At 39.8% G+C, this 57,671-nt stretch carries 53 protein-coding genes and 3 pseudogenes (1 of these 56 running past the window's edge); 32 read left to right on the top strand and 24 right to left on the bottom strand.

Translation table 11 applies throughout. The annotated features are described in order from the left end of the window. A protein-coding gene (locus tag GN217_RS12600; RefSeq protein WP_156857028.1) for an L-lactate permease crosses the window boundary here: on the top strand, positions 1-681 show its 3' end. It extends 1,086 nt beyond the left edge of the window; only the last 681 of its 1,767 coding nucleotides appear in the window; the start codon falls outside the window, past its left edge; it ends in the stop codon at positions 679-681. Between the two features lie 343 nt (positions 682-1,024). Here GN217_RS12600 and GN217_RS12595 read toward each other — a convergent pair whose 3' ends face one another. Next, on the bottom strand, positions 1,025-1,195 hold the full coding sequence (locus GN217_RS12595) for a hypothetical protein (protein ID WP_156857027.1): 171 nt from the start codon (positions 1,193-1,195) through the stop codon (positions 1,025-1,027). 269 nt (positions 1,196-1,464) lie between these two features. Here GN217_RS12595 and nhaC point away from each other — a divergent pair, with 269 nt between their 5' ends. Further along, a complete protein-coding gene (gene nhaC / locus GN217_RS12590; RefSeq protein WP_156857026.1) occupies positions 1,465-2,847 on the top strand; it encodes a Na+/H+ antiporter NhaC in 1,383 nt (460 codons plus the stop codon). Positions 2,848-2,910: 63 nt separating this feature from the next. Here the strand turns inward: nhaC and GN217_RS12585 are convergent, their stop codons facing one another. The 6 genes from GN217_RS12585 to GN217_RS19010 all read right to left on the bottom strand — a co-directional run bounded on the left by GN217_RS12585 (position 2,911) and on the right by GN217_RS19010 (position 7,870). Next, positions 2,911-3,864, bottom strand: a complete 954-nt coding sequence (locus GN217_RS12585; protein WP_156857025.1) for a ferrochelatase — start codon at positions 3,862-3,864, stop codon at positions 2,911-2,913. Then, positions 3,851-4,855 carry an ABC transporter substrate-binding protein gene (locus tag GN217_RS12580; protein WP_156857024.1) on the bottom strand — a complete coding sequence of 335 codons (1,005 nt, stop codon included), beginning with the start codon at positions 4,853-4,855 and terminating at the stop codon, positions 3,851-3,853. Before GN217_RS12580 ends, GN217_RS12585 begins: the two co-directional genes overlap by 14 nt. Positions 4,856-4,884: 29 nt before the next feature. Further along, on the bottom strand, positions 4,885-5,646 hold the full coding sequence (locus GN217_RS12575) for an ABC transporter ATP-binding protein (protein ID WP_156857023.1): 762 nt from the start codon (positions 5,644-5,646) through the stop codon (positions 4,885-4,887). Then, entirely contained in the window at positions 5,643-6,689 is a 1,047-nt protein-coding gene (locus GN217_RS12570; protein WP_156857022.1) for a FecCD family ABC transporter permease, read from the bottom strand. The genes GN217_RS12575 and GN217_RS12570 overlap by 4 nt, the downstream gene beginning before the upstream one ends. 499 nt (positions 6,690-7,188) lie before the next feature. Further along, on the bottom strand, positions 7,189-7,632 hold the full coding sequence (locus tag GN217_RS12565; RefSeq protein ID WP_232334430.1) for a DUF421 domain-containing protein: 444 nt from the start codon (positions 7,630-7,632) through the stop codon (positions 7,189-7,191). Further along, complete coding sequence (locus tag GN217_RS19010) at positions 7,610-7,870, bottom strand: DUF421 domain-containing protein (protein WP_232334429.1); 261 nt, start codon at positions 7,868-7,870, stop codon at positions 7,610-7,612. Before GN217_RS19010 ends, GN217_RS12565 begins: the two co-directional genes overlap by 23 nt. An 86-nt stretch (positions 7,871-7,956) precedes the next feature. Here GN217_RS19010 and GN217_RS12560 point away from each other — a divergent pair, with 86 nt between their 5' ends. After that, complete coding sequence (locus tag GN217_RS12560) at positions 7,957-8,292, top strand: DUF4363 family protein (RefSeq protein ID WP_188858529.1); 336 nt, start codon at positions 7,957-7,959, stop codon at positions 8,290-8,292. Positions 8,293-8,302: 10 nt separating this feature from the next. Here GN217_RS12560 and GN217_RS12555 read toward each other — a convergent pair. Continuing rightward, positions 8,303-8,598: pseudogene (locus GN217_RS12555) on the bottom strand (hypothetical protein). 213 nt (positions 8,599-8,811) lie between these two features. Between GN217_RS12555 and GN217_RS12550 the strand changes: the two are divergent. From GN217_RS12550 to GN217_RS12530, 5 genes are all read left to right on the top strand, one after another. Next, positions 8,812-9,846: an ABC transporter permease gene (locus tag GN217_RS12550; protein WP_156857020.1), complete on the top strand. Its 1,035-nt coding sequence runs from the start codon at positions 8,812-8,814 to the stop codon at positions 9,844-9,846. Between the two features lies 1 nt (position 9,847). After that, positions 9,848-10,519: an ABC transporter ATP-binding protein gene (locus GN217_RS12545; RefSeq protein WP_156857019.1), complete on the top strand. Its 672-nt coding sequence runs from the start codon at positions 9,848-9,850 to the stop codon at positions 10,517-10,519. Positions 10,520-10,629: 110 nt separating this feature from the next. Then, entirely contained in the window at positions 10,630-11,310 is a 681-nt protein-coding gene (locus tag GN217_RS12540; RefSeq protein WP_156857018.1) for a response regulator transcription factor, read from the top strand. Beyond that, a complete protein-coding gene (locus tag GN217_RS12535) occupies positions 11,307-12,689 on the top strand; it encodes a sensor histidine kinase (protein WP_156857017.1) in 1,383 nt (460 codons plus the stop codon). The genes GN217_RS12540 and GN217_RS12535 overlap by 4 nt, the downstream gene beginning before the upstream one ends. 87 nt (positions 12,690-12,776) lie before the next feature. Further along, positions 12,777-13,169 (top strand): hypothetical protein, encoded by a 393-nt coding sequence (locus GN217_RS12530; protein WP_156857016.1) that lies wholly within the window; start codon positions 12,777-12,779, stop codon positions 13,167-13,169. Between the two features lie 88 nt (positions 13,170-13,257). Here GN217_RS12530 and GN217_RS12525 read toward each other — a convergent pair whose 3' ends face one another. After that, entirely contained in the window at positions 13,258-13,830 is a 573-nt protein-coding gene (locus GN217_RS12525) for a Maf family protein (protein ID WP_156857015.1), read from the bottom strand. 148 nt (positions 13,831-13,978) lie between these two features. Between GN217_RS12525 and GN217_RS12520 the strand changes: the two genes are divergently transcribed. The 6 genes from GN217_RS12520 (at position 13,979) to GN217_RS12495 (ending at position 22,756) form a co-directional block, all read left to right on the top strand. Continuing rightward, on the top strand, positions 13,979-15,124 hold the full coding sequence (locus GN217_RS12520; RefSeq protein WP_156857014.1) for an MFS transporter: 1,146 nt from the start codon (positions 13,979-13,981) through the stop codon (positions 15,122-15,124). A gap of 164 nt (positions 15,125-15,288) precedes the next feature. Next, positions 15,289-16,446, top strand: a complete 1,158-nt coding sequence (locus GN217_RS12515; RefSeq protein ID WP_232334428.1) for an MFS transporter — start codon at positions 15,289-15,291, stop codon at positions 16,444-16,446. Positions 16,447-16,488: 42 nt separating this feature from the next. Continuing rightward, positions 16,489-17,142 carry a ribonuclease H gene (gene rnhA / locus GN217_RS12510; RefSeq protein ID WP_156857012.1) on the top strand — a complete coding sequence of 218 codons (654 nt, stop codon included), beginning with the start codon at positions 16,489-16,491 and terminating at the stop codon, positions 17,140-17,142. Positions 17,143-17,338: 196 nt separating this feature from the next. Next, entirely contained in the window at positions 17,339-17,704 is a 366-nt protein-coding gene (locus GN217_RS12505; RefSeq protein WP_156857011.1) for an ArsR/SmtB family transcription factor, read from the top strand. Further along, the gene (locus GN217_RS12500) at positions 17,697-19,829 is read left to right on the top strand and encodes a heavy metal translocating P-type ATPase (RefSeq protein ID WP_156857010.1); all 2,133 of its coding nucleotides are present in this window, start codon (positions 17,697-17,699) and stop codon (positions 19,827-19,829) included. The genes GN217_RS12505 and GN217_RS12500 overlap by 8 nt, the downstream gene beginning before the upstream one ends. 536 nt (positions 19,830-20,365) lie before the next feature. Then, positions 20,366-22,756, top strand: coding sequence for a penicillin acylase family protein (locus GN217_RS12495; protein ID WP_156857009.1), 2,391 nt, complete (start codon positions 20,366-20,368; stop codon positions 22,754-22,756). A 300-nt stretch (positions 22,757-23,056) separates the two neighbouring features. On the opposite strand, the gene GN217_RS12490 is transcribed toward GN217_RS12495, so the two are convergent. Then, a complete protein-coding gene (locus GN217_RS12490) occupies positions 23,057-24,094 on the bottom strand; it encodes an aldose epimerase family protein (protein WP_077703054.1) in 1,038 nt (345 codons plus the stop codon). A gap of 144 nt (positions 24,095-24,238) precedes the next feature. Between GN217_RS12490 and GN217_RS12485 the strand changes: the two genes are divergently transcribed. Both GN217_RS12485 and GN217_RS12480 read left to right on the top strand, forming a co-directional pair. Then, positions 24,239-24,937 carry an L-ribulose-5-phosphate 4-epimerase gene (locus tag GN217_RS12485; protein WP_077703053.1) on the top strand — a complete coding sequence of 233 codons (699 nt, stop codon included), beginning with the start codon at positions 24,239-24,241 and terminating at the stop codon, positions 24,935-24,937. A gap of 111 nt (positions 24,938-25,048) precedes the next feature. After that, positions 25,049-26,161 carry a GntR family transcriptional regulator gene (locus GN217_RS12480; protein WP_077703052.1) on the top strand — a complete coding sequence of 371 codons (1,113 nt, stop codon included), beginning with the start codon at positions 25,049-25,051 and terminating at the stop codon, positions 26,159-26,161. 228 nt (positions 26,162-26,389) lie between these two features. Here the strand turns inward: GN217_RS12480 and GN217_RS12475 are convergent, their stop codons facing one another. After that, the gene (locus GN217_RS12475) at positions 26,390-27,985 is read right to left on the bottom strand and encodes a xylulokinase (protein WP_077703051.1); all 1,596 of its coding nucleotides are present in this window, start codon (positions 27,983-27,985) and stop codon (positions 26,390-26,392) included. Between the two features lie 43 nt (positions 27,986-28,028). Next, positions 28,029-29,417, bottom strand: a complete 1,389-nt coding sequence (locus tag GN217_RS12470; RefSeq protein WP_156857008.1) for a sugar porter family MFS transporter — start codon at positions 29,415-29,417, stop codon at positions 28,029-28,031. 511 nt (positions 29,418-29,928) lie between these two features. On the opposite strand from GN217_RS12470, the gene araA reads away from it, so the two are divergent. From araA to GN217_RS12450, 5 genes and pseudogenes are all read left to right on the top strand, one after another. Continuing rightward, entirely contained in the window at positions 29,929-31,353 is a 1,425-nt protein-coding gene (gene araA, locus GN217_RS12465) for an L-arabinose isomerase (RefSeq protein WP_156857007.1), read from the top strand. A gap of 195 nt (positions 31,354-31,548) precedes the next feature. Continuing rightward, positions 31,549-31,665, top strand: a complete 117-nt coding sequence (locus GN217_RS19315; RefSeq protein ID WP_305080915.1) for an RAxF-45 family protein — start codon at positions 31,549-31,551, stop codon at positions 31,663-31,665. Between the two features lie 253 nt (positions 31,666-31,918). Further along, positions 31,919-33,790 (top strand): ribosomal protection-like ABC-F family protein, encoded by a 1,872-nt coding sequence (gene abc-f, locus GN217_RS12460; RefSeq protein WP_156857006.1) that lies wholly within the window; start codon positions 31,919-31,921, stop codon positions 33,788-33,790. A 97-nt stretch (positions 33,791-33,887) separates the two neighbouring features. Next, the gene (locus tag GN217_RS12455; protein ID WP_370459778.1) at positions 33,888-34,364 is read left to right on the top strand and encodes an ASCH domain-containing protein; all 477 of its coding nucleotides are present in this window, start codon (positions 33,888-33,890) and stop codon (positions 34,362-34,364) included. Positions 34,365-34,370: 6 nt separating this feature from the next. Continuing rightward, a pseudogene (locus GN217_RS12450) lies at positions 34,371-34,481 on the top strand (SAM-dependent methyltransferase); the annotation flags it as partial. A gap of 185 nt (positions 34,482-34,666) precedes the next feature. Here GN217_RS12450 and GN217_RS12445 read toward each other — a convergent pair. The 6 genes and pseudogenes from GN217_RS12445 to GN217_RS12420 form a co-directional block, all read right to left on the bottom strand. Then, positions 34,667-35,122: a hypothetical protein gene (locus GN217_RS12445; protein ID WP_156857004.1), complete on the bottom strand. Its 456-nt coding sequence runs from the start codon at positions 35,120-35,122 to the stop codon at positions 34,667-34,669. Positions 35,123-35,279: 157 nt separating this feature from the next. After that, a pseudogene (fabG, locus tag GN217_RS12440) lies at positions 35,280-36,024 on the bottom strand (3-oxoacyl-ACP reductase FabG). Positions 36,025-36,161: 137 nt separating this feature from the next. Beyond that, positions 36,162-37,256, bottom strand: coding sequence for a sporulation integral membrane protein YtvI (ytvI, locus tag GN217_RS12435; protein ID WP_156857003.1), 1,095 nt, complete (start codon positions 37,254-37,256; stop codon positions 36,162-36,164). 191 nt (positions 37,257-37,447) lie between these two features. Next, the gene (locus tag GN217_RS12430) at positions 37,448-37,804 is read right to left on the bottom strand and encodes a DUF779 domain-containing protein (RefSeq protein WP_156857002.1); all 357 of its coding nucleotides are present in this window, start codon (positions 37,802-37,804) and stop codon (positions 37,448-37,450) included. A 79-nt stretch (positions 37,805-37,883) separates the two neighbouring features. Next, the gene (gene adh, locus GN217_RS12425; RefSeq protein ID WP_156857001.1) at positions 37,884-39,404 is read right to left on the bottom strand and encodes an aldehyde dehydrogenase; all 1,521 of its coding nucleotides are present in this window, start codon (positions 39,402-39,404) and stop codon (positions 37,884-37,886) included. Between the two features lie 156 nt (positions 39,405-39,560). Further along, entirely contained in the window at positions 39,561-39,914 is a 354-nt protein-coding gene (locus GN217_RS12420; RefSeq protein ID WP_156857000.1) for a DUF488 domain-containing protein, read from the bottom strand. A gap of 192 nt (positions 39,915-40,106) precedes the next feature. On the opposite strand from GN217_RS12420, the gene GN217_RS12415 reads away from it, so the two are divergent. Both GN217_RS12415 and ymzB read left to right on the top strand, forming a co-directional pair. Continuing rightward, positions 40,107-40,952 carry a patatin-like phospholipase family protein gene (locus GN217_RS12415; protein WP_156856999.1) on the top strand — a complete coding sequence of 282 codons (846 nt, stop codon included), beginning with the start codon at positions 40,107-40,109 and terminating at the stop codon, positions 40,950-40,952. 59 nt (positions 40,953-41,011) lie between these two features. Beyond that, positions 41,012-41,365, top strand: a complete 354-nt coding sequence (ymzB, locus tag GN217_RS12410) for a protein YmzB (protein WP_156856998.1) — start codon at positions 41,012-41,014, stop codon at positions 41,363-41,365. A 70-nt stretch (positions 41,366-41,435) separates the two neighbouring features. Here ymzB and GN217_RS12405 read toward each other — a convergent pair whose 3' ends face one another. After that, positions 41,436-41,642 (bottom strand): hypothetical protein, encoded by a 207-nt coding sequence (locus GN217_RS12405; protein WP_188858573.1) that lies wholly within the window; start codon positions 41,640-41,642, stop codon positions 41,436-41,438. 139 nt (positions 41,643-41,781) lie between these two features. On the opposite strand from GN217_RS12405, the gene GN217_RS18715 reads away from it, so the two are divergent. The 6 genes from GN217_RS18715 to GN217_RS12380 all read left to right on the top strand — a co-directional run bounded on the left by GN217_RS18715 (position 41,782) and on the right by GN217_RS12380 (position 46,712). After that, positions 41,782-41,937 carry a hypothetical protein gene (locus tag GN217_RS18715; protein WP_188858574.1) on the top strand — a complete coding sequence of 52 codons (156 nt, stop codon included), beginning with the start codon at positions 41,782-41,784 and terminating at the stop codon, positions 41,935-41,937. Positions 41,938-42,601: 664 nt separating this feature from the next. Continuing rightward, the gene (locus tag GN217_RS12400) at positions 42,602-43,207 is read left to right on the top strand and encodes an NADPH-dependent FMN reductase (RefSeq protein ID WP_198042651.1); all 606 of its coding nucleotides are present in this window, start codon (positions 42,602-42,604) and stop codon (positions 43,205-43,207) included. Positions 43,208-43,224: 17 nt separating this feature from the next. After that, positions 43,225-44,412 (top strand): NAD(P)H-dependent oxidoreductase, encoded by a 1,188-nt coding sequence (locus GN217_RS12395; protein WP_156856996.1) that lies wholly within the window; start codon positions 43,225-43,227, stop codon positions 44,410-44,412. An 80-nt stretch (positions 44,413-44,492) separates the two neighbouring features. Continuing rightward, positions 44,493-45,419, top strand: coding sequence for an FAD:protein FMN transferase (locus GN217_RS12390; RefSeq protein ID WP_156856995.1), 927 nt, complete (start codon positions 44,493-44,495; stop codon positions 45,417-45,419). Positions 45,420-45,484: 65 nt separating this feature from the next. Continuing rightward, the gene (locus GN217_RS12385) at positions 45,485-45,637 is read left to right on the top strand and encodes a small acid-soluble spore protein P (RefSeq protein ID WP_156856994.1); all 153 of its coding nucleotides are present in this window, start codon (positions 45,485-45,487) and stop codon (positions 45,635-45,637) included. A gap of 418 nt (positions 45,638-46,055) precedes the next feature. Beyond that, complete coding sequence (locus GN217_RS12380) at positions 46,056-46,712, top strand: reverse transcriptase-like protein (RefSeq protein ID WP_370459776.1); 657 nt, start codon at positions 46,056-46,058, stop codon at positions 46,710-46,712. Positions 46,713-46,764: 52 nt separating this feature from the next. Here the strand turns inward: GN217_RS12380 and GN217_RS12375 are convergent, their stop codons facing one another. Then, entirely contained in the window at positions 46,765-48,447 is a 1,683-nt protein-coding gene (locus GN217_RS12375; protein WP_156856993.1) for a DUF2207 domain-containing protein, read from the bottom strand. A gap of 224 nt (positions 48,448-48,671) precedes the next feature. Between GN217_RS12375 and GN217_RS12370 the strand changes: the two genes are divergently transcribed. After that, the gene (locus GN217_RS12370; RefSeq protein WP_156856992.1) at positions 48,672-50,375 is read left to right on the top strand and encodes a methyl-accepting chemotaxis protein; all 1,704 of its coding nucleotides are present in this window, start codon (positions 48,672-48,674) and stop codon (positions 50,373-50,375) included. A gap of 133 nt (positions 50,376-50,508) precedes the next feature. Here GN217_RS12370 and GN217_RS12365 read toward each other — a convergent pair whose 3' ends face one another. The 4 genes from GN217_RS12365 to shc all read right to left on the bottom strand — a co-directional run bounded on the left by GN217_RS12365 (position 50,509) and on the right by shc (position 55,011). Continuing rightward, positions 50,509-50,997: a pyridoxamine 5'-phosphate oxidase family protein gene (locus GN217_RS12365; RefSeq protein ID WP_156857043.1), complete on the bottom strand. Its 489-nt coding sequence runs from the start codon at positions 50,995-50,997 to the stop codon at positions 50,509-50,511. Between the two features lie 127 nt (positions 50,998-51,124). Further along, entirely contained in the window at positions 51,125-51,715 is a 591-nt protein-coding gene (locus GN217_RS12360) for a hypothetical protein (protein ID WP_156856991.1), read from the bottom strand. Between the two features lie 362 nt (positions 51,716-52,077). After that, a complete protein-coding gene (locus GN217_RS12355; protein WP_156856990.1) occupies positions 52,078-52,386 on the bottom strand; it encodes an EexN family lipoprotein in 309 nt (102 codons plus the stop codon). Between the two features lie 753 nt (positions 52,387-53,139). Next, on the bottom strand, positions 53,140-55,011 hold the full coding sequence (gene shc, locus GN217_RS12350) for a squalene--hopene cyclase (protein WP_232334433.1): 1,872 nt from the start codon (positions 55,009-55,011) through the stop codon (positions 53,140-53,142). A 182-nt stretch (positions 55,012-55,193) separates the two neighbouring features. Between shc and GN217_RS12345 the strand changes: the two genes are divergently transcribed. Both GN217_RS12345 and GN217_RS12340 read left to right on the top strand, forming a co-directional pair. Continuing rightward, positions 55,194-56,339, top strand: a complete 1,146-nt coding sequence (locus GN217_RS12345; protein WP_232334432.1) for a DUF2515 domain-containing protein — start codon at positions 55,194-55,196, stop codon at positions 56,337-56,339. A gap of 1 nt (position 56,340) precedes the next feature. Beyond that, entirely contained in the window at positions 56,341-56,742 is a 402-nt protein-coding gene (locus tag GN217_RS12340) for a CBO0543 family protein (protein ID WP_156856987.1), read from the top strand. Positions 56,743-57,671 lie beyond the last annotated feature (929 nt).

Here is a 57,671-nt window from a genome sequence, read left to right as displayed (position 1 = left end):
TTTTCTCCAGGTTTTATTTTTATTGTTGTTGCTGTAATCACATACTTTATGCACAGAATGAAACCAAGCGATTTTGCGAGGGCATGGAAGACGTCCGGTAAAACAATAATTGCTGCCAGTTCTGCACTTGTGTTTACGGTTCCGATGGTACAGGTATTTATCAACACAGCAGGCGGAGCAGCGGGCTACCCAGAAATGCCAATTGCTTTAGCGGAAGGTGTGGCAAATCTTGCAGGTTCCGTGTATCCGATTTTCGCAACATTTATTGGAGGGATCGGAGCATTTGTAGCTGGTAGTAATACAGTCAGTAATATGATGTTTTCTTACTTTCAATTTGGAGTAGGTGAACGCATTGGCGCTGATCCCTCTTGGGTAGTTGCCCTTCAGGCAGTTGGTGGCGCAGCAGGTAACATGATTTGTGTGCATAACGTCGTAGCAGCATCAGCTGTTGTTGGGCTCGTAGGAAAAGAAGGTCACGTTATTCGTAAAACGCTTCTGCCGTTTTTCTATTATTCACTTTTAGCGGGATCCATCGGCTATTCCATAATATGGACAGCAGAAAAAGGAATATTTAATATTGGCTCAATCCTTGCACTGATTATTTGGACCATTGCGATTTATATTATTGCGACAAACAACAAGCGCTTGAATGCGATTGGAGGAAATAAGAAGAGTGCATAAATTACTTTCGTTTCGCTCTTTTAGGTAGATTTAGATTGAGTTTTACCACGTATTAACGGTCTGTAAAAGCCCCCACCTCTAAACATGGGGGAAGCCCAACATGTGAGGTTGGGGGATATATAGTCCGTAAATCCCCACTGAATGAGTTTCACTTTATAACGCTGCTAACTCCAATGTACATAGCGTGACTTTGGAGTTAGCAGCATTTAATATTTTACATAATGATTTTTAGGCTGGGATTTTACTGAAATTCTTGCGCTTGTGTCCAGTGGATAAGGAATATCTAGTTTGTTCGTAATAGTGAAGTTTCAGTTCTCGGATAAACTTTTACTTACTTTCATGCTCAGTGATCTGTATTGTCAATTTTTTGATGTTCCTCGTCGTTCTGTTGCTTAAGGATGACATAATATTGCTCTGAACCGAGTCCACCTTCATTAATCATGTCTGCAATTTCCCTGGAGCGTGTTTCCTTCGTTCGGTCAATTGTAATTTTTTGTTTTTCATGATTAGGCATTTTAGAAACCTCCTTTCTTCCTTTCGTTTTAACGGAAGTTCGGATTATTTACTCTATTACGTAATAATTTATATTCACTTTCTCTATATGCGGTTAATACGCATATAATGAAAGATTGGTTGACTAATTACCGTAAATTGCTTATCATTTAAGAGCATCAATACATCATTGAATAAACGCATTAATTCACTAAAGTATTCTAGAGTGATTTTAAGGACTGTTATATTCTAAGTATGTAAATAGATTTTTAGAAAATAACGGAGGATACAATGAAGAAGAGCATAACCTTTACAAAATCACTCATTCCAATAATCGGTTTAATCATTGCAGGAGCAAGTTCTATTTTCATTTGGGATGCTGGCATGAGTTTTCCGTTAATCGTTGGAGTGATATTAGCTTCCATCATGGCTGTTCGTTCTGGGTGGGAGTGGAATGAAGTTCAAAAGATGATGGCAAATGGTGTAAGCAGGGTTTTGCCAGCATTGTTTATTTTATTAACGATTGGTATGATTATAGGATCCTGGATAGCTAGTGGGGCGATTCCTACGATGATTTACTATGGCATGATGCTGATTAGTCCGGCCTGGTTTGTTCCAATCACTGGCCTTGTGACGGGGATTGTGTCCATTACACTTGGAACATCCTTCACCTCTATCGCAACAGTCGGGATAGCTTTTATGGGAATTGGTGACGCATTAGGATTTTCTCCGGCACTTGTTGCGGGAGCTATTGTTTCTGGAGCGTTTTTTGGAGATAAACTATCGCCACTGTCTGACACAACAAATATTGCTGCGGCGATGGTTGAAACAGATTTATTTAGTCATGTTAAACATATGTTATGGGATACGATTCCTGCATTCTTGCTAGCACTTGGATTATTTTGGATGATCGGGAAATCTGAAGTGACGGATATTAAATTGGATTCAGCTTTGATTGATATGTTCATGGAAACGTTAAACGATGCTTTTGTAATTCATCCATTGTTATTACTGCTTCCAGTCTTTACTGTTTTTTTAATGATTAGGCGGGTGCCGGCACTACCGGCTTTAATGAGTGTTGGTTTATTGGGTGCTGCTATTGCTGTCGTTATTCAAGGAAGTTCTATTGCGTCAACTGTTCAAGCAATGTCAACTGGCTTTGCAATCGAGACGGGTGTTGAAGCTGTTGATTCCTTATTAAATCGTGGCGGGTTTACCTCCATGCTGGAGACAGTTGGTATCTTAATTGTTGCCACAGCTTTTGGTGGTATCCTAGAAGAAACGGGATCATTTAAAGTCTTAACAAGAAAACTGTTGGAGAAGGTAAAGACAACCGGATCTTTAATCGCCTCTACCTTATTAACCACTTCTGTTGTTGTGTTAGCAAGTGGAGAGCAATATTTATCTATTATATTGCCGGGAAGAACCTTTGTGCAGAAATATAAAGAAATGAATATTGATACGAAAAATTTATCTAGAACAGTTGAATCAATGGCTACGGTTGGCATAAACCTTGTGCCTTGGAGTGTGACCGCAGTGTTTGCCTCGGGAATTCTAGGAGTAAGTGCTTGGGAATACATACCATATGCATTCTTTATTTATCTTGTTCCATTGATAAACCTGCTGTTTGGGTTTACTGGATGGACGATTGCTAGAAAAGATTATAGCGAATAAGAGCTATAAAGTAAATAAAAAGCCTATCCCAATGGGGAGAAAGGCTTTTTATTTTTGTACGAATTATTTAATGGTAGCGGCCCCAGTTTCCATCTGCAACTCTACGGAGAGATGATCACATAACGCATCAACAAAATCCGCACTGTCATTTAAGTATTCACTTTGCACGGCGCTCATGCCAAGCCCCTTCGCCTTATTGATCGCATCCGTTGTAATCTCCTGGATCGCTTCAATATTTTCTATAACGGACAGTGCTTCAATAAAGATAACGGCTGGGACGTTTTTTGCATGTAGCTCATCAACTACATCAAGCACATCCGGCCCTAACCAGCGCTGGGGAAGAGGTTTACCGCTCCGATAAGCTAGATGGTAGTCTTTAACAGGAAGAGAATCGGCAACCTTCTTAGCCAATGTTTCGTATTGCATAATCATCGTTTGATGTGCTTTCGGAACGCCGGGCTTGCTGTGGACCGTGAACACGATTTCCGCTTGCTTTCGTTCCGCTTCTGGCAGCCATTCGTAAGCGGTTTTCGCACGGTCAGCTAAAACTTCGACAAATTGGTCATGATCACAGTAGGTTGCTACATGGACGATTTTCGTTTGGTCATTTTCTTCCCGAAATATTTTGGTGAATCGCTTTTCATATGCATTACTGCCCGTAAGCGAATCAAATGGTGTGAGACTGAATGTAGCGATTCGCTTCGGGTTTAGCTTAATACATTCCTCAGCAACGGTTTGAATCGATGGTTCTGTATGGTGGTTGGCTACATAGACAATCCATTTTTCACCAGATTCTTTCGTTAATTTCTTTACCAATGCTCGGCCGACGCGTGCTGTATTCGCTCCTAAAGGGTCAGCCATGCCGTGTGCCTCATATGTCTTGACCCCTGCAGCGATATTTTCCTCTGTAGCTGTTCCATGATAAATATCATTGTAAAATCCAGCAACATCATCAATCGACGTGAGACTTCCATAACTAAATAAAACAAGAATATTCATTGAATCACTCCAATCCATATATCCAATCAACCATAATCTCAAGTCCTTTAATTACTTCCACGTTTGGGTTCATTAAATATTTTACATCAAGCAATTTGACTCGGTCGTTTTCAATTGCTTGCAGACTACCCCAGCCGGGATTCTCACTTAATTCGGTGAAATCTTCTTCCCCATTACCAAAGAAGTCAAGCAGGAAAATATAATCCGGATCCATCTTCATCACTTGTTCAATGGAAGCGGGAGTAGAGCCTTCCAAGCCGATTTGATCCACTGCAGGTGTTGCTCCAGCTAATTGGATTAAATCATAGGAAATGTTTCCAGGTCCCATCATGAATGGTCCGGTTCCTGCTCCGACTTCCGAAAGAACTAAGACAGATGGTGCATCTTGATCTTCTGGAATTTTACCTTGAATTGCTGTGATATCATTTTCCATCTGTTCAATCAATTCGGCTGCTTTTTCCGTTTCTCCAACTGCTTGACCGATTACTTCGATATTTTCCATGAATTGGGCAAGTGTACCCATCGTTTCAAAAGTAATAATCGGTAGGTCAATTTCACTTAAAATACTGCTCGCATCTTCTTCCTGCCCATGCATTTTCGTTAGTAAAAGTAAATCTGTTTCATAGGCGAGGACTTCTTCTGGATCAATATATGCCGCCGTAGAAACCCGATTAGGAATTTCCTCGGCCTTTTCGGTATGTGTTGACAAATGTTCATCTTCAGCAGAACTAGAGATAGCGACAACTCTGCTTGGATCGACAAGTTCCAGTAAAATTTCCGTTACGTCAAGCGATAATGGTAAAATATTTTCCGGTTTTTCATTGATTGTTATTTCTTCCCCATCATGTTCAATCGTTACTGGAAAATCTTGTGTATTTTTGTCTTCTGCGGTTTCAACTTTATTACCGTCTTTCGCTTCTTCTGTATTCGTTCCATCAGTCGATCCGCAGCCAATTAGAAATATGGCGATACATAATATACTGCTTACAATAAATAGATTCCTTTTCATTGTATTCCTCCTCGAACATGATTCCCTTTTTAAAGAGGGGTTACGTTTAATGCATCGATTAGTTCATCCCGTCTTATTTTCGCATCGATATGGTAGGTTTCTTTTAATCTTTCTTCTGTCAATACTTCATTTGAATGGCCAAATGTCCTTACTTCGCCATTTTGCAGCAAAAGTAGCTTCTCTGAAAAGCGGGAAGCAAGATTCAAGTCATGCAGCACTGTTACAACTGTCTTACCCTGGGACGTGAGTGCTTGCAGTAATTTTAATATGTGCATTTGGTAATAGATATCAAGGGCGGAGACTGGTTCATCGAGTAAAATCAACGGTGCATCTTGTGCGAGAGCTTTTGCGATAAAGACGAGCTGTCGCTGACCACCGGACAAATTCAGGATGGAATCATCCCGAAAGCGCCACGTATTCGTTGCGAGCATCATTTCTTTTATGATCTCTTCGTCAGCTTTATTGGATTGTAAGAATTCACGATGAGCATGCCTCCCCATGGAAACAACCTCTTTGACATTGAAATTGAAATCGATATGGGTATCCTGGGGAACATAGCTTAAGTGTCGTGCCATTTCTTTATGGGAGTATGCTTTCTGATCCTTACCGGCAATCTTTATTTTTCCTTCCTTAGCAGTGATCAGTTGGGCAATTGTTTTCAGTAAAGTTGTTTTCCCGCTGCCGTTCGGACCAATTAGACCGATAAATTCGCCTGGCGCGACATGAAAGTTTATGTTTTTTAAAATCTGTTTATCACCGAGCGTTACATGTAAATTGCTAACATCGATCATAAAGACACTCCTTTGTAAGCTCTGATAATAAGAAAGACAAATAATGGGGCACCGATCAGGGCACTCACAACACCAACCTGCAATGTGATCGGCTGAATGACCATTCGCGAAATTAAGTCTGCTAAGATAAGGAATGCTGCCCCGCCAAGTGCACTTGCCGGTAAGAGTAGTCGGTGATCTGGCCCGATAGCAAGCCTTAATATATGCGGAACAACGAGTCCGATAAAGCCGATGATTCCACTAACAGCAACTGCTGCACCGGTGATTAATGCGGCAATGGTAAGCACAAAGTTGCGAGTAACCCGCGTGTTGATTCCCGAAGTTTTCGCATGATCTTCGCCGAGGAGCATCATATTCAACTGGCTGCCAAATAAGAATAAGATGATAATACCAATGGTAATCGGAATCGAGATAATGAGGACATGCTCCCATGTTCTGGCTTCAAGGCCTCCCTGCAACCAGAAAACGATGCCTCGCAGTTCTTGTTCGTTTTTAGATGTAGCGACGAGCACGTTCATCATTGCCGAGAAAAAGGAATTGACACCGATGCCGAGTAAAAGTAATACCGCTATACTTCGCTGATTCGTCGCTTTCCAGACAATGATGATGACAAACATAGCGAATAGGGCACCAATAAATGCAGATATTGGCAGCAACCACTGATTTATTGCTGACCAACCAAAAAATATCGCACAAACAGCACCGAGAGCAGCCCCGCTGGAAACACCGATATAACCGGGTTCAACGAGAGGGTTACGAAACAAGCCTTGCATTGCAACACCGGCAACCGCTAAAGCAGCACCGACAAAGCTTGCGACAAGTACGCGGGGAAGGCGGACCTCTGTAATGACGACCCACTGTTGGTCTGTGAAACCAGCATAATTAATGAGCTGTAGTTTATGTAAAAATATCATAATCGTTTCTTTAAAAGGAATCGAAATCGGTCCTAGAGAAACCCCTACGATAAACGCGACAGCTAGAATGATTGTCATCAGCACTAATGTAATTGTTGTTTTAAAGACGCGATTACGCTTCCATCTCATTGTTAATTTATTCATAAAGCACCTTCAATTTGTACTCCTCTCGGGTGGTAAGGGTAGTTGGATTTTCTTTTTATCACGTATTAACGGTCTGTAATATCCCCATCTTTAAATAGGAAGGAAACCCAATATGTGAAGGTCGGGGATAAACAGTCTGTAAATACCTGATTCTGTTCAACTAATATTCAGTGGAAGGAAGGTAAGGATTTCCCACTGAATGAAGTTTCACTTTATTGAATTACCATTATAGCAAAAAGAGGCAAGTTCTTCTTGCTTTTCGAGGAAATGTACTGAATCATTCATAATTTTATTAAAAAAGGCAGCGTTTCATCCAATTTTGTGGAAAAACACTGCCCGCTTGATTTCTAATATCTTATTTCGTACTTTCCACGGTGTTCCTAACGCCGGCAATGCCCAGCGGTCAAGGCCGTACTAATCGGGGACTTTCCAGGCTAGAATGACGAGGATTGCAACCAGCAGCATGCTTGATCAAGAAGTGGGTTCAAGTATCATATAAATCGACATACAATTGTCCTTTGGAATCGATTTGTGCTAAAAATACATCACTAATATCATAGGCGCCTTGCTTTTTCACTTCTGTTTCTAGCCATTCAGCAGTGAACCCTAACACTTCCATGCTTTTTGTCATCATTTTTCCATCCATAATTAAAATCATCGGACCATGTTCCAAGGGAATTGGCATGTTTAACATTTTTGCAGTAACCGGTTGCTGATCGGTTTTTAACATAATACTTAATTTACCGTTCGTCTCTAATATAGCCATTTCAACGTCAGACACTTTAAAAACGTCTTTTTCCCTTAATAAGAGCATTAATTCATTGAGATTCATCAGATTCTTTTTCATATTCTTCTCAAGAATCTTGCCGTTTTCTATAAGGGTTGTCGCTTTTCCATCTGTCAGATTAGAGAATGCATTGGATTTCATTCCGATATAGGAGCAAGATTGGAAAGAGCCCCCACACGAATAATGACATTAAGCCATTCAATGCCTTAACATTCTGGTCAACAGACATTGTTGCAGCAATCGAGCCAATCGTGATCCCAACACAATAATCAAAAAATGTAAGCTGGGAAATTTGTTTCTTTCCCATCATTCTCGCCATGAGAAATAATAATAAAAAAGCTGCGATTGAGCGTAGTAAGATTAATATCAGTTCCGGCATCTTTTTTCCACCTTTTACATTTATTATTTAGCTTTAGTATGGGGCAAGATATGCATATCAATTCATGGAAAAGGAGGAGCATTTCTTTGCGTAAAATGATCGGTTTTATCTGTTTATTTGTCTTACTTGTTGGTTGTGAAAATAATTTCGGCGGTCAAGCTTTCTATGACCAGATTAAGGAGATAGAAAGCAGGGTGGAAGCAGAAGATTGGGAAGACGTCGTGGTGAAAGCTGAAGAATTGAAGGAATTGTATAAGCAAGATAAGTGGAAATTGCAATTATTAGGGGATGAGGATGAATATGAGGGCTTATATGAAGCCATCAATAAATTAATCACTGCGGGAAAAGGGAAGGATGAGGCGAACGTTCGGATGGAATTGTCCGGTATTCATACGCGTATTGAAGATATTTATTCGTTGTGACGAACGAGGCTTAGGTTTCCCCTAAACCTCGTTTGATCTTTTTCTGTCTATAAGCGGTCCAAGCTGTTTTTAAAGCAGAATATGTTCCAACTGCGGCGGCTCCGTAAAAGGCTCCCATAAAAAACCTGCCCATAAATCACCTCGGTGACTGATGAATATGGAAATAATAAATCCGATAATGCTTGCTATCGTTGGGAAGAAGGCCCTGGGAATTGGAAAAAGTTTAAAGCATTGGGTTAATAGAACGACAGCTGGAACTGCAATGACACCATCCCAGAAATTAGTATGAATCGTCGGGAAATCCAAAGTAACTCCTCCTTTTTTAGTAATATGCCTTATTTTGAAAAAATATTACACGCTCAGGTACCAGCCAACTGAGACAACTGCTCTGACCCCGTGTCCCGATCGGGACATGGGGTGATCGGGACATGGGGTCAGAGCAGTTGTCCCAATCTGTTCATTATCTATTCATATTTGGGTTGTAGGGTTAGTGATATGAATAAGGTTGGAGGAATGAGGATGAATCTTGCTTGGAAAGAGATGAAGAAGAATAAGGTGAGATTTTTAATATTGGGTTCGATCGTTTTTCTTGTTAGTTTCCTAACGTTTATCATATCGGGGCTTGCGAATGGGTTGTCTCAGGATAATGCGGCTTTGATTAAAGATTTGCCGGATGGTCAGTTTTACATGAGTGAGGATGCGGAAGAGACGTATAATTTATCAAGGATTGATCTGGATACACAAGAAGAATTATTAGAAAAAGAGGAACAAGCTACAGCGTTGTCGATTCAGCTGGGATTTCTAAATGATGGAGACAACAAACAGCAAAGTGTCGCCTTTGTTACGTCAGCAGGTTCGGAAAATTTCCCTCAAGTAGGAAATGGGGAAGTCATCTTGGACCGCTCGCTGGAAGAGAAGGGCATTAAAGTTGGAGATACATTGACGAACAATCAATTTAGTGGTGAGTTTATTGTAAAAGGGTTTGTTGATCAAGAGAAATTCAGCCACGCGCCTGTTGCATTTATCCATACGGAAAACTATCAAGAAATGTACCGGGTAGAGGAGATGCAACTTGTCTTCATACCGAACGGGGAAACTACCGAATCGGTTAGCGGGCTACAAGCTTTTACAAAAGATGAATTTTTAAATACGATTCCAAGCTTCAACGCAGAACAGCTGTCATTAAATATGATTGTCTGGTTTCTAGTTGTTATTAGCGGTATGTTGTTTGGCATTTTCTTTTATATGATGAACGTGCAAAAGATTGGCCTGTACGGCATTTTAAAAGCAATAGGTTACAAGACTAGTAGTCTATTCAAAATGATGTGGACGCAAATGATATTCATTACATTACTCGCTCTAGGAATATCCATTGCACTTAGTCAGGTTTTCAATCAGATCGCTCCGGACGGGATGCCCTTTAGCTTACCTGTCGGAACAACATTGCAGTTGTCCATTGTATTCCTCGTGATTGGATTCATCGGTTCGACCTTATCAGGCATCCAGATAAAAAAGGTCAATCCTTTACAGGCAATTCAGCAAGGAGAGATGTAACATGTCCATACTAACAATGGAAGAAGTGAGAAAGACATTTACAAACGGAGAAATAGAAGAAGAGATATTGAAAGGAATTAATCTCTCGCTTCAGAAAGGGGAAGTTACGGCACTGGTCGGAGCATCCGGTTCCGGTAAAAGCACCCTGCTCACGATAGCTGCAGGTCTACAAGACGTATCAGTCGGTCAAATAATTGTGAACGGAGAACGTTTAACCGGAATGAATCAGGAACAAATCCGTAAGATCCGTGCGAGTCAATTTGGTTTTGTTTTTCAATTTGCCCATCTCGTTCCGTTTCTTACCGCAGAAGAACAACTCTTGCTCATGCTTGAGGTTTCCGAGTCGAAATTAACGAAACAGGAACAGAAAATAGAAGTCGATCGGATGTTGACATTGGTTGGAATGAGCCACCGGAAAAATGCATATCCAGCTTCCATGTCAGGCGGGGAGAAGCAGCGGGTTGCCATTGCTCGGGCCATGATTCATAAGCCTAAAATTCTATTCGCCGATGAACCGACCGCAAGCTTGGATTCCAAGCGGTCGCAGGATATTATGGAATTAATCCGCGAACTGACGAAAAGTGAGAAGATCACGACACTGATGGTCACACATGATGAAGAGATACTAAAATTTGTTGACCATGTGGTTAAAATGAGTGATGGGGTCATTTAATGATCTCAATTCACTTACATTTAGTGTCCAACCCAGCCCTTGATATTGCACAGGGCTGTTTTTTTCTGTACAGTTTGGTTAAAGAAAATATTTTCATAGGAGTTAACAAAATGACAACTATTTTAATTGTTGATGATGATAAAAATATCTTGAATCTCGTATCCATCCATCTGTCTGAACAAGGTTATCACGTGTTGAAAGCGCAGGATGGAATTGAAGCATTAGAAATCCTTCATGAAGAAATTTGTCACTTAGCAGTTGTTGACGTGATGATGCCGTTTATGGATGGTTACGAACTGACGAAGGAAATCAGGAGGCAGTACAATATTCCAGTTATCCTGCTCACTGCTAAAAGTCAAATCGATGATAAAGAGCAAGGATTCCAGGCAGGAACAGACGATTATCTTGTGAAGCCGTTTGAGCCAAAGGAATTGGAGTTCCGGATTAAAGCATTGTTGCGCCTTTATTATAATGAACACGATGAATTTACGATTCGAATCGGTGAGACTACGATTAATAAAAGGACGTATGAAGTGAAAGCCGGTGACCGGACCATTCTTTTACCATTAAAAGAGTTTGAACTATTATATTTTCTTATGTCACATCCGAAGCAGGCATTTACCCGCGAGCATCTAATCGAACAAATTTGGGGCTTTGATTATGAGGGGGATGATCGCACTGTAGACGTGCATATTAAGCGGCTCAGGAAACGTTTTTCAACATGGACCGATGATTTCCAAATAAAAACTGTCAGAGGGGTCGGCTATTTACTCGAGGCGAAACGCACATGAGGACGCTTTATGTCAAGCTTGTTGTCATGACGATCGGGATCATGATACTCAGCAGTATTCTAGCTTTCCTATTATCCAATACGTATTACCAGCAAAAATTAAAACCGGAAAACGATGAAAAAATTACAACAATCGCTGAATCGATAACGACATATATTGATGAGAATCCGAACATTGATCTGATCGACTATTTGGAGAGCATTGCAGCTGTCGGTTATCAAATGTATTTGGTTGATGACACTCAGGAAGGGAATTTTTACGGAGCGGAATTCAGGGATAAGAGTCTTTCGAAACAGACAGTGGAACTTGTTTTAAACGGCGAAGTGTACCACGGCATCCTGGAGTTTCCCCAAGAAACATTTGTGACTGGCTTCTTTGCAAATGAATTGAAGAATACAATCGGTGTCCCGATAACACATGGCGGGAAAAATTATGCGCTCTTCCTAAGACCGGATATTAAATTACTCTTCAATGAAATGCATTTTCTATTTGCCTGGTTGCTTGTATTCACGATTCTGTTAAGTATTATTTTAGTAGCCATCAGCACGAAATATCTAGTTAAGCCAATATCCGAGTTAACGGCGGCAACGAAATTGCTTGCAGAAGCTAATTTTAATGTAGAAGTAGGGACAAACCGGAATGATGAGCTTGGAAAACTTTCACAAAGCTTCGTACAAATGGCGAAAAAATTAGAACAAATGGATGATGTGCGGAAGGAATTCATCTCAAATATTTCCCATGATATCCAGTCTCCTCTATCTAATATTAAAGGTTATACGAATTTGCTGGAAAAAGAAGCGATTAGTGAGGAAGAGAGAGCTGAGTATATTTCCATCATTAATGGGGAGATCAAACGGCTGTCCAGTATGACGGATCAGTTATTACTTCTCGCATCATTGGATCGCAGTGATGATTTGGTAAAGCGGAAAACGTTCAATCTCGCAGAGCAGTTGAAAGAGTTGGTGCGGAACCATCAGTGGCAGGTTAATGAAAAAGGAATCATGCTGGCATATACATTACCGGATATTGAATTGAACGGGGACCCATCCTTATTGAATACAGTTTGGGATAATCTGTTATCAAATGCGATTAAATATAATAAGCCGGATGGAAGCATAAACCTATCCATCGAAGGAAAAGATGAAGCGGTCATTATTCGGTTTGAAGATACCGGAATAGGGCTTGGACATCCAGAAATGGAAAGAGTTTTTGACCGTTTTTACCGGGCCGATACATCGCGGACAAGAACAGTTGAGGGAACAGGACTCGGTTTATCGATTGTCTGGACGATAATTAAATTACATGGTGGCTCGATTCACGTTGACAGCAGAGAAGGGGAGGGGACTGTTTTCACCGTTGAGTTACCTAATCGTATATAATTTCTTTCCAATTCATCCTCTATTCATATTGATTCTGTAGATTATAGAGGAAGTTAAAAAACACCTATATGAATTGGAGAGGATGTAATGAATACTAGATATAGTATATTATTGTTGCGATTCGCAGCTGCTTTTGGTGTAGTTGGAGCGATCCTCGGAGCGCATATGGCTGGAGCAGGTTCGTATGCATTTCGACCGGTTCATGCACATATTTTAGTCGTCGGTTGGCTAAGCCTTTTCGCTTGGGCGGTATATTATAAGGTATTCCAGCCGTCTATCTCAGGCTTGGCAAAAGTCCATGTCTTTAGTGCAATTATTGGATCAGTTGGCCTTTCGGTTGGGATGTGGTTATACATGGTCAAGCCGTTTGAATTACCGGAAGCAGTCCTGCTTATTATTTATATTGGTGGTGGCGTTACATTACTGATAAGTTATATTGTGTTTTTCTTTATGACTCTGTTCGATAAAGGGAAAGCTTAAATATGAAAAACAGAAGCGCAATCTTTGAGGAATAAAAGATTCGCACTTCTGTTTTTTTTACTGTCTGTGCTTCAAATTTATACGATATTTATTCCATCACGATCCCAAAATCCCGCAATTCCCTCACAACTCGAGATATTGGCAAGCCAACAACCGTATAATAATCACCGATAATCTGTTTTACAAACATTGCTCCTAAGCTCTGAATGCCGTATGCTCCCGCTTTGTCATAAGGATCTTCCGTCGATATATAAGCGTCGATTTCTTCTTCGCTGAGTGGCCAAAATTCTACTCTCGTTCGTTCGACAAATACCTTTTTCTCTTGTAATGAACGGATCATGACACCGGTATAGACATCATGTACTTGACCACTTAGAGTAGAAATCATTTGCTTTGCTTCATTTTGATTGCGGGGCTTTTCAAAAATCGTTTGCTCATAAGAAACGATGGTATCAGCTGATAGGACTATTGTGCTGGGATGTTGAATCGGGATATTTTCACCTTTCCAAATCGCTAGTTGCTTTACTTTCTCGATTGGATCTGTTGTTGTAATCTGTGATTCATCTATATTTGCGCTTCGAACGGTAAAAGGGATATTCATTTGTTGTAATAATTCTTTTCTTCTTGGCGATGATGAGGCTAATATTAGTTTGTTTGCCACTCTAATTCCTCCTGCACGTGTTGGGGATAGTTTAATTATAAGTGAATGGACACGATTGTCACAATTTATTTGGAGCCTATCAACTGTTTAATTCATCTTACTCAGGTATAATGATGGTTAGAAAAATGTGTGGAGAGGTTATGTAGTAATGAGTAGAATCTTATTTGTTATTATTGTTGTTTCGTTCTTGGATACGTTTATCCAATTGCCGATTATAACGCCATATGCGATGGAGTTAGGAGCATCCCATCTTTTGGCCGGGTCAATTGTTGCTATTTATTCACTGACCAATATGATCGGTAATATTTTCGGTGGGCATTGGATTGATCGTTATGGAAGGAAAAGAATGCTCTTAACAGGGATGTTTTTCGCGGCAATCATCCTTATCTTTTATCCTCTTGCCCAGTCCGGTTGGCAGCTATTCTTTATTCGCTTCTTCCATGGACTTGCTGGTGGGGTGCTGATCCCGGCAGCTTTTGCATATGTTGGTGACATATCGAAGTCGAAAACACGTGGCAGATCGATGGCATTTACTGGTGCAGCTATCGGGATTGCGGCGATTGCAGGTCCAGCAATTGGCGGAGCGATGGCAGCAAGATCGCAAATAGAATATGTATTTATTTTCGTAGCGATTTTATTTTTCATTAGTACGTTTTTAATTTATCAGTTTATTGAGGAGTCCTATGTGTCTACGGAGAAAGGTAAGTTTTCTTTAAGTGAATTTATGCCGCTCCTAAAGCATCCACTAGTTCTCCAAGCATCACTTGCCGCGTTTGCTTTGATGATCAGTAACGGAACATTGGCATTTGCCTTGCCTTTAAAGGTGAGTGATATGGGACTTACCTCTGAAACGACGGGAATGATGTTAAGTACATATGGCATTGTCGCACTTATTGTTTTTCTGACGCCAATCAACCGAATATTTGACCGGATTTCTTCATTAGCCCTTGTTATTACTGGCATCATGATTATCGGCTCTGTGCATATTATGCTGAATATCGTAACGATTTACTCGGTGAACATGCTGCTTATGGTCGTTTACGGAATTGGCTTTGCCTTTGTATTCCCGTCGATGAATAAGATTGTTGCAGAGGCTTCATCTAAAGTGGATCGCGGGAAAGCGTACGGAATCTTTTATGCATTCTTTTCCCTTGGGGCCGTTGCAGGCTCGTTCGTTTCCGGGGCGACAGCGGAGACGTTGGGTCTGCCGTTTTTCTCAAGTGCGATTACGATGATGACGGTTGGAGTGATCTTGATATTTATTGCGAGGAAATATCCTGTTAAAGGGAAGTAATAGTTAAGAGATAAGCAGGCTGCCTTGGTGTAGTTTGCTTTTTTTTGCCGTCAAAAAAAAACATCACACCTGTCATATTCTCATTATTAGCGTATAATAAAAACGATAGACGTAGTAGAAAAAAGATGTTTGTCTGTTTTTCAATGAATAAAGGTGGTATAAACTTGAAACTAAAAAAAGTGCTGCCGATTCTTTTTATGATTATGTTCCTTGTGATGGTTGGCTTTGGGATCATCATTCCAGTGCTCCCGTTTTATGCGGAGGAGTTAGGTGCCTCGCCAACAGAGCTTGGACTATTAATGGCAGTATATTCATTCATGCAATTTTTATTTGCGCCGATGTGGGGAAGAATATCGGACAGGTATGGTAGGAAACCAGTTATTCTTATAGGGATATTTGGTTTATCTCTATCCTTTTTCCTCATGGCATTATCTACACAAGTATGGATGCTGTTTGCCGCCCGGGTTATCGGTGGAGCGTTATCAGCAGCAAACATGCCGACTGTGATGGCGTATGTTGCAGACATCACAACGGAAGAAGACCGCAGTAAAGGAATGGGGATAATTGGTGCAGCGACAGGACTAGGATTTATTTTCGGTCCAGCGATTGGCGGAGTATTCACGAATATCAACCTGCACGCACCATTTTACATAGCAGGAACATTATCATTCCTGACACTCCTTTTCGTGATGTTTTTCTTGAAAGAGTCCTTGCATTATTCCGAAGCTGGAAAAGCTGGTAGAGACAAGAAACAGCCTTTCCGTAAAGCAATTGCAGGACCGTTTGCGTTGCTCTACTTCTTGCAATTTTTCATTACATTATCGCTTGCTGGGCTGGAGGCAACATTCGCGTATTTCGCAGCGGCTAAAGCAGGGCTTGATGCGGTGAAACTTGGTTATATCTTTATGATAATGGGACTTGCAAGTGCAGCTGTTCAAGGAAATATGGGGAAACTGACGAAAAAATTTGGCGAAGTGCGGATTATCCAATCGGGGATTATCATCTCGGCTATCGGGTTTGCACTGATTTTATTCACACAGAACTTTATCACTGCAGCTATTTTCCTTGCGATATTCGGAGTGGGGAATGGTGTGATTCGCCCAAGTATTTCGTCTCTCTTAACGAAAAAGTCACGTGCGGGTTATGGTAGGACGACAGGTTATCTATCTTCCTTCGATTCCCTTGGAAGAATTATTGGTCCGGTACTCGGCGGAGTTCTATATTCAATTGCGATTGAACTGCCATATATTTCAGGAATTATTTTATCTATCGCAGCATTCTCCCTTGTTAAAGGAGCAGCTCGCGGTCGAATGAGTACTTAATTTATTGGTGCAAACACTAAAAAAAGGAGTCGGAGTCGTACAATGGCAAAGCAAAAATATTATGTCGTTTGGGAAGGCAGGAAGCCCGGAATTTATACAAGCTGGGCAGAATGCCAGAAACAGACGAAGGGTTATAAACAAGCGAAATTCAAATCTTATATGATTCGTAAAGAAGCGGAAAAAGCGTTTGAAGAAGGCTGGAAGAAGAATTGGGGGAGTGGTGGAAATACGGCTGCTGTATCTAGTAAGAGGTCAACGAGCAATGCTTCTTCAAGCACTTCTACAGAAAAAATAGATTATGACAGTATTTCAGTTGATGTTGGTACTCGTGGGAATCCAGGTCCGATTGAGTATCAAGCAGTAGACACACGGACAGGAGAAGTCGTATTTTCTTATGGCCCGATTAAAAAAGGAACGAATAACTTAGGAGAATTCCTGGCAATTGTACACGCGCTTGCATATCTACAAAAGCAAGGTAGCAATAAGACGATTTATACGGATTCGGTTAATGCGATGAAATGGGTGCGGGAAAAGAAGGTTTCGACAACGCTGAAACGGGATGCATCGACGGAAGAGGTTTGGAATTTGGTTGACCGGGCGCTTCACTGGCTTCATACCCATACGTATGAAAATAAAATTAAGAAATGGGATACGAAGAAGTGGGGCGAGATTAAGGCGGATTATGGGAGGAAATAGAGCGAAATATACCCTTATTAAAAGGGCTAAATTAAATGGAATAGCAGGGCAGTTCAGTTGAAGAAGAATTGAGGAAATAATCTCGATTCTTCTTTTTTGTCTTATACAATTTCCTTAATCAAATAAACTTGAATAAGGGAGAGTAAAATGATAAAGTTCATTCAAGTATATATTTGAATAATAATGAGGTGAGGATATGAGTAAAAAAGATACCTGTGAAATCTTTTATTATGACGAAGAAAAGGTTAACCGAATACAGGGGGATTTACAGACAGTAGATATTTCTGGTGCAGCTAAAATGTTTAAAGCAATTGCCGACGAAAATAGGGCAAAAATCACATATGCATTGTGTCAAGAAGAATTATGTGTGTGTGATATAGCGAATATTATTGGTTCCACAATAGCAAATGCTTCTCATCATTTACGAACACTTTATAAGCAGGGTGTTGTGAAGTATCGAAAAAAAGGAAAACTCTCTTTTTATTCGTTGGATGATGAACATATCAAGCAGTTAATGATGATTGTGTTAGCCCACAGGCAAGAGGTGAAGGTCAATGCCTGAACAGCTAGTTAAACGATCCGAACAAGAAATGAAAGCATATCGTGTTCAAGGATTTTCTTGTGCAAGTTGTGCAGCTACATTTGAAAGTAACGTTAAAGAATTGCCAGGTGTACAGGATGCAAAAGTAAACTTTGGAGCATCCAAGGTTTATGTTAAAGGGGAGACAACAATTGAGGATTTAGAAAAGGCAGGATCCTTTGAGAATTTAAAGGTTCGGAATGATAAAGAGAAAAGAGTGGAGCGCAAACCCTTCTGGAAGCAAAAAGAAAACATAAAGGTATATATTTCAGCGGTTTTACTTGTTATTAGTTGGTTTTTAGTGCAGGAATACGGAGAAGGGCATATGATTCCAACAGTAGGTTACGCATCCTCGATTTTGATTGGTGGTTATTCGCTATTTATTGCAGGTTTTAAAAACCTAAGCAGATTAAATTTCGATATGAAAACATTAATGACGATTGCGGTTATAGGGGCTGCCATCATCGGTGAATGGGGCGAAGGGGCAACCGTTGTCATTCTTTTTGCTATCACGGAAGCATTAGAGCGTTATTCAATGGATACAGCTCGTAAATCGATTGAATCATTGATGGATATTGCACCAAATGAAGCGTTAATTCGCCGTGGAAATGAAGAAATGATGGTAAACGTGGAAAATATCCAAGTGAACGATATTATGATTGTAAAACCTGGTCAAAAATTGGCTATGGATGGAGTGGTTATCAATGGTACTTCTACGTTAAATCAGGCTGCGATTACTGGTGAAAGTGTCCCAGTTATAAAAACAATGAATGATGAAGTATTTGCGGGAACGTTGAATGAAGAGGGGTTACTTGAAGTCAAAGTAACAAAACATGTGGAGGATACCACTTTATCCAAAATTATTCATCTTGTAGAAGAAGCTCAAGCAGAACGAGCACCTGCTCAAGCATTTGTTGATAAATTTGCGAGATATTATACGCCAGCTATTGTTATATTATCTCTACTAGTTGCTGTTGTTCCTCCATTGCTGTTTGGTGGTGTTTGGGCAGAATGGGTTTATCAAGGTTTAGCTGTATTAGTGGTTGGTTGTCCGTGTGCCTTAGTTGTTTCAACCCCTGTTGCCGTCGTTACCGCAATTGGAAATGCTGCGAAGCATGGTGTTTTAATCAAAGGTGGCGTTCATTTAGAAGAATCTGGAGCACTTCAAGCTATCGCCTTTGATAAAACAGGAACATTAACAAAGGGAATACCTTCTGTAACTGACATTGTGACATATGGTGAAAATGAAAGTGAATGGATGACTATAACGGCTGCTATTGAAAAAAATTCCCAACATCCATTAGCTTCAGCGATCGTAAGAAAGGCAAAGGAAAAAAGATTAAATTTTAATAATGTGACGGTGGAAGAATTTCATTCCATTACAGGTAAAGGCGTAAAAGCAAAAGTGAACGATGTCATGTACTATGTCGGAAGTCCAAATCTGTTTGAGGAACTGCATGGAAATATCGAAAGCACGATCAAGGAAAAGATTACTCATATGCAAACAGAAGGGAAAACCGTGATGGTGTCAGGAACAGAAAATAAAATCCTTTCGTTGATTGCTGTTGCCGATGAAATAAGAGAATCGTCCAAAGAAGTTATAGGGAAATTGAACAAGCTAGGAATAGAAACAGTCATGCTGACAGGAGATAACCAAAGGACGGCAACAGCAATCGGAAAACAAGTTGGAGTTTCTGATATTAAAGCTGATTTACTTCCAGAAGATAAGTTAAATTTAATCAAAGAGCTTCGCGGAAAGCATCAAAATGTGGCAATGGTTGGAGATGGTGTAAACGATGCTCCAGCACTTGCGGCATCAACCGTTGGTGTAGCGATGGGGGGAGCTGGAACAGATACAGCATTAGAAACAGCCGATGTTGCTTTAATGTCCGATGATTTAAGCAAATTGCCATATACAGTTAAATTGAGCCGTAGGGCTTTGGCGATTATCAAACAAAACATCACCTTCTCCTTGGCAATTAAGGCTGCTGCTTTATTGTTGGTTGTTCCTGGTTGGTTAACGCTATGGATAGCGATATTTGCAGATATGGGGGCAACATTGCTTGTGACATTAAATAGTTTACGACTATTAAAGGTAAAAGAGTAAATGCATATCACCAGGGAAAATTTCTCTCCTTCGCGTTTTTTAGGAAAGGCAAGACTTAATTGATGTTATCACGTGTTGCGTAAGAGCACTGTATGAAAACAATTTAAATGAATGGCTGGGAGTGTGGTTTATTTCTGCTCTCAACCATTAAGTTTATTCGTAGTTATTATTTATTTTAAGTTTACCCAAAAATAAAGCTTGAATTGCGGATGAAAATAGGCATTAAAAAATCGTCTAGAGGATTTTCATGAGGAAAACACCAATTAGTGGAAAACGATGGAAAGGTTGTCTCTACTTATGGTACTACTGACAAATAAGGTGGCTAAAAAGAAGGAAGAGGTACTTTCTATTTAAAAAGCCTATATAATCAGATGGCGCATTGAGTTAAAAATAACTATCCATTGTCCTCCCGGGCCATTCATTGTATAATGATGTAATAACAGACTTTTATTTATTATCTGACCATTAAATGTTAGTATTTTTCAAATGTTGGTATAGCATGATTTGCTGGTGGCCAATTTAAAGGGGAGAAGCAAATGGAACAACAGACAACAACGAAGAGTCCAGTAAGGAAAAAAGGAAGATGGAAGAAGATATTACTTATTGGACTATTATTGTTACTAATTATTGGGGTTGGAGTGTTCATATATATACATTCATACATAAATAAATCTTTGCCTCATATCGAAGGTACCATTGCGTTACCGCATTTACAAAATGAAGTTACGGTGATCACGGATGAAAATGGGGTACCCCATATAAGTGCGCAAAATGATCATGATTTATATATCGCTCAGGGCTATGTACAAGCGCAATATCGCTTGTTTCAAATGGACTTGTCACGAAGACAAGCATCTGGAACTTTGAGTGAAGTAGTTGGAGAAAGTGCGATTAATAATGATAAATATTTTCGTGCGCTTGGATTGAGACGGGCAGCTGAAAAATCGTATGATACCTATACAGATGAAGGAATTGAAGTGTTAGAGTTATTTGCAGAAGGTGTGAATGCATATATTAACGAGGCAATAGAAGACGATAAATTACCAATTGAGTATACATTGCTTGGTGTAGAGCCAGAGGAATGGTCGACAATAGATTCCCTTACGATCGGGAAATATATGGCATTCGATTTAGGGGGAAATTGGGAACGACAAGCGTTTAACTATTATTTATTGAATCAGTTCAGAGAGGAAAAAGCCTTGGAGTTATTTCCAGTATATCCCAAGAATAAGCCGACAATCATGGAAGATGGTGAAATTGATATAACGGGTATTATAGAACATGCAGTTATTCCACATGATTTTAATGGAAGTAATAACTGGGTAGTAAGTGGTGAAAAAACAGCTTCAGGTCATCCGTTATTAGCGGATGATCCCCATTTAGGTTTGGCGACACCATCGATTTGGTTGCAGATGCATTTAGAATCAGCTGATGTAAATGTGGGTGGAGTTATTTTTGCAGGTGTACCTGGGATCATCCTTGGTCACAATGAAAATATTGCATGGGGAGTAACGAATGCAAATCCCGACGTTCAGCAGCTTTATATAGAAAAGCGGAATCCAGATAACAAAGAAGAATTTGAGTTTGAAGGAAAATGGGAAAAGGCACTTGTTCATGAGGAGCCAATCAAAGTGAAAGACGGTGAAACGATTGATTTCCAAGTGCTTGAAACACGTCATGGACCAATTATTTCTGAGTTTGCAGAAGATAGTGCGAAAGATACCGTTTTCTCTCTACGCTGGACTGCACTTGATGCAACGACAGAGTTAGAGGCCATCCTAGATATCAATCGGGCAGAGGATTGGGAAACATTTGAAAAAGGGTTAGAAAAATTCATTGTTCCAACGCAGAATTTTGTTTTTGCTGGGAAAGATGGAACCATTGCATACAAAGCAAATGGAAAAATACCAATCTATGAAACGAGTGAAGATGCACTTTTACCACTTCCTGGTTGGGAAGCGAAGTACGAGTGGGAAGACTTTATTCCATTTGCTGAATTACCTCGTATCGTAAATCCGGAGAAAGGCTTTATTGCAACTGCAAATAATAAAATTGCTGGTGAAAGTTACCCCTATCATATTTCCAACGTTTGGGCACAGCCATATCGTTATGAGCGAATCACAGAAGTATTAGAGGCAAGGGACGATTTTACTGTAGAAGACATGCAAAACTTGCAGATGGATGCGATGAATTTACGTGCGCGTGAGTTTGTGCCGCTATTTAATGATGTTCTAACAGGTGTAAACCTTGGCGAAGCGGAAAAAGAGGCTTTGGAGTTTCTACAAAATTGGGATTATAAGGATGGTGTTGAGCTACCCCAGCCTTTGATATTCCATTCCTGGTTTGATGAAATCGATGCAATTTTATATGATGAAATTCCCGAATCGATGATGGAATTTTTTAGTGCGAACGGACAGACAACCGATGAGCTATTACGCAAGAGTATCAATGGTGAAAAATCCATTTGGATAGAAGAAAATGGTGGTTTAGAAAAGGTATTGCAAACATCCTTAACTGCAGCAGTTATGAAATTAGCGGATAAATATAGCGAGGATATGGAAGCCTGGCGGTGGGGAGATTATCATAAAGTACAGTTTTATCATCCGTTATCTAACGTACATCCTATACTAGCCTACTTTTTTAACAGAGAAAAGCCAATTCCAGTTGACGGAAGTGCTGTCACGCCAATGGCAGCAGCATATAAGAAGGAAACTGGAGAAGTAGATCATGGCGCTTCCTGGCGCTTTGTCATCGACATGGATCAGCCTGTCGTCGGATATCATATTGTCGCACCAGGGCAAATGGGACATTTTAGAAGTGAATGGTACCATGATCAAATGAATGATTGGGCAGAAGGGAACTTCCACAGGACAAAAATCAAAGATGCCCAAGGGAATGAAATTTTACTTAAACCAAGTACAGAGTAAGCTTTTATAAGGAACTTCAGGGAAATCCTGAAGTTTCCCTATGATAAATGTTGTTGCCTAATTGCCGCTTTCTATTGGAATGGAGAGCGGCTTTTTATCTCGGGAGAATTTGTAATTAAAGGTAACTTGTTTGTTGAAAGAGATGTAGTTTTATGATATTAAAATTAAAAGAAAGGAGAACCCACTTTTTGTAGATTCTCTAATTTTTATGTAAAGCCCTTTATTGAGAAGCTCCTTATTTATAAGTGGCTGGGAGCGCGTTTGGACTCTGCTCCTAACGATTGAGTTTATCCCGTAAAATCACGCATCAACTGACAATTCATAAATAATCCGATATGTCTTTTTATCACCTGCATCAAGCACAATATTACCAAAATCCGGATGATGAACTGCACCAGGTAATGTTTGCGGCTCGAGTGCAACAGCCATATGCGGGGATAAGGCATGCCCATCATTTACGATTTCCTTTGATTCAGTCGCGTTTAGAGAATAGAAAACAAGTCCATTTCGATCTGAGTGGATGCGAATATATCGTCCATTATCCGAATTCCTTAATACGGCAATCTCTGAATCCGTTACCTTATAAGGGTCATCAAAGCCAGATGCTCCAATTTGTTTGACAGACTCTAATTTTTCTAAGAGACTACTTTCCTTGTTAAAGTCATAAGCTGTGCCCGAAATATTTAGTAGTTTACCAGTTGGGATTTGGTTCTTATCAAGCTCCACCGTCTCACGCGCAGGAATGCTTAATAGATGACTTTTGAGTCCAGCTGTTTTATTATCGTTTAAATTAAAATAATTATGGGTAGTCGGATTGAACAAGGTCGCCATTTCGGATTGGTTTTCACCGGTAAACTCAATTTGTAACTGATTTCCGGAAATCCAAGTGTATGAAATGGACGCAGCGAGTTCAGCGGGGAAGCCGTCCATCTCAGGATCAATGGTTTTCGTGAAAACTATGCCATTCTCAAGTTCGGAAACGTCCCACCATAAGCTATGGAATCCATTGTTGCCACCATGTAATGTGTTATTACCTTCATTTTGCGGCAATTGAATATATTCATTATTAAACTGGAAAGCTCCATCTTTAATTCTTCCGCCGACCCTGCCGATTGCTTTACCAAAGAAGTACGTCTGATCTGTTATAAAATCCTCCGGGTCATTGAAGCTAAGTAAAATATTACTAGTCTTGCCGTCTTTATCTGGCATTGTTAGCGACGTTAATGCAGCGCCGACATTAAGACAGGAAAAGGAATAACCATTTCCTTTGTCCACCGTATATTTCATTAAGGGAATGTCTGTCTGAGCGTTTAATTTTTCTTTTGTAATTGTCACCATTATGAGCACCAACTTTCTAGATTGAGTAAACGGTTACAATGCAATTGTATCACTTATACGTATGAAAGTCAATTACCTTTGACTTATACGGACAAGTGATATAAGATGAGGGTAGTTAATAATTCTGTAAGGGGATGAGTCTCGATGTTGGAAAAATTGAAACAAGAAGTCTATGAAGCGAATATGTTACTGCCAAAATATAATCTTGTAACGTTCACATGGGGAAATGTCAGCGGGATTGATCGGGAAAAAAATCTCGTCGTCATTAAGCCGAGCGGTGTGGCCTATAAGGAACTAACATCAGAGCAAATGGTTGTTCTTGATTTGGAAGGGAATATTGTGGAAGGTGATTTAAATCCATCGAGTGATACAGCAACTCATCTTGTATTATATAAACATTTTCCAGAAATCCAAGGAGTCGTTCATACCCACTCGCCATGGGCAGTGACATTTGCGCAAGCCGGCCTTGATGTACCAGCTGCTGGCACGACACATGCGGATACATTTTATGGTCCGGTTCCAGTTACGAGAAAAATGAAGGAATCGGAAGTAGTCCATGATTATGAGAAGCAGACGGGTGACGTAATTGTCGAGACTTTTGAAGAAAGAAAAATTAATCCGTTAGAAGTACCAGCAGTTCTCGTCAACGATCACGGTCCATTTACATGGGGTAAATCAGCAGAGGATGCGGTCCATAATGCAGTTGTTTTAGAAGAGGTATCCAAGATGGCGTATCATACATTGCAATTGAACCCCCATCAGATCGACATGGATTCCTACCTATTAGATAAACATTATTTAAGAAAACATGGAAAAAATGCTTATTATGGACAAAATAAATGATAACTTGAATAAAACGCTGCTGTTTTGAAGAGTGTATCAATTACTTCTTCAAGGCAGCGTTTTTTCTTTGTGATATAATAAATTTGTCATGATATAAAAGGGGATCTAGCCATGGTTAAAAAATATGAACGAATTAAAATAGATATAAGTGAGAAGATCTTATCGGGTACTTATCAGGTGAGTGATAAGTTACCGACGGAATCAGAATTAATGGAAATGTATGAAGTAAGCCGCTTCACGGTGCGCCGGGCAATTGATGAGCTGGAGAAGGATAATTACGTTTACCGGATTCAAGGTGCCGGGATATTTGTAAATGACTGGAAAAGTAAACCGAAGCAGCAAATTCAAAATAAAACGATAGGGCTCATATCAACACATATAACGGATTATATTTTCCCGAATATCATCAGCGGCATCGATAATTATATCTCCGCATACGGTTACTCGATACTTATTGCCGATACTCAGAACAATCCAGAGAAAGAACGGAAAAGTTTAACGAATCTGACAGCCAACCAATTGTCAGGATTTATTATCGAGCCGACAAAGAGTGCGAGAAATAATCTCAATAAAAATATGTACGATAATATAAAAGCGATGGGTATCCCGATGTTATCGATCAACGCGACGTACGATGATCTCGATATTCCGTATTTAGTGATGGATGATGTGAAAACAGGGGAGATGGCGACCAATTACTTAATTTCTAAAGGTCATCAGCAGATTGTAGGAATATTCAAGGTTGATGATAAGCAAGGGGTTGACCGGATGAATGGCTTTATCAAAGCTTATCAGGACCATCCGGAAATCTCGAATATGGGCGATATGATGATGTACCAGACAGAGGAAAAAATAGATAATATCTTCAAAAAGCTGCACACGATGCTGACGCGTTCTAAATATGCTCCAACGGCAATCGTTTGTTACCATGATCAGCTGGCAATTCAAATTATGAATTTCGCAAAAGAGATTGGCTTAAAAATCCCAGAAGATATTTCGATTATTGGCGTGGATGATTACCCGTTTTCCAAATACACGAATCCAAGCTTGACGACGATTCGCCATCCTCAGGAAAAGATGGGATTTGATGCAGGGAAAATGATTATTGATATGATTAATAAACAGGAAGTCCGTTCCAAAGTTTATGAGCCGGAGTTGATCGAACGCGATTCCGTTCTAGAATTAGAGGTAGTTAACGGTTCTCTTCAGGAAAAGAAGGGATAGTAAAGTGAAACTTCATTCAGTGGGGAATTCCTTACCCCCCACTGAATGTTAGTTGAACAGAATCAGGTATTTACGGACTGTATATCCCCCACCTTCACATATTGGGCTTCCCTCGTGTTTAGAAGTGGGGGGTATTACAGACCGTTAATGCGTGATAAAAAGTCCGAATGATTCAGCCTTACCTTATACTCTAAGGGAGGAGGGAAGATCATTCGGATTTTTCATGGATTAAATATGTTCAATTGCCGCTAATTCAACTGGTAGTCCGGCCCTATATTTCGTAATGAATTGCTCGTAACCTTCCACCCCCGCAGGTTCTGGGCTTAATGTAGAACTTTGCGGGTCAGTAAATACGTATTGGTCAAGGAAATCCTCTAAACTGATTTCCTTATTTCCTTGCTTCACGTAAGCTGCAAGTACTGCCATACCCCAAGCACCGCCTTCACTAGCCGTTTTCATAACCGTAATCGGTATATTTAGTGCATTGGAGAGGATTTGTTGGGCGATGACAGGTGTTTTAAATAGGCCGCCTTGTGCGATTAAAACATTTGTCTCGATTTTTTCTTCATTAATTAAAATATCCATTCCAATTTTCAGTGGAGCAAATGCTGCATACAACTGCGTAAGGAAGAAGTTAGCGAGTGTGAAGGAACTATTGACATCTCTTACGAATAGAGGGCGTCCTTCTGGCATTTTCGTGATATTTTCACCAGATAAATAACTATAATTGACTAATCCGCCAGCATCCGGTTCTGATCTTGTTGTTGAGTGGAATAGGATTTCAAATAAGCGGCCTTCATCAAGGTTAACGCCAAGACGTTCAGCGAATTCTTGAAAGATACCAGCCCAAGCATTAATATCGGAAGAGCAATTATTCGTATGGACCATCGCAACAGGCTCATTATTTGGTGTTGTCACGAGATCGATGTCTTTATAGACTTTCTGTAATGGTTTATCAAGGACAAGCATGGAAAAGGCAGAAGTCCCGACGGAAATATTTCCAGTTCGTCTCCGAACACTATTCGTACTAACCATTCCAGTTCCCGCATCCCCTTCAGGAGGAGCCATGATACTACCGGCTTGAAGGTTTCCGTTTATATCTAGTAATCTGGCACCAGCTTCTGATAATGTGCCTGCATGATCCCCTGCTTGTAATACTTTTGGGAGGATATCAAGAAGGTTCCAGTCGTATTGAGAGACATTTTCCAGGTTTTCAAACAGCTTTATATGCTTATCGGAATAAGAACCCGATTCTTCAATTGGGAACATGCCGGAAGCATCACCTACACCTAACACTTTTTCTCCAGATAACTTCCAGTGGACATAACCTGCAAGTGTTGTAATGAAATCAACCTCACGTACATGCTCTTCTTGATCAAGGATTGCTTGATATAGATGGGCAATACTCCAGCGCTCCGGAATATTGAATTGGAATAGTTCGGTCAAGTCATGTGCCGCCTGTCCTGTCGTATTATTCCGCCATGTACGGAACGGTGTTAGTAATTCATCATTTTTTGAGAAGGGTAAGTAGCCGTGCATCATGGCACTTACCCCAATGGAACGAATATTTGAAAGTGTTGTGTGATATTTACTTTCTACGTCAGCAGCTAGTTGAAGATAACTGCTTTGAATCCCTTTCCAAACATCTTCAAGGGAATAGGTCCACATGCCATTTTCGAATTTATTTTCCCAGGCATAGTTTCCAGCAGCAATCGTATTGAAATCGTTGTCAATTAGGACAGCTTTGATTCTCGTAGAACCTAATTCAATCCCGAGATATACATCGCCTTGCTGAATCGCTGTGGACGTCTCTGTAAGATTCATAAAAATTACCTCCAAAATCTATTATTCTGGTTCTCTCTTCATTTTAGGCTGTTTTATTATTCTTTGCCAATCCTTTCATTTCACCGATTTTCTCAATTTCTTCTAATGTGCGGCCGCGAGTTTCTGGTACACGGATACGGATAAAGGCGACTCCGAGTAGACAAATGATACCAAAGATAGCGAATACAGCTTCCTGTGCCATCGATGCAGTCATAATCGGAAAGAGCAATCCGACTAGGAAAGATCCTATCCAGTTAAAGGATGAAGCCAAACCGGATGCACGTCCGCGGATGAGCAGCGGGAAGATTTCTCCGACAATTACCCACGTTAAAGGTGCCCATGTAAAGGAATAGAATGCGACATAAATACTTAGGAACACAACAATCATCATCGGGTTCGCATCTGGAACAATGGAATTGATGATCGCCGGGAAGATAAAGGAAAGCCCCATTACTGTACCCCCGAGGGTCAACAATGTCCGACGCTTAAATTTATCCGCAATGACAAGGAACACTAAGGAACCTATTACTAGAATGATACCTTGGATAATCGGCCACAGCAATGCAGAGCTTGCTGCTTGTCCAGTAGCTGATTCTACGATTAACGGGATATAGTAGAATATCGCGTTAGCTCCTTGGAACTGCTGGAAGGCTGCGACACCGACACCGGCAATAACTAAATAGCGATATTTACTATTTAATAAAGCACCCCAAGAAACTTTCTGATTTTCTTGCTTACTGCTCTCTTGAATTTCTTTGATTTCGGTTTCAATTGCTTCTTTATTTGGGCGAATATAGCTTAGTACCTGACGAGCTTCGCCAATCTTATTATTTTTAATAAGGAAACGAGGCGATTCCGGTAACTTTAATACACCGAGAAACAGAATGATAGCTGGTACCGCTGCCATCGCAAGCATAGAGCGCCAAGCCATCGTCGTTGGTAATCCGCTTAGTAAAAAGTCAACAACATAGGACAGTAACATCCCGGAAACAATCATTGTCTGGTTTATCCCAGATAAGCGTCCCCGTAACTTGGCTGGAGCCATCTCTGACATATAGGCCGGAACAAGTGCAGATGCTGCACCAACGGCAAGACCAAGAAAGACCCGAACGATAATTAAGAAGATATCACCATTAGGCGGTGCAATTCCCGAAAGGATTGATCCAATAACGAAGATAATCGCAGAAGCTAGAATCATCTTCCGGCGCCCGAAACGGTCCGAAAGTTGTCCTGCAAGAGCACCACCGAAGATTGCCCCTAACATAATAGAAGAAGTTATCAAGCCAATTGTTGCCGCATTTTGCAGTCCCCAATCTTGCTGCAGGAATGGAAGCGCTCCTGTCATAACACCAATATCATAACCGAATAATATTCCTCCAAAAGCTCCAAAGAAATAGATAAACTTATGAGAAATCTTTTTTTCTTTTACCAATTAAATTCCCTCCCTAGGTGTAGAACATTTCTCGAAAATAACTTCTTTAAAATCGTAAAGGCTTACAAACAAGAACGTAATGAGAGTACTAGCAAGTGAATGGAATTATTTATCAGTACAACTATGTTAAAAAATATGAATTAATTGCGTATAACTAATGTACCTCCTCTTTTATATGGTTACTTTCAGCTGGAAGTAAAGGCTTTCACAAATAAATAATATCATTATTGTACAGACAAATCAACTAAAATATTTTTGTTCGTATAAATAGTGTAGTGTCATATGCTTTGGAACACGTGGATTTATTAAGGGTTCTATTGTTTTACAGAGATGATTCACCTATCTTTTATACGTATAAATAAACTTATTATTGACTTGTGCGTATCATTAATATACAATACAAGTTGTAAGCGATTTACAAAATATTAAACGTACAGTACTGTAAAGAGATTCAAACCATGTGAATGGAGCAGGGGAAACTTAAGATATTTAATTCAAGGAGGTCTTTATTATGTTGGAAATAAATCAATATGAATTTTGGTTCATTGTAGGAAGTCAGCATTTATATGGGGAAGAAGCATTGAATGCCGTTAAGGAAAACGCGGTAGAAATCATGAATGAATTAAATGAAAAGGGTAATTTCCCTTATCCGATTGTATTTAAAACAGTTGCGACGACTGCAGATAGCATCACAGAGGTTATGAAGGAAATTAACTATAATGATAGTGTTGCTGGTGTTATTACGTGGATGCATACATTCTCTCCAGCGAAGAACTGGATCAGAGGGACGAAACTACTTCAAAAGCCATTGCTTCATTTGAACACACAGTTAGCGAATAATATTCCGTGGAAAGACATTGATATGGACTATATGAACCTACACCAAAGCGCACACGGGGATAGAGAGTATGGTTACATTAATGCTCGTTTGAAGAAAAATAATAAAATTGTTGTCGGCCACTGGAAAGATGAAGAGGTTCAGAAGGAAATTAAGCAGTGGATGGATGTTGCTGTTGCTTATAATGAAAGCTTCAACATTAAAGTTGCTAGATTCGGTGACAATATGCGTAATGTGGCTGTTACGGACGGGGATAAGATTGAAGCACAAATTCAATTCGGTTGGACAGTCGATTACTTCGGTATTGGTGACTTAGTCGCTGAAATGAATGAAGTGACGGATGAAGCGATTGATGAGGTATATAAAGAGTGTAAAGAGAAATACGAATTTGTAGTAGGCGAAAATGATACAGCATTTTTCGAAAACCAAGTGAAAGAACAAATTAGGATTGAAATCGCATTGAAGAGATTTTTAGAGCGTGGTGGTTATACTGCATTCACGACGAACTTCGAGGATCTATGGGGTATGAAGCAGCTCCCTGGTATGGCGGTACAGCGTCTGAATGAAGCTGGGTTTGGTTTTGCTGGTGAAGGTGACTGGAAAACAGCGGCACTTGACCGTTTAATTAAGATTATGACTCATAACAAGTTGACAGGCTTTATGGAAGATTATACGTACAACCTAGTGAAAGGTGAGGAAGCGATTCTGGGCTCGCATATGCTTGAAGTTGATCCGACCTTAGCAAGCACGAAGCCACGTGTGGAAGTTCACCCGCTAGGTATTGGTGATAAGGAAGACCCTGCGCGCTTAGTATTCGATGGGGTGGAAGGAGAAGGTGTGAACCTGACTGTTTCCGACTTTGGTGATCATTTCCGAATGGTAATGTACGAAGTAGAAGGAAGTATCCCAGCGGAACCTGCCCCGCATCTGCCGGTCGCTCGTCAAATGATGACTATAAATGCCGGATTCCAGCATGGCGTGGAAAAATGGGTTGAATATGGTGGAGGTCACCATACGGTTCTATCATTTGCAGTTACTGCTAAACAAATAGAAGATTTAGCGAAAATGTTCGGATTGGAATGTGTAACAATCCGATAAAGTAAAACTTCAATCAGCGGGGCGCCTTATCCCCGCTGATTGTTAGTTGAACGGACATTAGGTGTTAATGTGGACTGGGACATGGGGTCAGAGCATTTGTCCCAGGGACAAACGCTCTGACCCCACGCTCCACTTGCAGATTATTCCTATAAATGATACACTACAAGTAATTATTTGAAATGGAGGTGGTTAAGGATGTTGAATCAGGCTGTTTTAGGGCACGGTTATGTATTGGATTTTCTGTATTTTTGCCGTGCAAAATTTGCAGATTTAGTTGTTAACGGGATAAGTATGCCCTTTTTTAACAACTAAATAGCAAACTAAAACAGTGAAACATTCTTAACCCGCAGGCGGTATAATCGGTAGGCAAAGAGTGCATTTTCATGCACTCTTTTTTCATATAGTGAAGTGGTCGCACTTCTATAAGTCATGGGGAGAGTTGTCTTCTCATGACTTTTTTATGTTTAAGAAGGATTGGGACATGGGGTCAGAGCATTTGTCCCAAACGAGCGGTCGCTCGGGACAAATGCTCTGACCCCGTGTCCCATTACGAGGAGGAAGGAAAATGATTATTTGCAGTGTGAATCATATCGCAAAAATGTATGGTGGAAATATGGTTTTTGAAGATATTACATTTGAAATAAAAGAAAAAGAACGGCTCGCTTTAGTAGGAAGAAATGGAAGTGGAAAGACGACTCTACTTCGGTTGTTAGCTGGTGAGGAGTTAGCTGACGGAGGAAAAATTCACTGGAAAAAAGGTGCTTCCAGAGGGATTTTGCGGCAGATTCCGGAAGGGGTGGAAGGTACTGGTAGAGATGTTTTAAAGCAAGCCTTTTTTGAACTGACTAAGATCGCACAGAAGATGGAAAAGCTTGAACGTGATATGGCTAATGAGGTGGATGTAAAAGGGTTAGAAAAATTAGTATCCGAAAATGGTACGTTACAAGAAATATTTACTGTAAAAGGCGGTTATGAAATGGAGGCGGAGATCGAGAAAATTATCCATGGTCTAAATATGGAATCTTTCATTCAGCAACCATTTCGTGAGCTTAGCGGAGGAGAGAAGACAAAGGTAGGGTTAGGTCAACTGCTGTTGAAACAACCGGACTTGTTACTGTTAGATGAACCGACGAATCATCTTGATCTCATGGCTGTTGAGTGGTTGGAGAGCTTTTTGCAAGATTACGAGGGGACAGTTCTTGTGATCTCCCACGATCGTTATTTTCTCGATGAAGTAGTAGATAAAGTGATGGATCTGGAGGACGGGGAACTGACGATGTATCACACGAATTTTACCGGATATGTAAAGGAAAAAGAGAAGCGACTATTGCAAGCTTTTCAGGATTATGAGGAGCAACAGAAGAAAATAAAGAATATGAAGGAGGCGATTAAACGGCTGCGGGAATGGGCGAACCGTGCGAATCCTCCAAATGCAGACCTTCACCGGAGAGCTCGTAATATGGAGAGAGCCTTGGGAAGAATGGATAAATTGAATAGGTCAATAGTAGAGCGGAAGAAGATGGGGCTTGAAATGGAAGCTGGAGAAAGGAGCGGAAAGGATGTTTTCCAGCTGCGCGATGTCAAGAAAAGTTTTTCAGGAAAACAATTATTTGCGGACATCTCGATGCATCTTGTCTATCAAGAGCGAGCTGCAATAATTGGGGAGAATGGGAGTGGAAAGTCAACACTTCTGAAGCTGATATTAGGTGAAATAGCTACAGATGGAGGAGAAATACGAATAGGGAGTAACGTCAAAATTGGCTATCTGTCCCAGCATGTATTTCAAGAAGCTAAGAATGAAACGGTGATTGAAGCTTTCCGTAATAAGGTGAGGGTAACGGAAGGAGAAGCAAGAAACATTTTAGCGAAGTTCATGTTTTATGGTTATGCCGTCTTTCAAAAGGTTTCCGGTTTGAGTGGTGGGGAGCGGATGCGTCTAAGACTTGCGGAACTGATGTATCAGGATGTGAATCTCTTAATTTTGGATGAACCGACAAACCACTTGGATATTGATTCCCGGGAAGTGTTGGAGGAAGCGTTGGACGATTTTAACGGAACGATCTTGGCTGTATCCCATGACCGGTATTTTCTTAATCGCTTGTTTGAGAAAATATATTGGATGAAAGATGGAACTCTTCATGCGTTTAATGGGAGTTATTCCTGGGCGAAGGAGAAAATGGAGGAGACTAGAGCGCGACAAGCGGAAAAGAAGGAGCTTGATAGAAAACAAGAACACTCCCTTTTCGAGAAAAAGCCTCGTGAGAAAAAACATAACGAAAACAAGATAGAGAAAGAACTAAATCTTCTGGAGGGAAGAATTATAGAACTAGAAAAGAAACTATCAGAAACTCAAGACTTGGACTTATTACAGCAACTATATGAGGAAAAAGAAGAACTAGAAGAGAAATGGCAAGCACTTATTGAAAAATTAGACTAATCGGTAGGTGGGACATGGGGTCAGAGTAAATGTCCCAAACGAGCGGTCGTTCGGGACATTTACTCTGACCCCAGTGTCCCACTTTTAAGGGAGGAATATGAAAATGGAAAATAAATCATTGATTAAGATGTGGCAGGAGTATCAGGATAGGTTTGGAGATGTAGCTAGCGAGTATGAGGCATGGGCTTTCGGGAATTCCAAGGAGATGGCAGATGAACTTGCTGATCTTGTGTTGGCTGGAGTTAAAACGGCAACTAGTTCCCTTTATCTATTCTATGAATTGGAGAATGAAACTTTACCGTACGTTGGGCTGCATAATATTATTCTGAACGGTAAGGGAGAAGCGGTTGCGATCATCGAAACAACTTCAGTCCAGATTACTCCTTATGATGAAGTTACAGAAGAACATGCATATCTGGAAGGGGAGGGGGATCGTTCTTTAGCTTATTGGCAGAAAGTACATGAAGATTTTTTCAAAAAAGAACTTCGAGAGATAAATAGAGATTTTACAGAAGATAAGCTCGTCGTTTGTGAGAAGTTTAAGTTGGTATATAAGAATGGAGAAATTTGTTAAAGGGGAGAAATTCAAGGTCAAATTGATGCTGGCTTTGCTATTATTGGTTTTTACGAAGATGATTTCGGCGGGAAGCGGATGCTAGATAAGTATATTAAAACATTTATCACGTATTAGCGGTCTGTAATCCCCCTCCTCTAAACATGAGGGAAGCCCAATATGTGAAGGGCGGGAATAAACAGTCCGTAAATCCCTGATTCTGTTCAACTAACATTCAGTGGAGGAGGTAAGGATCCCCCCACTGAATGAGTTTCACTTTATCGCTACACGTGCGGTTAAAATTGATCAAATGGAAATTTTACCTAAATAACTATTAAACGGGCCAAATTCAATTCAATTTGGTAGGGTACAATCTGCCGAATTGTTCTTGCAATATGGATGAAAAAGGCTGTTAATCTAGTTTTTACGAGAAATCGTAAGGCAATAAAATATAAAATGATGTACATTATCCCGTATGTTAAAGAGAATTCCAATAACGCAAAGTCCTGTGATGTAAGTAAATGAACGCCTTCACCGTTTGCGAAGAATTGCGGCGTGCCAAATAAATAAGGATGAATGAAAATGATGATTCCGACGAGCAAACTAACCGCTGCTGTAAATACTCCAAGCGCGAAAATGTGCAGACTGATGAGCAAAACTTTCCCAAGAAACTTAAATAGGGAAGAAAGTACACTGGATTTCCTCACCAATGAAATAATAATTGCTAAAACAATAATAACGAAAAAGAAAATCCCATAATTAATTAAAGCTTCAACCAACCCCCTCACCCCTTTCCTATGATTTAACTACACTATCAAACAATATCAAAGGGCCTATCCTCCTATTTTTGGGTGCTAGGGTCGGCGGGACAAGGGGTCAGAGCAACTGTCCCAAACGAGCGGTCGCTCGGGACAAATGCTCTGACCCCCTGTCCCGCTAAAGCATGATGCCTCCATCGACGTGGAGGGCGTGGCCGTTTATGTAGTCGGATTCGTTGGATGCTAGGAAGAGATAGGCATTTGCGATGTCTTCTGGTTTACCAAGCCGCTGTTGGGGGATTTGCGCTTTCATTTGTTCAATAACCTTCTCAGGTACTGAAGTAACCATACTTGTTTCTGTAAATCCAGGTACGACTGCATTTACATTAATTCCTTTTCTCGCCAGTTCTTTCGCCCAGCTTTTGGTCATGCCGATAATACCGGCTTTTGCAGCGGCATAATTCGTTTGTCCAACATTACCATATACACCAGAAACAGAGGATGTACTTATAATTTTTCCACTACTTTGTTCAATCATGTACGGGATAACTGCTTTGGTACACTGGAATACTCCAGTTAAGTTCACATTGATGACTTGCTGGAATTCTTCGACACTCTATTTTGGTAAGCATTGCATCCCTTGTGATGCCTGCATTATTAACTAAAATATCAATCCGGCCATACTCTTGAATAGTCTCATCCGCAAGCTGCTTGCAACTATCCCAGTCAGCAACATTAACTTGGATGAAGCGGCAATCCACTCCTTCTTCTTGCAATATTTTCTCTTGTTGTTTTCCTGTATTCTCATCAAAGTCTGCAATCACTACCTTTGCATCTTCCTTCGCAAAAACGCGAACTGCTGCAAGCCCAATACCATTCGCAGCCCCTGTAATAATTGCAACCTTCCCATCTAATCTCCCCATCTCAAAAACTCCTTTCCGAATTATTTAATATTTTCTATCATTTTAACATAGAAAAAGAAAATCGGGACACTGGGGTCAGAGCATTTGTCCCAATCAACTGGGACAAGTGCTCTGACCCCAATGTCCCAGCCCCTCGGTTAGTTTTCTGTTCGTTCTGGTTTTGAGGTTAGTTCAAATAATCCTGCTTCTTTGGCGGTGATGAATGCAATGTAAACAAATGGTCCGAAGATGAGTCCGAGTACACCGCCCAGTACATACCCGAAGTACATGGAGAGTACGGTTGGAAGGGCAGCGAGACCAATAGAATCTCCCAACACTTTTGGTTCGATTGCTCGGCGTAACACGAGTAGAATGACGGTAAGGATAATCAATTGAATCCCCATAAATGTTTTCCCGAGAATAAAGGCGAGTAGTGCCCAGGGGACAAGTACAAGTGCCGGCCCGACGTATAATGGAATGATATCGACAATCCAGATAATGAAAGACATGACCAAGGCGGGCCCAGGAGCAATAAACTTAAGGCTAATGAAGCAAAAAATAAATACCCCGATACTTAAGATGAGTTGTGCTTTCCAATATCCGAGGAAGACTTCACCCATACGTTTGGAAATGAACTGCAGCTTAGCGGCAAGGTCAGAACGGAACCAGCTCCAGAAAATCTTTTTCACTCTTGGTAATTCCAGACTGAATAAAAATAGAGCAATCAAGAAGAATAAGGAGACAAAAATTAAGTTTGGAATCGCCGCTACAATATTTTGTACAAAAGACCCGATTCCAGTAATAATAGAGGTCGTAATACTTAACGCTGTCTGCATGAAATCAGAAGATAATGCTTCTAGTTCTTCAATAATGACATCCGCCATTGGAACTTCTTGGAGAAAATCATAGAACTTTTCAATATTGTTTTCGATAAAATGCTGAACTTCGATGGCATAGCGCGGGATTTGAAAAGCCCATCCATAAAGGATGTCAAAAATGACAACGACTGTAATATAAATGATTAAGCCGCTAATGATCAGAAAGGATAGAAAGGTAATCAAAACAGGTAAGATTCTTTTCTTCCATTTGAATTTGCGCATCATTAGCCGAACGAATGGTTCAAAAACTAGTGCGAGCAATAGTGCAAGTAGGATGGGGAAAATTTGTGAGAAATAAAAATATGTAAGGAGGCCCCCAACAACAATAAGTACTCCGATGATAATTCGTTTGATAATTACATTTGACGTGCTCATTTATAAGCAGCTCACCTTTCAAGTATAAAGATAGAATAATAGATTAAGATAAAAGTTCGGTAAAAGATACAACTATTATAACAGGTTAGAAGGGGAAACACCCATTCAATTGCTAGGAAATTTAGGGACATTGGGGTCAGAGCATTTGTCCCAGTGGGACAAATGCTCTGACCCCACGTCCCATCCCGCGATCACAATTCTAATTTTTCTCGTTCTTCTGTTGTGAAAATCCGTGATCTTGTCAAAAATCGCTTCCCTTCTGGACCTTCCACGGAAAACATCCCACCTCTTCCATCTACCACATCAATGATAAGCTGGGTATGTTTCCAGTATTCATATTGATCTTTGGACATGTAAAAAGGCGTATCGCCAATTTCTCCTAGTAACATATCCGATTCACCGGTTCTGAATTCATCACGTGGATAGCACATTGGGGAACTTCCGTCACAGCAACCTCCGGATTGATGAAACATGAGCGGGCCATGGATTGTTTTCAATTTTTCTAGTAATTGAAGTGTACTTTCCGTCGCAACAACACGTTGTACCATCAAAAAATCCCTCCTTATTTTAATCTATGTAAAAAGGAAGCTAATCAATACAGGCGATTAGCTTCCTTGCAGATGAAAGTTAGAATAAACCGGTAGGGCCTTCACTATAACTGATTAATAAGTTTTTCGTTTGCTGGTAATGGGCGAGCATCGTCTGGTGATTCTCCCGGCCGATTCCGGACTTTTTATATCCGCCAAATGCAGCATGGGCAGGATATTGATGATACGTATTCGTCCAAACTCTTCCTGCTTGAATCTCCCGACCAAAGCGGTAAGCAGTATTAATATTCCGCGTCCAGACACCAGCACCTAGACCGTAGAGTGTATCATTCGCGATCTCCAGCGCTTCTTCCTTATCCTTGAAGGTTGTGACAGACAGGACCGGACCGAAAATTTCTTCCTGGAAAATCCGCATTTTGTTATGTCCTTTAAAGATAGTCGGTTCCACATAGTAACCGTTCGAAAGCTCTCCGTCCAGTTTATTTACATTCCCTCCGATTAACACTTCCGCGCCTTCTTGTTTTCCGATATCAAGGTAGGAAATAATTTTCTCTAGTTGTTCGGTTGAGGCTTGTGCACCCATCATTGTGGTCGTATCGAGCGGATGACCGATTTTAATTTCTTTAACTCGTGCGAGTGCCCGTGCCATAAATTCATCGTATATGGACTCATGAATCAAGGCACGAGAAGGACAGGTACACACTTCACCTTGATTTAAGGCGAACATTGTCAAGCCTTCCACCGCTTTATCGAGAAAACCATCATCTTTGTCCAAAACGTCTTCAAAAAAGATATTTGGTGACTTTCCTCCAAGCTCCAATGTTACCGGGATAATATTTTCAGATGCATATTGCATAATCAAGCGGCCGGTTGTTGTTTCGCCGGTAAAAGCAACTTTATCAATCCCCGGATTTGTTGCAAGTGGCTTTCCAGCTTCGACTCCGAATCCATTCACGACATTCAATACACCAGGAGGAAGCAAGTCATGAATCAACTCCAAGAGCACATGAATCGATGCTGGTGTTTGTTCAGCAGGCTTTAAAACGACACAGTTACCAGTAGCAAGCGCTGGTGCAAGCTTCCACGTCGCCATTAACAGTGGGAAGTTCCACGGAATAATCTGTCCGACGACACCGAGCGGCTCATGGAAGTGATAAGCAACCGTGTCATGATCGATTTGGCTGATGCCACCTTCTTGTGCACGGATGACACCGGCAAAATAGCGGAAGTGATCGATGGCTAAAGGCAAGTCAGCTGCGAGGGGCTCGCGAATTGCTTTTCCGTTATCCCAAGTTTCCGCAACGGCGAGCATTTCCATATTGTTCTCTATGCGATTTGCAATTTCATTTAAAATGTTTGCCCGCTCCGTAACCGAAGTTTTTCCCCAGGCTTCCTTCGCTTCATTGGCTGCATCGACTGCTAACTGGATATCTTCTTTTGTTGAACGGGCGATTTCACAGAATGCTTTACCAGTTACCGGACTGACATTTTCAAAATATAATCCCTTGACTGGTGGACGATATTCTCCTCCAATGAAGTTATCGTAACGGTCCTTAAATGTAATCACTGCACCTTCTGTATTTGGGTTTTTATACCTCATATTAAAATCCCTCTCCTTTAATAATTTTTGCCATGTTGACTATAGGTTTGTCCTAATAAAACATATGCAAGCAGGAGAGGGAAAATGACTGGGCTGGGACATGGGGTCAGAGCATCTGTCCCACTGGGACAAATGCTCTGACCCCATGTCCCGCTTTTAACCATCTAATTTTTCTTTTAATATGACTGCTTGGTTTTCTTTTTCATTTTTTGCTGCGAAGAGGAGAGTGACTTGGTTGGCATCAGCTGCTATTTTCTTTAATTCATCAAGCGCTTCTTTTTGTTCGCCGGATTTTAATTCTTTTAAGTACTTTTCTTTAAATTGTTTAAAGCTCAGTTCATCATGATGAAATGATTTCCGTAATTCATCTGTCGGAGCAATTTCTTTAAGCCAGTGATCGAGTTTCGCTTTTTCCTTCGATACCCCTCTTGGCCAGAGACGGTCAACGAGAATGCGTACTCCGTCTGCTTTTGAGGATTCATCATAAATTCGTTTCAGTTTAATCTTCAAGAAAATCCTTCCCTTCTAATACCTAATGTACCCAGGTATGCAAGAAAGAAATCTTCTTACCTGTTTTAAATTGAAAAAATTCCCAAACTCTAGGCAGGTCTGTTAAAAAAATATTATTTAATTGTAGTACCCGGAGCATAATATAAATGGAAAAAGCCTACAAAATTCACAATAAAGTTGAGGGAAGAGACGATGGTTAATGCAGGATTAATCCTTGAAGGTGGCGGTATGCGCGGATTATATACGGCAGGAGTTCTTGAATATTTTATGGAGCGGGATTTATACCCACCCTATGTCATCGGTGTTTCGGCGGGAGCTTGTATGGCCGCATCTTATCTTTCAAGGCAAAAAGGTCGAAACAAAAAAGTGAATCTCGGTTTTATTGAGGATAAACGTTACCTTTCCTTTAGAAATTTTATCAAGAAACGGGAACTTTTTGGGATGGATTTTATTTTTGATGAAATTCCAAATAAATTAGTTCCATTTGATATGGATACGTTTAAGCAGAATACAGAGGAATTCGTCATTGTAACCACCGATTGTGACACAGGGGAGCCGGTCTATTTTAATAAAACGGACCAGGGGACAGATCTCGTGAAATTACTCCGTGCCTCAAGTTCTTTGCCATTTGTAGCGTCTAGTGTGGAATATAAAAGCCGGCATTTATTAGACGGCGGGATTAGTGATCCCATTCCGATAAAAAAATCAGAGCAAGATGGCTTTGAAAAGAATGTAATTATCCTTACAAAGCCAGAGGGTTATTTCAAACGGCCAAGAAAAATGTACTCTATTATTAAGTATAAGCAGTATCCGAAAATAAATGATTTATTAAGGGAACGGTATAAGCATTATAATGAGACACTTGAATATGTCGCTAAACAGGAACAGCTAGGAAATGCGTTTGTGATGCGACCAAGTGTGGAATTGCCGGTAGGGAGGGCGGAACGGAAGAAGGAACGAGTGGAAGAGCTTTATGAGTTAGGTTGGAACGATGCTAAAGAGCAATTTGAGGCACTGCAGCGCTTTCTTAGCAATTGAAAACACTCTTTGTATGTTTTTCCGAAGAGAGGGAAAACGTAATAAAAAGGAGTGATACAATGAAGCAGCGGCGCTTAAGCATTGAAGAATTTAATGAATTATTACAGAAATGGAATGATCAACAGATAAAGATTGTGAAGCAGGAAATGGATGATATAGATGAAATACTTCTTGTTTTAAGAGGAGTTTCTTTCACGAAGGGACAGAATATTGATGATTATATATCCCATTACGCCTTGCAATTAAACGGAAGTGGTCTCATCGAAACAACGATGAACAATTATGAATCCTTGCCAGCTGAAACATTTGAAATCCCTCTTGAAGAGGAAGCAACGTACGAATTTGATGGGGCTCGCTTTACGATCAGCACCTCCCGCGGAGTTTATACGATAGAACAGAATCAATTCGTTTAGGAGAAAATAAGTAGTTTAGCATTTTTTATTGAAAAAGATGCTAAACTACTTTATTTTTTGGAATGAATTCTTATTCGAACGGAATCGCAAAGCTTCTTTTGTTAGGATGTTTAGCAACGAGCAGATGGCATTTTCTTGCATTATCTTTTGTATACCAATGATCTTTTAAATATCTTTCCAACTCGTCCACTGTTTTAACCTTTTCGTCTTTTAATTCACTTAGAAGCATTTTAATATGCTCTTCATTCAACAGAAAGCCATTAATTTCTATCTTCATCATGGATAACTCCTTTTTCATTCAAATCTCTATGTCCGCATTATACCAAAAGAGAACGGAATACGATAATTTCTATCTGAAATAACTAGTAAAAAGAAGGACACACTAAGATTGAATTAGTGTAAAGGAGGTTTATACCATGTCAGAGGAAAATAAGAATAGAAATAAGGATAAAGGAAAACAGAGGAACGTGAGAAAATATGATACGAAGCCGAAGCGCGATGTGGAGATAGCTGAGGATACAGAGTTCCTAAATCTTGATCAGAAGAGAAATAAAAGAAAACGGGATGATTAATTTTAGTGCTTGGGAATGGGTGCCGGTGACTGCTTTTGCCAAAAAGGCACCCTTAATTTATCACGTATTAACGGTCTGTAATCCCCCCTCTTCTAAACATGAGGGGAGCCCAATATGTGAAGGGGGGAACAGTCGGTAAATCCCTGATTCTGTTCAACTAACATTCAGTGGGGAAGGTAAGGATACCCCACTGAATGAGTTTCACTTTATTTTATAGGGAAGGGATATAAGATTTATCTTCCACGTATGTTTTATCCAAATTGTTGTTTGCAAAGAATATATTATAAAGATGATTTTCTATTGTGGGACAGTTGCTCTGACCCCCGTGTCCCAGCAAAAATATGGGACAAATGCACTGACCCCATGTCCCGCACTTTTTCTTGCATTTTGATGGGGAATACGTTATATTTAAATTGTGATAGTTAGTGAAAATATTCACAAGTTAAAGTGTGAGAGGGATTTCAATTAAGTGATGGTTAAGGGAATTTACTCTTACCCTTTATTGTTCGAATGGGAGTGGGGTCTTCGGTAATTGCTATGTTTACGATAGATAAGCGTAGGGTAATTATCTTAAGAAATAAAGTATCCTGCTATCATTAATTTTCTAAAAAAATATCTTATTCGAACTGTTGTAGTGTATAAAATATGAGAAGGGAGCAATAACATGATGAATCTAATCGGAATAGTTGGAACGAACTCAGACCAATCCACGAATCGTCAATTACTAGAATTTATGCAAAAACATTTTGCTGAAAAAGCGAACATTGAACTTTATGAAATTAAAAATTTGCCTGCATTTAATAAACCTAAAGACACCACAGCACCACCTGAAGTGCAGGATCTTTCGGATAAAATTAAGGAAGCGGATGGGGTTATCATCAGCACACCAGAGTATAATCACTCTGTCCCAGCTATTTTAAAAAGCACATTGGAATGGTTATCTTATACGACTCAACCACTTATTGATAAACCGGTCATGATTACTGGAGCATCATACGGTCGCCTAGGTTCTTCCCGTGCCCAGTCACACTTGAGACAAATTCTTGATGCACCGGAATTGAAAGCACGTATTATGCCAAGTTCTGAGTTTCTGGTTGGCCTATCTTTACAAGCTTTTGATGAGGATGGCAAGCTTGCTGATCCAAACAAAGTACAGGAACTAGAAGAAATCTTTAATGAATTTATCCAATTTGTAGATATTACAAAGCAATTAGTTAAAGCGAATCCTAATAAAAACAAATCCAAAAGTTTTTCTTGGGAGAAGAATTAATCCAGGGAGGTATATAGATGAAAATCGTTGGAATCGTCGGATCAAATGCTGAATTTTCATATAACCGTTTATTATTAAATTTTATCGCTAAAAATTTTAAAAACCTAGTTGATGTTGAAGTGCTCGATATTGATGAAGTTCCGATGTTTAATCAATCGGATGATCAAACGAACAGTGAACCAATTCAATATTTAAATAAAAAGATAGTTGAGGCAGACGGAGTTATTATTGCGACACCAGAGTATAATCATTCGATACCTTCTGCATTACAAAGTGTTCTTGAATGGTTATCCTTTAAAATACATCCCCTTGATGGAAAACCAGTCATGATTGTAGGAGCTTCCTATGACGTCCAAGGGTCTTCCCGCTCCCAGCTTCATTTGCGCCAAATCCTTGACGCCCCGGGTGTGAATGCTGTCGTCATGCCAGGTAACGAATTCCTGCTTGGCGAGGTGCATCAAGCTTTTGATGAAGATGAGAATTTGAAAGATGCTAGCACCGTTCAATTCCTTGAGAGTTGTATTAAGAAATTTATTCGTTTCATTAATGTAGTAACGATTATCGACTCACCCGAGGGAATGAAAGATGTATCGAGTACAGAGGATTTATATGCTACAGGGAAAATCGATACAACAATTGAAGGCGTCGATATGGAAGCCGAAGATTGGGTCGAGCAGGCTGCTGAAGCGGTGGGAGCAGTTGAAGGTGATACGTACGTGAAATTGGACCGAGGAATTTTAACCGTTAATCAGTTGAATTACTTTCTAAAATCTATGCCGGCTGAATTAACGTACGCAGATAGCAATAACCAATTCCTGTATTATAACCGCATGTATGAAGCGGAAGACATGTTAGCATCCCGTACACCGGCACAGGTTGGTAATCCACTAGCTAAGTGTCACCCGGAAAGAACCTATAGCGGAGTTGCGTGGGTCATTCAGCAACTACGTAAAGGAAAAGAAGATGTCGTCCGAGCGCATGTGCCAACCCATGGACCAGATAAGTTCGTTGTGCACAGCTATCAGGCCATTCGGGATGAGGAGGGAAATTATCTTGGAATTAACGAATACGTCCAAGATATCAAACCGATTATTGACTGGTACTTGCAGCAAACCGGACAACAATTAACCGGTGGCGATGTTGATGCAGTCTCCGGAGCTACAGAAAAAGTAGATACGGTATCGGGAGCAACCGCTCAAGATTAATAATTAAGGGAAACACAGGGGAAAGAGGTCTCTATGGCCTCTTTTTTCGAATTTTCACGTGGAAGGATGAGGTTTGCCGAATGAAAACTCGTGAAATACATATGATGGGTACGATTATTCAATTATCGGTTCAGCATAAATACGCGGATTTTGTCTTAGATGAATTGATTATTCGCCTTGAGGAATTTAATAAACGCTTCAGTGCCCATGACCCGGACTCAGAATTGATGCAGATTAATAAAAACGCTGGAATCATGCCAGTGAATGTCCACCCTCAGTTATACGAACTGATTAAAATTGGAAAATTACATAGCACGCCTGCAGACAGTTCTTTAAATATTGCAATTGGTCCGCTTGTTGAAGCATGGCGCATTGGTTTTGGCGGTACAGAAGTTCCAGCAGATAAAGAGATTCAAGCTTTACTTCCTAAAACGGATCCGATGAATATTATTCTTAATGATGCGGAACATACCGTGTTTTTAAAAGAACCCGGAATGTTCATTGATTTGGGTGCGCTAGCAAAAGGCTTTATAGCGGATCTATTGATAAATGATATTGAAACGCTGGAAGTGACAGCGGCCATCATTAATCTGGGCGGGAATGTCCTCACCTATGGAAAATCACCAAATCAGCCAGATGGATTCTTTCGCATTGGAATTCAGCATCCATTCGAGGCGCGTGGAAATCATATCGCGATTGTTAAAGCATTCAATCAATCCGTCGTTACTTCTGGCATCTACGAAAGAAAATTAACCTTGAATAATAAGACTTACCACCATATTTTAGATCGGCACACAGGTTATCCGATTGAAACTGAAATTGCTGGCTTGACTGTTGTATCCAAACGTTCAGTCGATGGTGAAATTTGGACAAGCCGTTTATTCGGGAAGTCGGCTGAGGCAACAATTGCTGCTTTAGAAGCAGTAGAAGATGTCACGGGAATAGTCATTACAAAAAACGGAGAGCTTCATTATTCCGAATCGCTCCAGCCATATTTGGTTATTTAGATGTTCCAAGAATAAATGTATCCCTTCCGTCAAAAGCTATCCCTATAAGGAAGGAGGACACAATCATGACATCAAGACCAAAAGGACCGAAACAAAATAAAAATCCAGATCTGCCGCAAAGTCCAGTTCAGCCTTATGGGGAACCTTTATCCGGCTCGAAAAAGACAAAAAAAGCGAATCATTCCAGACAAAATTATAATCCGCATCATGGATTATAATAGATGACGATCAGTTCGAGAGAGAATGTATTTAATCACTTGAGTGAAATTATTTAGTGTGCTTTGGTTGATTAGAGTGCTTCTTACTTCTGAATAGAGATTATTTAGTTTACTTCAAATTGATTAGAGTACTTCTAAACACTCGAGCAGAAATTATTCACCTTGCTTTGTTAGAATAGAGCGCTTCTCATCGCTTGAGCAGAAAATTATTTCCTTGCTCCGTTTGAATAGAGCACTTCTAATCGTTCGGGCGTAAATTTTTTGCTTTATTTTAGTTGAATAGGGTACTTCTAATCGCTTGAGCGTAAATAATTTACCTTACTTCGGTTGATTAAAGTGCTTCTAACCAGAAAGATCTTACTCAATTCAGCCGTTTAAATGCTTTTATCATCAAAGAAATAGACAAGGGGAGGGGTTTATGTTGCAAGTTAGAATAGAAATAACTTACCGGACGAAAAATGGGGCTGAAGCGGAGTTTAGTTCTGATTATATGGAGGCAGAACCCGCCCTTGTCATCGCTCGCGATCTCGAGAAAACGGGGAGAATGAAACAATTAACAATTATTGATACGTACGATGTAAGTTGGACGTTAAAACAGTTAACGAAATTTATGGAAAAGGTTAAAACAGAACCCCATGATATCGTCGTTTATTTTGATGGCGGATTTGACCAGAATACACAGAAAGCCGGATTAGGTTGCGCAATTTACTATAAACAGGATGAAACATCATATCGAATTAGAAGAAATGCTTTAGTAGAAGGTTTAATCAGCAATAATGAAGCCGAATATGCAGCACTTCATCTCGGACTGAAGGAATTAGAACTGTTAGGCGTCCATCATTTACCAATTACGTTCGTGGGAGACTCCCTTGTCGTTATTAATCAACTTAATGATGAGTGGCCGTGTTATGAAGCCGAATTATCAAAGTGGATGGACCGGATTGAAGCAAAAACGGAGCAACTCGGAATTGCGCCAACCTATGAAAGTGTTTCACGTAAAAAGAACCGCGAGGCAGATCAATTGGCGACACAAGCTTTACAAGGAGTTGAAATTACGAGTCACTCGGAGCAGTAAATAAAAAAAGGGATCATGCATCCCTTTTTCTTTACGTCCATCTATTTGCCTTTTAAAAAGCGCCCGAACCTCCGCCGCCACCGCCAACTCCAGTACCTGAACTTGATGAAGAATTTACTGACTGGGCTACAGTCCTTGTCGCCGAACTAAAACTTGTATTCGCGGTAGATGAAAGTGTCAGTAACGCTAATAAGTTGGCAGTTGAATCAGGTTGTCCGACGGCATTACTTTCAATAAAGTATTTATTTTTCTCCTGAAGTTTCTTATCCTTCAGTCCAGCGGAGAAAATGAGCGCGCGTTCTTTATCATCTTTAGGTAACGTGTACCAGCTACTTGATTGTAGATCATTAAAGTCTTCTTTAAATTGTTGCCATTGCAAGCTAATAAGTTGCCCCTTGACAGTCCGCGTTTGGAACACAAGGACAAACAAGAGAAGGCCGCCTAGAACAATGAGATTAAAAACAAGCCACATATATAATTCATGGACACCGAATAATATGATGAGTGAAAGTAATAAAAGACTGATTAGCCCCGTAATCCAGCGGGGTTTTATATGCTTATTGAGCAGTCGATGTGACTTTATTTCTTCCTTTAATAATTGCTTATACTCTACTAGAGCCTTATAAAACGTCTCCTGATTTGTCGTCTTCTTCGTATATTTTTCCAGCTGGTCAAAGGAAAATATGCGATTTTCCCCAATCTTTTTAAACAAGAGATCCATAATCAATGTTTCGTGCTCAAGATCCGTATTCTCATGAACAAGATAAAAAGTATCATTTTCCCTCTGCTCAATATTCCCTTTCCTTACTAAATCCATCATTGCCGCCGTCAGCATATCCCCATGCTCTGCTACCTGATTACGGAAATAAAGAATCGTTGCGGGCATACTCATCATTTCCTTTGGAACTAAGGAAACCTTATGATATAGGTGCTCGGCTTCACGCTTCGCCATTTCTTCCTTTCTTCCGCCATAAACTAAGAGGAGGAGTAAATATAAGCCAAATACTGTTGTTACATAAGGTGCAAGATTTCTAAGTGTTTCTTGACGAGCGAGAAAAGCTGCTTCCTTATCGGCTAGTTTTTGTTCTTCACGAATTATTTCATCCCGAATGGTTCCATCGTGCATCGGTGCGGCAGAAAATAAAGCGTTATCGTATGCTACACGTATATCCCCATTCTTCCCGCTATCCACAAGGCCCATCTTGAAGACAACTGTCCCATCACTATCGATGTTTTCTGTTTTATAAGCTTCATCCAATCCATATGCTATAACATTTGTCGTCATCTTAGGTGGATGAATCGTAACGGTGAAATTCTCATAATCGCTCTCATTGCTTGTATCAAAAAATGGCCAGTAAAATTGTGCCATATCTTCATAAACTTCGACACCATCCTGGATCAAATAAGAAAGTTCAATCGTAACCGTCTCATTTTTCCCGCTTCTAAATACCTTGTACGTGTCATCGTCTCGTTCAACTTCTAAGCTAGTCCCATTTTCACTAGCGGCAAAATCCGTAATGGAAGTACCTTTTTTCGGAATAAGGCTACGGGTGATTCCATTGAACTTCCCATCAAATTCATACGTATGGAATTCTGTCACTTTGACATTTCCATCCTCCAACAGGTAAGCATCAATATCTGTTTCATTAATTGTAAAGTCGACCGCTAGTGCATGGAGCGGGAACAGTGAAACCCCAACTAATATTGCCAGAAAAAGAGTAACTAACCTTTTCATGTAAACCCCTCACTTTCTTAAAAGTAATACGAAAGAACAACCGAAAAAGATTCACTGGGACGTGGGGTCAGAGCATCTGTCCCATTTTTTTGCCTTCATAATACGTAATACGAATAGAGTACATTTATTAATAAAAGCTTAATATCTCCGGCATATTGGACGATATGAAATAAGGAGGACTATTTATTTCTGCTACAATCCAAAATGAAGATAGGAGTGCTTGAATGAAAAAGATTTCAGGGTTACTTAACTTTAAAAAACTTAAAACAAAGGTGTTATTTGGTTTTTCTATTATTATGTTATTAGTTGTCCTTTTAAGTGGATTCACTATTTACTCGATTAATTCCGTAAATAACGATTTGGATATCGTGTTGGATAGGGAAATAGAATTAATGATTGCTGATGAAGGATTGGCAAAAAACATGCTGGACCGAACAAGGTTGATTCAGGGTTATATTTTGTTCGGTAATGAAGCATATAAAGAAGCGTTCGAAGCGGGACTAGAAGAGAGTATTGCATTAGAAAATCGGGCAGCAGAGCTAAGTAGTTCAGCGGAATTAGAATCATTACTTGAAAGAAAAATAGAGTGGGGTTACCTAACAGATGAGATAATTGAGGCTTATGAAAAAGGAAATGTAGATGAGGCAGGAGTTATTTTAGAAACATCACTTGAACCGCTTGGGGGAGAACTAATCGATGGGTTTGGAAATCTGGCAGAGGCTACAGAACAAAGAATTCAAGTGATTGGTGAAGAGATCCAACAAAATGTAAATACACTTATGACTTTTGGTGTTGTTATTTCTTTGGCGGTGATTGTTCTAGGGATTACAATCGCAATGTTTACTGCGCAGATGATTACAAATCCAATTCAAACCGTAATGAAACGAATGAAATTAATAGCTTCTGGTCATTTGAATAATGAGCGGTTAACCGTAGATATGCGAGACGAAATTGGGCAATTGGTGTCGGCAGCAAATGATATGAATGATAATATGCGGGATATTATGGTGAAAATTAAGGACGTCTCCCATACGGTTTCAGCACATAGTGAAGAACTCACGCAATCTGCTTATGAGGTGCGTTCAGGTACGGAGCAAATCACTAGTACAATGGAAGAATTGGCGTCAGGAGCGGAAACACAAGCCTATCAATCCGGTGATTTGTCCAATATGATGTCTATTTTTACAGGGCAGATTGAAGAAGTAAATCGTAACGCAGCACATGTGCAAGAAGAATCGAATCAAGTGTTAGAAATGACGAATGAAGGATCCGTGTTAATGGATTCATCAACGAATCAGATGAAGAGTATTGATGCAATGGTACAAGCGACAGTGAAAAAAGTGGAAGGATTAGATGAACAAACGCAAGAAATTTCTAAGTTGGTCACAGTTATACAAGATATTGCCGCTCAGACGAATTTATTAGCGTTAAATGCTGCAATTGAGGCGGCAAGAGCTGGTGAAAATGGACGTGGATTTGCAGTAGTCGCTGATGAAGTCGGCAAGCTTGCTGCACAGGTTGGTAGTTCGGTAACAGATATATCAGGGATTGTCCATAATATACAAACTGAATTTAGTGAAGTGACAACTGAATTAAGTCAAGGTTATGAAGAAGTGAAGGAAGGAACCATTCAAATTCAAAATACGGGAGAGAAATTTACAAGTATTCGTGAATCTGTAACGGATATGGTTGGCAATATGCAGAAGATCTCAGATAACGTTTCGGAATTTGCAGCGAGCAGCCAGAAAATGAATTCCTCTATACAAGAAATTGCAGCTGTCTCTGAAGAATCTGCCGCAGGAATTGAGCAAACATCTGCATCATCAGAACAAACAAGCAGCTCCATGGAGGAAGTTGCCAAGAGTGCAACAGAACTAGCCCGATTAGCAGAGAACCTAAATGAATTAGTAAAACAATTCCAAGTTTAACGCGATTGGGACACGGGGTCAGAGCAAATGTCCCACTTTTGTTCTGCGTAACGAATATCATAATCTACACTACATTTTAATCAAGATAACACTAAAAATAGGTTGTCCCTTTAGTAGACAACCCATTTTTATGTTATTTATCCAATTCAATCGTTTCGTTCACATGTGTCGATTCAGCATTTTTCCCTGTCATGCGTTTATAGAGAAAAGCGATTCTTTTCGTGAAGTTCCCGGTTTCCCAATATTCAGCTGCTTCAGCTTTTACCTTTATCAAGACAATGTCAGGGTTATCATAAGAGGTTTGCAAAACTTTCTCGTATGCTTTACTCCACAATTCCTTTTTCTTGTCTAAATCCTCAACAATCTCAGCTCTCCCTCGCACCGAGACATAAGATTTGCCTGCATATGCAACATTCACTTCTTGATCATGTAAAATTTCCTTATATTTATCCGTTTCTTTTTTAGTGAAGAACCATAAGTCCCCATCAAACTCTACTTCTTGTGTTTTCATAGGGCGTGAAATAAGTCCTTCTTCGGTTAATGTCGTCAACATCGCTGTATCTACGCCCTTGATTAGTTCTCTTAATGTCTCCATTTCTTCTTGTTTAATCAAATTAGAAATTGCTCTCACCTCATTTCTGCTTATATCTTATATATTTCCCTTAGATCATTCAGATATGCAATGGCTAACATCAATATAAAAAGACTGTCCGCATTACCGCAAACAATCTTAGTCCTTCATTTCTCCTCTAGTTCATATACAAGTTCATTACATCCGTATTGTCTAATTGATCCCATTTAATTTGGTTCAGTAATAGTTGGTAGCCGTGACCCAAATAGTGTTCTACTTCAAATTCCAATACAGCTTTCTCCGTTAAACTATACTGTTGCAAAACGCCATTTACTGTATAGTCATCTATAATTTGTGCGTAATAGATTTCAGCATAAGGGCGCAAATTTGGTGCTTTTTCCAAAATCACTTCTTGGTCCAACAAAGCATGGGAAACATGTCTGATAATATTCTTTTCATGTATGAGTAAAGCTCCGATTGGATGTGGGAACTGATTAACGATTGTTTCTGGTAAAGATTGTAAGGCATTTACAGCTGCTGGGTCACCTTGTTTGTAGTTTTCCAGGAAAGTATGTAAGGAAAGATGCACCGCAGCTAGATTAAAATTCACGGCTAAGTCATGTTGTTTTTTTAAATAAAAGGCTTGTGCTATTGATTGCAATAAATTAACAGATATTCCTTTTTCATTAATAATCTGTTGATAATAATCAATCGCCAAGTCAAATTTTCTTTCACGTTGTGCCTGTACTGCTAATTCAAAAGTACTCATTATATCAGCTCCATAAAAAAATAAATTAAAATGCATCCTTTCCATTTTAATTAGTAATGTTCTATATGTCCATCTAAAGTTCTTCAGGGATTGAGTCAAGTACTTGTAGGAGTTTTTTAAGTCCCTTATTTTATAGTATTATCCTTCAGCTCTATGTTGGCGTTATCAAGCCTACATCCCTTTAATACTTTATGTTTATAGGGGTATATTTCCCATTACACTCTTTTTTAATCAATCGGATATAGTCGAGGCTCGATTGATTGAAGAAGTCAATAGAAAACTAGAAGACTGTCTGTTTTTCGCAGACAGTCTTCTATCATACAATGTAGGGGAATATTTTTCTTCAAAAAACCGAATCATTATTATTCCACTGAATCGGATTCCTCATCAGTACCAAGTCCAGGATCCTCGGTTTCCGAATCCTCATCTGGCTCAGTGTTTGAATCCTCAGCATCGTCTAGGTCTGATCCAGGTTCTGAACCGGAAGCAGGTTCCTCTTCATCCGTTTCCGTATCCAGTCCCGGGTCTGTTTCTCCCGTATCTGGGGTCGTCTCCGTTTCAGGTGGATTCTCCATGATTTCATCTTGATCTTCCGTTTCTCCTGAACAAGCAGCTAATGTCGCCGCGATTCCAATTGAAAGTACACCTGCAAGAACTTTTTTGATTTTCATAATTGGACCTCCTCATAATTTTTATCTCCCTTATAGAATAACGGAAAAATGTAACAAAACTGTGGAATACAGTTAACAAACAGTTATCACTATTATGTCAAAAATAGATAATGCTGGTAGATAACAAACACTGGTATACCATGCTTTTCTAAAAAAATCAGCAACATTAGTTAATAATTCATTCATCTTCTTGTAAAAAAGGGGAAGGATAACAAATATTTGGAGGGGGAGAAATAAGAAATAATGCTGTTTCCAGTTGGATTAATTTTGTAATTCGTAAGCACAAGGTACTCTAATTCGTATTTTATTGATTTTTATTTAATCTTTACCGTATTTCTCCATACGCATGTCCCGGTCATAAGCTGTTATTGCTGCAACTAGCGAAAAGGGAGAGCTTTCCTCTTAAGCAGAATCCACGACGATACTCATTTCGATAAATATGTATGTAAAAAGGATTTGTTTTAAAAACAAATCCTTTAGGAGTGAGAAAGGTTAAATGGAAGGGCGGTTTGGACCATTAAGTTTTTTGTCACCTTTAATAGCAGTAGATTTTTCTCTCTGCTGCTGACGTTCTTGCTTCTGTATTTCTTTGCTTTTGTCCATGATAAAAACCTCCTTTACATATAGTGTGTCTAATTTTATGGAAATGATTTATATTTTCGCTAGCAGAGCAGATTACTGTATCATAAAGTGAAATTTCATTCAGCGGGGGTTTCCTTCCCCGCAGAATGTTAGTTGAACAAAATAAGGAATTTACAGACCGTTAATGCGTGATAAAAACTTATTCCGATAATTACTCAACGCTAACAAAGGAAAAATATATCGATAGCTATGGTAATGAATGTAAAATCCTCCTGCCATTCCTTGTCCTTTTGGATAGGCCGCTGTCCAATCTTTTTTGTCAGAATGATCCAGTAAAAATTTTACCCCTGCCTGAATTTCAGGTGTCACGTTGTCTGATGCGGCAATGAGCGCATCCAATGCCCAGGCCGTATCGGTTAATGTGCTGACTGTAAGCGGGATATAAGTTTGGTGGATATCGCTATAACAAGATTCTCCCCATCCACCATCTTCATTTTGAATATTTTTGAGCCATTTTAGCGCCTTTTGAATGGAAGAATGTTCGGAACGGACACCAGTCGAGATCAAACCGGTAATGGCAGCCCATGTTCCGTATATATAACAGATTCCCCATCTGCCATACCAGGATCCATCTTTTTCTTGATCACGTTTCAGCCAGTTTACTCCATTTTTTATTGCGGGGTGCTCGATCGGCAAGTTTGTGAAATTACCTAAATACTCCATCGTTCTTCCGGTTAAGTCGGCGGTAGAAGGGTCCGCAAATAAGTATTTAGCCCCTTCGATGGGAATATAGCTAACGATTTTTTTATCCACATTTTTTTCAAATGCAGCCCAGCCACCATCATGATTCTGCATGGAAAAAATCCACTTGTTCCCCCTATCCCAAGCTTGTCGATACACGGGGTCGTTACGTGCCAAGCGGCTAATAGACCGTAAGGAGGCAGTTGTATCGTCTATATCTGGATGCATCGTATTCTTTTCAGCAAACCCCCATCCACCCGGGTTACTGAAAGGATTATGGATTACCCAGTCACCGTAACGGTCATGCTGGCGTGAAAGTAAATAGTTGTTTGCTTGCTGAATCATGGAATCATCCCACGGGACACCAGCACGTTGCAGGGCATAACTGATTAAAGATGTATTCCAGACGTTTGCTGTTGTATATTGCATATGTGTATGGCCATCAATTTTGCAAGCCATCCCTTTTAATCCTTCTACTGCTTTTGTGATTACGGGATGATCTTTAGGATATCCAAGAGCTAATAGGGAAAATATCATCAGAAAGGTGGAACTAAAGAAATTATATAAAGTTCCGTCAGCCTCAATTCTGTCCAGTATATATTTTTTCGCTTGTTGCAGGGCGATTGAATGAATGGAAGCGGGGAGTCCAATGATATTTTTGATTCCTTGGTGAATAAATGAAGAGAAGGAACGCCAATCTTCTGAGCGATAAAGGAAGAACTCGTTGTTTTCTTTACTTTCTCTTGAAAGAAATAAATGGGAAAGGTCGGGGCTCCGTTGTGTTTTCAACGAGAATTTTTGATCGGCTAGGATTAACATTGGAGCAAGGTTTGTTCTTCCATAAACGGAAAAATCATAGAAGTTAATCGGGAAGGATAATGGTAAAAGAATAAATTCGATTGGAATCGGAAAAAACGCAGGCCATTTATATTGGCCGGTTAAGGAGAGCATGAATTTGGCCATCATATGACTTTTTTCAATTCCGCCCCATTCGAGAATCCTTCTTCTTGCAGCAATTAGTTCCTTATCTGTCTGATCACGGTAACCGGAATACAATAGTGCATAATAGGCTTCAACGGTAGCAGTCAGATTGCCGTCGATCTCATCATAAAAGAGTTTCCAGGCCCCGTTTTTCTCCTGCCTGCTGAGTATCCGCTCGACTAAAGCTTGAATGAGTTCTTCATCATTCATTTCTAGGGTGCGCAGTAAAATAATCATATAGGCATCCGTAGAGACACCTGTCTCAAAGGGATAATCCCAGGATCCATCAGAGGATTGATCTTTTCTTAATGCGGTGATCATGCGATTGATCCTGTCCGTTACTTTACTTTTCACCGTTTCACCTCCAAACAACAATATCATTTTATTCGAGCGCCATGATAAACATACCAAAAACCTAAGGAACAATTCACTTCTTATTAACTAATCATCATTTATTCCAATCCATTTCCATAACATGATTAGTAAAGAGGTGATGCTCCATCATTCCGTGTTTAAAAAAGAAAATAGCGAGCCAAACGATTCCTGCCGAACTAATCGCGATAAAAAAGGAATTAATGAAGAAGCGGCGGCCGAAGATCCAGGAAAATCAATTAAGTGAAGGGGAACATCATTTAATCGAATACATTCGTCATGAAACGAAAAAAAGAAATGTAAATAACGTGACAAGAACGAATGCTTACCTCGCTTATTATCAAAGGTTTCCTGAAATTCATTGGGCTTTCCTCGGGCATATGGTTTCGAGGAATGGTGGATGGAATATGACCGATTTGAAAGGAAGTCTCTTAACTAGGATTTTATCCTCCGAGGAGCAGAAGGAGTTTTTTAGCTTTTTAGAGCGGGGTAATTGGTTAATTTTTCAAGACATTTACCCGCAATTGATACTTTATGAAGAAAGTATAAAAAGAAACACGAATCTATTTCACCTTTTACCATGGTTTCATGTCTCTTTTTTCATGAGCGTGATCTGGAATTACTTTTATCGAAAAAGAGATCGTTACCTGCTGACGATAGCACTTATTATTAATGAACAAAGCTACCTGGAGAAAAGAGTCATTCAGAATCCGTATTATCAATCCACCGTACTGGAAACACTTCAATTCAAGCTGCAAGAATTCCTTGATTTAAATCAAATTATATTTCCCTTCATTGATAGCAAGGAGACTAAAATTATCGGTCAAACGATTCATAAATTTGCCTCTTTACATGAACGGATATTATTGGGAAAACGCTTGTATCAATTACTTTTTGATCCGAAACATTACGTATCGATTTATCAGTGGGCAAATGTTCAACCCCACACGGGTTCGAGAAAAGACTTTTGGCCACATTTATTTAATGATGTAGATGGATCTGTTCCCGGGAGTTCGTATCAGAAAAGAATAAAAGACTGCCAGATTCGGAAAAACGCCCCCAAATTATATAGCCCTATTTTAAAATATGCGTGGGAGGATATGGAACAGAAAGAAGCGGAAAAGGGAGACTGGTACTCGGATTGGAACGTCATTGATTATTTAAAGAAGGACATGTCTAAAGAAAGTGGAGATATTTATCATGAGTATTGTAAAACACTGGAGAAAATCGAATTCTCCATCCTCGCAAAAGAGGCCATTTTACCGAAGAAATCTTAGATTGAAGTCTTATTTATCTACTGCTATTCTCGTCTCTTTAATTGGAACGTATTTAGATCTTTTGTTGGTGGGGGCAGGTCTCTATTTCTTTCCGAAGCGTCTGTTTTCAGAGATATTTACCATTAATATTTTATTTACGATTTGTATCCTGCCTTTATGTACCTTTATCATTATTTTCATTCTAAAGAGGATTCATCCATTACTTCGATATTTTTTCCTATTTATTTGCAGCTTGTTTGCCTACATAGCAGAGCAAACGGCAGAACAGTTTGGCTTATTTATTCATTCTCCTGACTGGAAACATGAATTTTCCCTGATTGGTTACTTTCTCTTCCTTATTGTTATTTGGAGATTTTATTGCTGGCTGGAGAAAGGGGAGAGGGAGGGGTATTCTAAAATGTAAGGTGAAGAGATGAATATATGGCTTTATTTGCAAGTGAAAATTAGGCTATTTTAATTGAAGTTGGCAATTTTATATGAGGAGAAAGGGAAGTGACGTGGAGAGCAATAGAGGAGGTAAAGGAGGGGCTGGATCTGAAATAATGCTGTCTCAATCGTTTCTGTTAACTATTGAGGAGACATCATAATATTTATTTACTGTTCAGTTCGTTCAGGTTTTCTTTTCAAATACTATTGTTTGGTTGCTTTCAATGAGATTAAGTAAAAAAGGAAAGAATTCAGTTTGGAATTCCTCAATGAGAAAATATTGATACAGTTGAAGGATTTAATAAAGAAATCGACTGAAGGTATAAAGAAAACCTTGCCCAGCATGGCGGGATACGTAAAGTTACCGCGTGCTGGGCAATAAGGAAGCTGACATTGTCACGGCCGGAAATAGTGTGGACGACTTTAAGCCGGTGAGGTTATACTTGCTCCATATTAATTGTGATAGTAATAATAAGATGTAAATAATCGGTAGTAAAAATTAATGTTGCTTTCGTGGTTTGTACATGTTATATTAATCATCCGCCACAAAAACTAGAATAAATCTAAATTAAAAAAATGGTTGACTAAAAGTTTGATAGTGTGGTATATTATTTCTTGTCGCTTTTAACAGAGTGGCAATGTCAAGGAAATAATGAAAAAGTTATTGACTTGATAGTTTTCGTTTGATACAATGTAAAAGTTGCCGCTTGAAGAAGTGGCGAGAACATTTGCTCTTTGAAAACTGAACAAAACAACCAGTATGAAAAAGAGGTAAGAAGAAACGTTGGATTTATCTAACGAGTGCTTTTTATCCCTTGAATCAATTTTTGAAGCTAAGAATAGATGACGGTGTCATCTATTACAAACACTTTTATGGAGAGTTTGATCTTGGCTCAGGACGAACGC

This window comes from Oceanobacillus sp. AG, from assembly GCF_009746545.1.
Taxonomy (GTDB): domain Bacteria; phylum Bacillota; class Bacilli; order Bacillales; family Amphibacillaceae; genus Oceanobacillus; species Oceanobacillus indicireducens.
Note: the sequence above shows the minus strand (reverse complement) of the source record. Positions and strands in the feature narration are given on the sequence as shown.

What these genes read in the sequence shown, in the direction of transcription:
- GN217_RS12595 (WP_156857027.1), bottom strand. Translation starts at nt 1,195, where the DNA reads ATGCCTAATCATGAAAAACAAAAAATTACAATTGACCGAACGAAGGAA.
- nhaC (WP_156857026.1), top strand. Translation starts at nt 1,465, where the DNA reads ATGAAGAAGAGCATAACCTTTACAAAATCACTCATTCCAATAATCGGT.
- GN217_RS12585 (WP_156857025.1), bottom strand. Translation starts at nt 3,864, where the DNA reads ATGGATTGGAGTGATTCAATGAATATTCTTGTTTTATTTAGTTATGGA.
- GN217_RS12580 (WP_156857024.1), bottom strand. Translation starts at nt 4,855, where the DNA reads ATGAAAAGGAATCTATTTATTGTAAGCAGTATATTATGTATCGCCATA.
- GN217_RS12575 (WP_156857023.1), bottom strand. Translation starts at nt 5,646, where the DNA reads ATGATCGATGTTAGCAATTTACATGTAACGCTCGGTGATAAACAGATT.
- GN217_RS12570 (WP_156857022.1), bottom strand. Translation starts at nt 6,689, where the DNA reads ATGAGATGGAAGCGTAATCGCGTCTTTAAAACAACAATTACATTAGTG.
- GN217_RS12565 (WP_232334430.1), bottom strand. Translation starts at nt 7,632, where the DNA reads ATGAAATCCAATGCATTCTCTAATCTGACAGATGGAAAAGCGACAACC.
- GN217_RS19010 (WP_232334429.1), bottom strand. Translation starts at nt 7,870, where the DNA reads ATGCCGGAACTGATATTAATCTTACTACGCTCAATCGCAGCTTTTTTA.
- GN217_RS12550 (WP_156857020.1), top strand. Translation starts at nt 8,812, where the DNA reads ATGAATCTTGCTTGGAAAGAGATGAAGAAGAATAAGGTGAGATTTTTA.
- GN217_RS12545 (WP_156857019.1), top strand. Translation starts at nt 9,848, where the DNA reads ATGTCCATACTAACAATGGAAGAAGTGAGAAAGACATTTACAAACGGA.
- GN217_RS12540 (WP_156857018.1), top strand. Translation starts at nt 10,630, where the DNA reads ATGACAACTATTTTAATTGTTGATGATGATAAAAATATCTTGAATCTC.
- GN217_RS12535 (WP_156857017.1), top strand. Translation starts at nt 11,307, where the DNA reads ATGAGGACGCTTTATGTCAAGCTTGTTGTCATGACGATCGGGATCATG.
- GN217_RS12530 (WP_156857016.1), top strand. Translation starts at nt 12,777, where the DNA reads ATGAATACTAGATATAGTATATTATTGTTGCGATTCGCAGCTGCTTTT.
- GN217_RS12520 (WP_156857014.1), top strand. Translation starts at nt 13,979, where the DNA reads ATGAGTAGAATCTTATTTGTTATTATTGTTGTTTCGTTCTTGGATACG.
- rnhA (WP_156857012.1), top strand. Translation starts at nt 16,489, where the DNA reads ATGGCAAAGCAAAAATATTATGTCGTTTGGGAAGGCAGGAAGCCCGGA.
- GN217_RS12505 (WP_156857011.1), top strand. Translation starts at nt 17,339, where the DNA reads ATGAGTAAAAAAGATACCTGTGAAATCTTTTATTATGACGAAGAAAAG.
- GN217_RS12500 (WP_156857010.1), top strand. Translation starts at nt 17,697, where the DNA reads ATGCCTGAACAGCTAGTTAAACGATCCGAACAAGAAATGAAAGCATAT.
- GN217_RS12495 (WP_156857009.1), top strand. Translation starts at nt 20,366, where the DNA reads ATGGAACAACAGACAACAACGAAGAGTCCAGTAAGGAAAAAAGGAAGA.
- GN217_RS12490 (WP_077703054.1), bottom strand. Translation starts at nt 24,094, where the DNA reads ATGGTGACAATTACAAAAGAAAAATTAAACGCTCAGACAGACATTCCC.
- GN217_RS12485 (WP_077703053.1), top strand. Translation starts at nt 24,239, where the DNA reads ATGTTGGAAAAATTGAAACAAGAAGTCTATGAAGCGAATATGTTACTG.
- GN217_RS12480 (WP_077703052.1), top strand. Translation starts at nt 25,049, where the DNA reads ATGGTTAAAAAATATGAACGAATTAAAATAGATATAAGTGAGAAGATC.
- GN217_RS12475 (WP_077703051.1), bottom strand. Translation starts at nt 27,985, where the DNA reads ATGAATCTTACAGAGACGTCCACAGCGATTCAGCAAGGCGATGTATAT.
- araA (WP_156857007.1), top strand. Translation starts at nt 29,929, where the DNA reads ATGTTGGAAATAAATCAATATGAATTTTGGTTCATTGTAGGAAGTCAG.
- GN217_RS19315 (WP_305080915.1), top strand. Translation starts at nt 31,549, where the DNA reads ATGTTGAATCAGGCTGTTTTAGGGCACGGTTATGTATTGGATTTTCTG.
- abc-f (WP_156857006.1), top strand. Translation starts at nt 31,919, where the DNA reads ATGATTATTTGCAGTGTGAATCATATCGCAAAAATGTATGGTGGAAAT.
- GN217_RS12455 (WP_370459778.1), top strand. Translation starts at nt 33,888, where the DNA reads ATGAAAATGGAAAATAAATCATTGATTAAGATGTGGCAGGAGTATCAG.
- ytvI (WP_156857003.1), bottom strand. Translation starts at nt 37,256, where the DNA reads ATGAGCACGTCAAATGTAATTATCAAACGAATTATCATCGGAGTACTT.
- GN217_RS12430 (WP_156857002.1), bottom strand. Translation starts at nt 37,804, where the DNA reads ATGGTACAACGTGTTGTTGCGACGGAAAGTACACTTCAATTACTAGAA.
- adh (WP_156857001.1), bottom strand. Translation starts at nt 39,404, where the DNA reads ATGAGGTATAAAAACCCAAATACAGAAGGTGCAGTGATTACATTTAAG.
- GN217_RS12415 (WP_156856999.1), top strand. Translation starts at nt 40,107, where the DNA reads ATGGTTAATGCAGGATTAATCCTTGAAGGTGGCGGTATGCGCGGATTA.
- ymzB (WP_156856998.1), top strand. Translation starts at nt 41,012, where the DNA reads ATGAAGCAGCGGCGCTTAAGCATTGAAGAATTTAATGAATTATTACAG.
- GN217_RS12405 (WP_188858573.1), bottom strand. Translation starts at nt 41,642, where the DNA reads ATGAAGATAGAAATTAATGGCTTTCTGTTGAATGAAGAGCATATTAAA.
- GN217_RS18715 (WP_188858574.1), top strand. Translation starts at nt 41,782, where the DNA reads ATGTCAGAGGAAAATAAGAATAGAAATAAGGATAAAGGAAAACAGAGG.
- GN217_RS12400 (WP_198042651.1), top strand. Translation starts at nt 42,602, where the DNA reads ATGATGAATCTAATCGGAATAGTTGGAACGAACTCAGACCAATCCACG.
- GN217_RS12395 (WP_156856996.1), top strand. Translation starts at nt 43,225, where the DNA reads ATGAAAATCGTTGGAATCGTCGGATCAAATGCTGAATTTTCATATAAC.
- GN217_RS12390 (WP_156856995.1), top strand. Translation starts at nt 44,493, where the DNA reads ATGAAAACTCGTGAAATACATATGATGGGTACGATTATTCAATTATCG.
- GN217_RS12385 (WP_156856994.1), top strand. Translation starts at nt 45,485, where the DNA reads ATGACATCAAGACCAAAAGGACCGAAACAAAATAAAAATCCAGATCTG.
- GN217_RS12380 (WP_370459776.1), top strand. Translation starts at nt 46,056, where the DNA reads ATGTTGCAAGTTAGAATAGAAATAACTTACCGGACGAAAAATGGGGCT.
- GN217_RS12375 (WP_156856993.1), bottom strand. Translation starts at nt 48,447, where the DNA reads ATGAAAAGGTTAGTTACTCTTTTTCTGGCAATATTAGTTGGGGTTTCA.
- GN217_RS12370 (WP_156856992.1), top strand. Translation starts at nt 48,672, where the DNA reads ATGAAAAAGATTTCAGGGTTACTTAACTTTAAAAAACTTAAAACAAAG.
- GN217_RS12360 (WP_156856991.1), bottom strand. Translation starts at nt 51,715, where the DNA reads ATGAGTACTTTTGAATTAGCAGTACAGGCACAACGTGAAAGAAAATTT.
- GN217_RS12355 (WP_156856990.1), bottom strand. Translation starts at nt 52,386, where the DNA reads ATGAAAATCAAAAAAGTTCTTGCAGGTGTACTTTCAATTGGAATCGCG.
- shc (WP_232334433.1), bottom strand. Translation starts at nt 55,011, where the DNA reads ATGATCACCGCATTAAGAAAAGATCAATCCTCTGATGGATCCTGGGAT.